Raw genomic sequence first — 57,671 nt, forward strand, 5'->3', positions numbered from 1 at the left:
GGAGCGGCCCTTGATGTTGCGCTGGCGGGCCTCGTTGTAGAGCTGGTCCCGGGTCGGCCCGCCGGCACCGGAGTGCGAACGCTTGCCACCACGGTGCTGCGGCGACACGTCGTGAGTGGACGACCGGCTCGCGGTGCGGGATTCGCCTTCCTGGGCCCGGTTCTTGTTCACGGTGCGGGCCGCGATCTCCTCGGCCCGCTTCGTGCTGCTGCCGCGCTCCTTCTGCGAGTCCTTGATGTGCTGGTACTGCCGCTCGCGTTTGTTGCTCCACGCCTGTGGCATGACGCACCTCCTTGGGCCTCGGATACCCACGGCGGCCGGTCGCTATGCTGAGCGGCAACGACGGGGGGAGGTTCATGGATTCCGTCGACCCCGACGTCGATGTCCATGTCCCGGCGCAACGACGTGAACTGGCCCGCACGCACGGCGGTGTGCTGGCGGTGATCGCGCTCGGCGGCGGTCTCGGGGCGGTGGCCCGGTATGGCATCTCGCTGTGGCTGCCCACCACGCCCGGGCACTTCCCGTGGGGCACCTTTCTCATCAACGTGACGGGGTGCTTCCTCATCGGCGTGCTGATGGTCCGATGGGGACAGCGGCCGCTGCTGCGACCGTTCCTCGGCGTCGGTGTTCTGGGCGGTTTCACCACATTTTCCACCTATGCCGTGGAAACGCGGGCTCTGCTCACGCCGGGGGACGCCCCGCTGGCGCTGGCCTATCTGTTCGGCACGTTGGCGGCGGCTGTGCTGGCCGTGCTAGTCGGCGTGGCACTGACCCGGGCACTGTCGGGGGACAACCGGTGACGTTGCTTCTGGTGTTCGCGGGCGCGATGGTCGGCGCCCCGCTGCGGTATCTGACCGACCGGTCCGTGCAGATCCGGCACGACTCGGTCTTCCCATGGGGCACCATGACGGTGAACGTCGTCGGCTGCCTCGTGCTGGGCTTCCTGGCCGGGCTGGGGACTTCGCTGCCCAGCGCGGTGGCCGCCCTGGTGGGCACGGGTTTCTGCGGCGCGCTGACCACGTACAGCACCTTCAGCTACGAGACGCTGCGGCTGATCGAGCAGAAGGCCTACGTGTACGCGGCGATGAACGTGCTCATAAGCCTGATCGCCGGGCTGGGCGCGGTGTTCCTCGGCTACGCCCTGGCTGCATGAGCGACACTCGGCTATTGGCGTCGTCCGGGTTCCGGCTGTTCTGGGCGTCCGACACGGTTTCCATGACCGGCTCGTACGTGACGATGGTGGCGTTGCAGCCGCTGGTCGTGAACGTGCTGCACGCGACGACCACGGAGGGCGGCCTGCTGCAGGCCGCCCGCTGGCTGCCGTACCTGCTGTTCGGGCTGGTCGCCGGCGTGCTGGCGGACCGCTACCGGCGCAAGCCGGTGCTGGTCGGCGCCGACCTCATCCGGTTCGGGCTGGTGGGCCTGATCCCGCTGCTGGCGGCGTTCGACCGGCTGAGCATGCCGGTGCTGATCGGGCTGATCGCGGTGATCGGCACGGTGTCGCTGGCCTACGACGCCGCGCACCAGTCGATCCTGCCGCGCCTGGTGCCGAAGAGCCGTCTGACCGAGGCCAACGCCCGGCTGGGGCAGACCGACGCGGCGGCGCAGATGGTCGGCCCGGCACTGGCCGGAGGCTTGGTGCAGGTGGTCGGCCCGGCGACGGCGATCCTGCTCGATGCGGTGTCCTATCTCGCGTCCGGCCTGCTGCTGACGCGGGTGAAGGTCGCCGAGCACATCGAACGGCCGGAGTCGCGGCACCTCGGGCGGGAGCTGCGGGAGGGCCTGGCATGGGTGTACCGGCATCGCGTGCTGGCCCCGATGGCCTACACCGCCCACGTCTGGTTCGTGTTCAACTCCATGGTGAACGCCGTCCTGTCGTTCTATGTCCTGCGGACGCTGGGCTTCGATGCGGTGGCGCTGGGCGTGATCACCACCGTCGGCGGCGTCGGGGGAGTGCTCGGCGCCCTGCTGTCGACCCGGGCCAGTCGGGTGCTGGGCGCCGGGCCGACGATCGTCGTCGGCCACTGGCTCACGCCGATCGGGTACGTGCTGATCCCGTTGTCGGGCCACGGAACCGTCGGTCTGGTGCTGCTGTGCGCCGCCCAGTTCGCGTTCGGTTTCGGCCTCGGCCTCGACGGCCCGCCGGAGATGGCCTACCGCCAGTCGGTGACCCCGGATCGACTGCTGGGCCGGACCAACGCCACCATGCGGTCCCTCAACCGCGGCGCCATCGTGCTCGGGGCCCCGATCGGCGGCCTCCTGGCCGACTGGCTGGGCATCCCCGCCGCCTTGTGGATCGGCATCGCCGGCCTGACCGTCCAGGCCGTGGCCATCACCCTGTCCCCGATCCGCACTATTTCTTGACTGCTCGTTCCAGTATCGCTACTGTCGTGCCATGGCCAGAACCAAGGAGTTCGATCCCGACGTCGCCCTGCGGGCGGCGCTGGACCTGTTCTGGCGGCAGGGCTACGAGGCCACGTCCATGCAGGACCTGGTCGACCACCTGGGTGTCAATCGGGCCAGCATCTACGCCACCTTCGGCAGCAAACCCGAGCTCTACCTGCGCGCCCTGCAGCGGTACGCCCAGGAACTCGGCGGCTGGTACGTGGAACTGCTGTCCGGTCCCGGGCCGCTGAACGCCGTCCGGGAGGTGTTCGAGACCATCGCCCGGCAGGCCGTCTCCGACCCCGACCACAAAGGCTGCCTCGTGGTCAACACCGCCGTCGAGGATCCCGCCGTGGACGGCGCGGCGGCGTTGGTGGACCGGGGTTTCAACAACCTGCAGGCGCTGCTGGCCGGCGCCTTGGTGCGGGCCCAGGACGACGGTGACCTGGCCGCGGACAAGGATCCGCAGGCGTTGGCCCGCTTCCTGGTGACCTTCATGCAGGGGATTCGGGTGATGGCCCGCCATCCCGATGAGCGTCGCATCACCGACGCCGTCGCCCAGGCCCTCTCCCTACTCGACTGACCCCCGGCTTTTTGGCTCTACGTGAGTGGCTCATTTCGCCTATAGCCGCACCTGAGCCACTCACGTGCCCGACCGGAACTCACATGAGTGGCTCAGGTGGCCTCTGAGCGTAAATGAGCCACTCACGTGGGGGCGGCGGGGGCTGATATTGGAACGATCGATCTGGAAAGGTGTGCTGATGAGTGACCAGGAACGCGCGGCGGAGTTGGGGCTGCGTAGTGAGCATGCGGCGGTGAACGGCACGGAGCTGCACTACGTGACCGGCGGGCAGGGCGAGCCGGTGGTGCTGCTGCCGGGATGGCCGGAGACGTGGTGGGCGTACCACAAGGTGCTGCCGCGGCTGGCCGAGCGGCACCAGGTGATCGCCGTCGACCTGCGCGGCATGGGCGCCTCGGCCAAGCCCGACAGCGGCTACGACAAGAAGACCATGGCCCGGGACATCCACGAGCTGATCCGGCACCTCGGGCACGAACGGGCGGACGTGGTGGGGCACGACATCGGGGCCATGGTGGCGTTCAGCCTCGCCGCCAACCACCCGGACACCGTCGGCCGGGTGTCGATGCTGGACGTCGCCCACGTCAACGAGACGTTCCGCCGGCTGCCGCTGCTGGGCCCGAAGGCCCTTTGGTGGTGGGCCTTCAACCAGCTCGACGCGCTGCCCGAGCAGCTGCTCGAAGGCCGGGCCCGCCACCTGGTCGACCACATCATCGACCGCCTCGCCGTCCAGCGCGACGCCATCACCGACCGGGATCGGGCCGTCTACGCCGAGGCGTACGACACCGTCGCGGCGATTCGGGCCAGCAACGGCTGGTTCCGCGCCCTCGAACAGGACATCGAGGACATCGGCACCTACGAGAAGGTCACCGCCCCCATCCTCGGCCTGGTCGCCCCCTGGGTGCGCGCCCGGACGGAACCCGGCATCACCAACTACGCCACCGACGCGCGGATCGTCGAGGTCGCGGACACCGGCCACTTCATCGCCGAGGAGGCCCCCGACCTGGTCGTCGACGAGCTGACTAGGTTCTTCGGCTAGCCGGTCGCGGGAACGGCCCGGCATACTGCGGCCATGAGTCGACCGACGCGGGGATTCGTCGGCAAGCGCCGGGCCCCGAGGGACCGGCGGTTGCCGCCCGGACAGTACGACATCGGCCGGGACTTCCCGGTGCTGACGGCGGAGGTCACGCCGTCGGTGCGGACCGAGCGCTGGACGATGGCGATCGACGGCCTGGTGCGGCAGCCCGGCAAGTGGACGTGGGACGAGCTGCACCGGCTGCCGCAGGAGGAGTACCGGGGCGACATCCACTGCGTGACGACGTGGTCGAAGTTCGACACCCGGTTCGGCGGCGTCAGCGTGGACCTGCTGCTGGACCAGGTGGAGCCGCTGCCGGAGGCGACGCACGTGCTGGCCACGTCGACCACGGGCTACACCACCAACCTGCCGCTGGAGCACCTGCGCAACGGCAAGGCGTGGCTGGTGTGGACGCACGAGGGCAAGCCGCTGCACCGCGAGCACGGCGGCCCGGTCCGGCTGCTGGTGCCGCACCTGTACTTCTGGAAGAGCGCGAAGTGGATCACCAAGCTGACCCTGCTCGACCACGACGAGCAGGGCTTCTGGGAGCGCAACGGCTACCACGACCTGGGCGACCCCTGGACGGAACAGCGGTACCAGGGTGACTGACCCGCGCGGTTGGCGGTACGCCAAGGTCGCCGAGGTCCGGCACGACACCCCGCACAGCGTCACGCTGTGCCTGGACGTGCCGGGCCGCGTGCGCCACCTGGCGGGCCAGCACTACGTGGTCCGGCTGACCGCCGAGGACGGCTACCGGGCGCAGCGCTCGTACTCGGTGGCCTCGGCCCCGGACGCCCCGCTGCTGGAGCTGTTCGTGGAACGCCTGGAGGACGGCGAGGTCTCGACCTATCTGGCCGATGTCGTCGAGCCGGGCGACGAGCTGGAGATCCGGGGGCCGATCGGCGGCTGGTTCGCGTGGAACGGGGCGACGCCGGCGCTGGGTGTCGGCGGTGGCTCGGGCGTGGTGCCGCTGATTTCCATGCTGCGGCACAATTCCGACAACTTTCGCGTCGCGGCGTCCGTGCGCACGGCCGAAGATCTGCCCTACGCCAACGAGCTCACGGCCGCCGGCGCCCTGATCGCCGTGACCCGAGAGGACTTCGGCGGCCGGGCCAAGGGTCGGCTGACCGCGCAGGAACTGCTGCCCCTCTACACGCCCGGCGCTGTCTGCTACGTCTGCGGATCGGCCGCTTTCGCCGAGGCGGCAAGCATGCTGCTGCTCGACATCGGCGTGCCGACCGAGGACATCAGGGTGGAAAGGTTCGGCCCCTCAGGGTGATTCACCGCGCGGACAGATGGCGTTCATGGCGTGGACGCTCCATCAGCCTAGGTTCTGCGCGACCCGAGCTGAGGAGAAAACCGCATGTCCGACGCCAGTAAGCGCACCGTCAGCCGAAGAGGAGCGCTGGGCCTGTTCGGCGCGACCGCCGTCGCGGCCCCGCTGCTCGGCACCACCACCGCCGAGGCCGCCACCCCGGCGTTCGTGCCCAGCGTCGGCAACGGCGCCACCCCCGTGCAGGGCCTGCACCTGACGTTCGGCCGGGACCCCTCGCGCCAGATGGTCGTCTCCTGGATCACCGAGGGCTCGGTGCGCAAGCCGCGCGTCGTCTACGGCACGCTGGAGGGCGGGTTCGGCGGCTGCGCCGACGCCGACACCAAGACCTATGTGGACGGCACTTCCGGTCGCACCGTCCACATCCACCACGCGGAGCTCAACCACCTGCGCCCCAACACGCAGTACATGTACGCGGCGCAGCACGACGGGGCGACGCCGGACGCCGGCACCTTCCGCACCGCGCCGTCGGGCCGGATGCCCTTCACCTTCACCAGCTTCGGCGACCAGTCCGCGCCGCAGGTCACCTGGGCGGCCAACGGCACGGTCGGCCTCGACGCCAACTCCACGCCGGCCACCAAGGACATCGTCACCGGCATCGAGACCGTGGCCCCGCTGTTCCACCTGCTCAACGGCGACCTGTGCTACGCCAACCTGGACGTGGACCGGGTCCGCACCTGGAACAACTTCTTCACCAACAACACCCGCTCGGCCCGGTTCCGGCCGTGGATGCCGGCCGCCGGCAACCACGAGATCGAGAAGCAGAACGGCCCCATCGGCCTCGCCGCCTACCAGGCCTACTTCGAGCTGCCGTCGACCGAGACCGACGCCGAGCTCCAGGGCCTGTGGTACGGCTTCACGGCCGGCTCGGTGCGGGTGATCGTGCTGCAGAACGACGACAACTGCCTGCAGGACGGCGGCGACGTCTACGTCAACGGCTACTCCGGCGGCCGCCAGCTGAAGTGGCTGGAGAAGGAGCTCGCGGCGGCGCGCAAGTCCCGTGACATCGACTGGATCGTCGTGGCCATGCACCAGGTGATGATCAGCACCTCCGACGCCAACGGCGCCGACCTCGGGCTGCGGCAGCTCTACGGGCCGCTGTTCGACAAGTACGGCGTGGACCTGGTGCTGTGCGGGCACGAGCACGACTACGAGCGGTCCCTTGCCGTGCATGGCGTGGTGTCCGGCAGTGAGACCCTCACGCCGAACCCGGTGTCCTCGGCCACCGACAACATCGACGCCACGCACGGCACCGTGCACATGATCCTCGGCGGTGGCGGCGTCTCCGGCAACACCAACGGCGCCTTCTTCAAGGACGGCACCGGCAAGGTCATCACCGCCGTGTCGGCCACGCCCGGCTCCAACGGCAAGCGGACCTCGACCTATGTCAAGGAAGAGGCGGTGTGGAGCGCGGTCCGCGACTTCGACCACCCCTACGGCTTCGCCGCGTTCACCGTCGACCCGGGCCGCCGCCCTGGTGACACCACGACCATGCACGTCACGTACTACAACGTGAACAAGCCCAACGGCGACCTGTCGGTGTTCGAGAAGTTCAGCCTGCACCGCAAGCGTTCCGACGGCTGACGGGGTGCGGAGCCGGCGGCGGGGTCAGACCGAGTGCTGGGTCTCGCCGTCGGTGAAGGCCAGCAGCATCTCGTCGGCGAACACGTCGTAGCGCCCGCGACCGTTGCGCTTGGCCCGGTACATGGCGATGTCGGCGCGACGCACCAGCGCCGCCGGGTCGGTCATGCCGTGGGTGCTCAGCGCGATGCCGATGGAGGCGTTGACCTGCAACTGCCGGCCGGCGATGCGCATCGGCTCGTGCAGGCCGCGCAGGATGCGGTCGGCCACCTTGGCCGCGTCGACCGGCGTGGACACGTTCTGCAGCATCACGGCGAACTCGTCGCCGCCGAACCGGGCGGCGACGTCGCTGTCCCGCAGCTGGGCCACGATCCGGTCGGCGGTGATGGTCAGCAGCGTGTCGCCGGCGGCGTGGCCGAGGGTGTCGTTGATGGCCTTGAACCGGTCCAGGTCGATGAACAGCAGGGCCACCCGGGTGCCGCCGTGCCCGGTGAGCTCCAGCTGGTGCGAGAGTCGGTCCAGGAACAGGCTGCGGCTGGCCAGCCCGGTCACGGAGTCGTGGAAGGCCTGGTGCATCCGGTCCACGGTGTTGGCGTCGGTCAGCGCCAGGCTGACGTGCTCGGCGAAGGACTGGAGCATCTGCACCTCGGGCGGCGCGTAGACCCGGCCCTCCCGCTCGGCCATCACCACCAGGCCGCCGGTGATCGTGCCGGAGTCGTGCACGGGGGCGGCCATGGAGGCGATGCCGTCGGTGGAGTCGTCCTCGCACACCACGACGCCGCCGGACATGATCGCGGCGCCGACGGTGCCGGCCTCGGCCAGCGGCATGGTCGGCGTCTCCAGGTCGGTGTCGATCGCCAGCCCGGCCCCGGCCACCAGGGAGATCTGCTGCGGATCGGAGTCGTCCCGCAGCCACAGCCCCACGGCCCCGTCGCCCAGCAGCTGCCGCGCCGCCGCGGCAATCATGTCCAGCACCTGGGGCAGCGGCCGCCGCCGCGAGATCGCCCGCTGCACGTCGAACAGGTGCTCCAGCAGCCGCTGCCGCTGTTGCAGGGACGCCAGCAGCTCGGCGTTCTCGGCCGCCTGCCGGTCGCTGCGTTCCCGCATCTCGTGCTCGGCCTGCAACGTGCGGAGCATGGTCAACGCCAGCTCCAGCAGCCGGGCCATGCCCCGCACGATGTTGCGCTCCTCCACGGAGAAGCCGTGGTCGCTCCACCGGGCCAGCACCAGGTGCCCGGGCCGCCCGCCGCCCCAGTCGGCGGAGATGGCGGCGCAACGGCCCACCCCGGGCACGTCAACGTTGTCGAGCTCGCGGTTGGCCACCGACACCAGGTCGTCCTCGGGCACCCGGCCCGCCGGGAAGCCGACGACGGCGACCACCTCGTCGTCGATGACCACGGCTGCGACCTCGGCGTCCAACGCCCGCGCGGCCCGCTCGACGGCCGCGTAGGCCGCCGACTCCTCGTCCGAGCACTCCGACACCACGGCCAGCAGCTCCAACAGCTGCTGACCGTCGTGGTAAGCGCCCCCGATGCTCGTCATCGCTAGCCGAGGGCCAGCACGGTGAGGGTCTGGTTGTGGAAGCCGTGGATGCCCCGGGCCCGGGCGATCTCGCCGTACGCGTAGAAGCCGGCGAACGGGGCCTGCTCGGCCCACTTGGCCAGCCGGGCGTTGTCCCGCCGCAGCGCGTCGTCGTCCAGGATGGCCCGGATCGCCGCGCAGCTGATGGTCAACAGCCCCACCGGCTCCCGGCCGCCCAGGCCGGCCAGCGCCTCCTGGCAGGCCGCGTCGGTGGCGGCCAGGATGGACTGCTCGTCGCCGGTCATGGCCCACACCAGGCCGCCGTGGTCGAAGTTGCCGCCGCCGCCCAGCGAGCGGCCCTCCAGGTCGATCTGCGTGCTGACGTTGCGGGCGTCGACGCCGTTGCGGCGCTGCAGGCCCAGCGGCCGCGGCAGCGCGAACCGCATCAGCGCCTCCTTGTCGAGGTAGGCCTCCGGCGGCGCGCCCAGCCGCTCCAGGTACACGTCCAGGGCCGGCCGGTCGTCCACGGTCTGGATCCGCCCGTCCTGGCTGCCGGTGACGATCATCGGCTCGCCGACCGTGCGGAAGCCGTGCCGCACGCCGACCGACAGCGGCGCCTCCGAGTGGATCGTGGCCGCCACCACCGCGTTGGTCAGCACCCGGTCCCCGCACAGCAGGTACGCCTGCTTCATGCGCCAGCCGTCGGCGCCGGACCCGCCGAACAGCGGCACACTGGCCCCGAGCACGCTGTAGCAGCCACGCACGATCTGCTCCTGCTCGCGGACCAGCCCGTCGGTCAGCAGCACCAGCACTCGGTGCGGCAGGCCCGGAATCTCGGTCACGCTCTGACCCAGTTCCACCCCGGCCTCACGCTGCCGGCCGCGCACGTCCTCGGCCGCGGCCGTGGTGACGGCGAAGCCGGGGCCGCCGATCGCGGCCACCACGACGGTGCCGTCGTTGGCGCCGCCGTTGCAGATCTCCCCGCGGGTGGTGCAGCCGATCACCGGCACGTCCCGGCCGACCACGTCCCGCACGCCGGCGCGCACCAGCGCCGGGTCGTACGTGATCGCCGAGAAGACGATGAGCAGCTTGGGATCCGCCCCGGTCACGGCTGATCGTGCGGCCTGAGCCGCTGCGGTCCTCGGTTCGGTGGTGCTGGACTGGCCGACACCCATCCAACGCCTGCCGTCGGGACGTGCGTCCATGTTCATGACGCCTCCACTCGACGGCGGTCGGTCAGACAACTTAGTCGCATCCGCGGCCCGGTGAGCAGACGGCCATGTAGATCTTCACTCAAACGGCGCATCTGGTGGACAACGGCAGGACCACTTGATTGACACCGCCGGCACGCATTGGTCTAGTGCATGACGTAACCAGATGGCTACCGTGGGGGGTGGGCCGGCATGAGGTTCCGTTCGGCACTGATGGTTTCGACGCTGGTGGCGGGCTTGGCCACGGTCACCGTGGGTCCGGTCGCGGCCGCCGCGCCAGCCGATCCGACGACGCTGGTGAACCCGTTCGTGGGCACCGAGAACTCCGGCAACACCTTTCCCGGCGCCAGTGCGCCGTTCGGCATGGTGCAGGTGAGTCCGGACACCGGCGGCCAGGGTGGCTACGACTACGACCAGAAGGCGATCTACGGGTTCAGCCAAACCCATTTGTCGGGGGTGGGCTGCGGTGTGATGGGCGAGCTGCCCGTGATGCCGACCACCGGTGTCGTGAATTCCGTCGAACCGTCCGGGTATGCCTCCGCCTACTCGCACAGCGACGAACAGGCCACACCCGGTTACTACCGCGTCGGTTTGTCCACCTATGGTGTGAATGCCGAGTTGACCGCCACGCCGCGGACCGGCTGGCAGCGCTACACCTTCCCGGCCACCGCGGCGGCCAACGTCCTGTTCAACACCGGCCAGGCCAATCAGTCGGTGCTCGACTCAGAGGTCCACGTCGTGGACAACCACACGGTCGAGGGACGCGTGCACGACGGCGGCTTCTGCGCCGGGCACGACCAGCACACGGTCTACTTCACCGCCAGCTTCGACCGTCCCTTCGCCTCCTACGGCGCCTGGCGTGGCACGACGCCCACGCCCGGGGCCAAGGACGCTGTCGGCGCCGGCGGCAACGGCGCCTGGGTCACTTTCGACGCCACGGCCCAGCACAGCGTCGCGCTGAAGGTCGGCATCTCCTACACCGGCATGGCGGGCGCGCGGGCCAATCTCCAGCAGGAGACCGGCGGTTCGTACGACTTCGACGCCACTCGGCAGAAGCTGCACGACGCCTGGGTCGCGGAGCTGAACACCGTCGCCGTCGGCGGCGGCACCCAGGACCGGCAGACGGCGTTCTACACCTCGCTCTACCACTCCCAGCTGCACCCGAACCTGGCCGGCGACGTGGACGGCAGCTACGCCGGCTTCGACGCCAAGGTGCACAAGGCGGCGGACTACACGCCGTACCAGAACTTCTCGCTGTGGGACACCTATCGCCCGCAGAACCAGCTGCTGGAGCTGCTCCACCCCGACGTCGCCCGGGACGTCGCCCTGTCGCTGGTCGCCGCCGGCCGTGACGGCGGCTGGCTGCCGCGGTGGGCCCTGGCCAACAGCGAAACCAACATCATGACCGGCGACCCGGTGACGCCGTTCCTGGTCGAGGCGTGGACCAAGGGGCTGCTCAAGGGGCACGAGCAGGAGGCGTACGGGCTGTTGAAGGCCAACGCCACCAGCCTGCCGCCGGCCTCGTCGCAGTACAACGGCCGCACCGGCCAGCCGTTCTACGCCGACCGCGGCTACATCCCGTCCGGGCTCAAACGAGGTTCCGACTGCGCGGACAAGGGCGGCGACAACGACTGCGACCACCCGGCCTCGGCCACCCAGGAGTACGCCCTGGCCGATGCCGCGCTGGCGTTGATGGCCGATGGCTTGGGGCACAGGGCCGACGCCCGCATGTTCGCCGACCGCGGCCAGTGGTACCGGAACCTGTGGGACAGCTCCACCGGCCAGTTCCGGCCCCGCACCACCGACGGCACCTGGCTCACGCCGTACGACCCGGTCGCCGCCGATCACCAGTTCCACGAGGGCGGCGCCTACCAGTACCAGTGGCTCGCGCCGCAGGACCCGTCCGGGCTGGTGCAGCTGATGGGCGGGCGCAAGACGGCCGAGCAGCGGCTGGACGCCTTCTTCGCCTACCCGCACCTGCTGGCCGATCCCGGCAGAGCGGTGCACGATGACTGGATCTCCAGCCCGTACGACTACTACAGCAAGCCGACCTACAACCCGAACAACGAGCCCGACCTGCTGGCCCCGTACATGTACCTGTGGGCCGGCGCGCCGTCCAAGACGGCCACGGTCGTGCGGGCGGCGATGACCCTGTTCACCACCGGCCCCAACGGCATGACCGGCAACGACGACCTCGGCACCATGTCGGCCTGGTACGTGTTCTCCTCGCTGGGCCTGTACCCGACGGTGTCCGGCGGCGACTTCCTGGCCCTGTCCAGCCCGCAGTTCCCGACCATGACCGTCCACATGGGACAGCGCAGCCTCACCGTCACCGCGCCCGGGGTCACGGATGTGAACCGCTACGTGCAGAACGTGTCTCTCAACGGGCGTTCCGTCGGCAGGAGCTGGCTCGGCTGGGACGACCTCACCCGCGGCGGCACGCTTCGCGTGAACGTCGGCTCGACCCCGTCGACGTGGGCGACCCGGCCCCAGGACGAGCCGCCGTCGATCAACCACGCCGCCCCCGACTCCCGTCGGCACGTGGACGCCTCGATCCGGGGCCTGAACGTCGACGTCCTCGGCCAGGCCCCCGGCACGCTGCCGGTGGCGATCAGCGCCTCCGGCGGCTGGACCACCCGGCCCGGCGGCCTGCTGCTCAAGTCCGATCACCTGCCCGTGCAGCAGGCCGTCGCCCTGACCCCGCCGCCCGGCACGAAACCCGGCAGCTACCAGGTCACGGTGACCATTGCCGCCGCCGGCGCCAACACCGTGACCCGCACCACCACCATCCAACTCCCGCGGCTTTGACGTTCGGAAGGGACCATTCCTCCACTCCGAGTGTAGGAATGGTCCCTTCACGCCTTCGGTCCGGCCGCGGACCGGTATTCTGCGTAGCCCGGTGGCCCGCGGTGCTCGACGCCGGGGCCGCCGGAGCGAACAGCGAAAGGATTCCGGTGAACACGCCAGTCGAGACGCTCGAGTTCCAGGCCGAGGCGCGCCAACTGCTCCAGCTCATGGTGCACTCGATCTACTCGAACAAGGACACCTTCCTGCGTGAGCTGATCTCCAACGCCTCCGACGCGTTGGACAAGCTGCGCCTGGAGACCTACCGCGACAAGGATCTCGTCGCCGACACCTCCGACCTGCGCATCGAGCTGGTCACCGACCGGGTCGAGCGCACGCTCACCATCCGCGACAACGGCATCGGCATGTCCCGCGACGAGGTCGTCGGGCTGATCGGCACGATCGCCAAGTCCGGCACGGCCGAGTTCCTGCGCAAGCTGAAGGAGTCCAAGGACAACGCCGCCAGCCAGGACCTGATCGGCCAGTTCGGCGTCGGCTTCTACTCCTCGTTCATGGTGGCCGACCACGTCACCCTCGTGACCCGCAAGGCCGGCGAGGACACCGGCACGCGCTGGGAGTCGGCCGGCGAGGGCACGTACACCATCGAGACGGTGGACGACGCCCCGCAGGGCACGTCGGTGACCCTCAAGCTCAAGCCCGAGGACACCGAGGACCACCTCTACGACTACACCGCCGAGTGGAAGCTGCGGGAGATCATCACCCGCTACTCCGACTTCATCACCTGGCCGGTGCGGCTGGAGGTGGAGCGCACCGTCGAGGACAAGACCACGACCGAGTTCGAGACCGTGAACTCGGGCAAGGCGCTGTGGGCGCGGTCCAAGGACGAGGTGCCGGCCGAGGAGTACACCGAGTTCTACAAGCACGTCAGCCGGGACTGGAACGACCCGCTGGAGACCATCCATGTCCGGGCCGAGGGCACCTTCGAGTACCAGGCGCTGCTGTTCCTGCCGGCCAAGGCGCCGTACGACCTGTTCATGCGTGAGCGCAAGCGCGGCGTGCAGCTGTACGTCAAGCGCGTGTTCATCATGGACGACTGCGAGGCGCTCATGCCCGAGTACCTGCGCTTCGTCAAGGGTGTGGTGGACGCGCAGGACCTGTCGCTCAACGTGTCCCGCGAGATCCTCCAGCAGGACCGGCAGATCCAGCTCATGCGCCGCCGTCTGGTCAAGCGTGTGCTGTCCACCGTGAAGACGATGATGACCGACGCCCCCGCGAAGTACTCGACCTTCTGGACCGAGTTCGGGCCCGCGGTCAAGGAGGGGCTGCTCTCCGACACCGAGAACCGGGAGACCATTCTCGACATCGCCTCCTTCCCCTCCACCCATGACGCGTCGACTCCGACCACGCTGGCCGACTACGTCGAGCGGATGCCGGACGACCAGGAGCACATCTACTACATGACCGGCGCCTCTCGGTCCATTGTGGAGAGTTCCCCGCACCTGGAGGCGTTCCGGGCCAAGGGACTCGAGGTGCTCATCCTCACCGACGGCATCGACGAGATGTGGGTCGACGCCGGTGAGGAGTACCGGGGCAAGAAGTTCCAGTCCGTGGCCAAGGGCGAGGTCGACCTCGACAAGGACAAGCCCGAGGACTCCGGCGAGTTCGAGCCCCTGCTGACCTGGCTGACGGAGAACCTGACCGACAGCGTCAAGCAGGTCCGCCTGTCCTCCCGGCTCACCACCTCGCCCGCCTGCCTGGTCGGCGAGGCCGGCGACCTGACGCCGACGCTGGAGAAGATGTACCGGGCCATGGGGCAGCCCGTGCCGTCGGTCAAGCGCGTGCTGGAGCTCAACCCCGAGCACGCCCTGGTCACCGGCATGCGGACGGCCTTCACCGCCGGCGGGCACGACACCGAGCTGGGGGAGACCGCCGAGCTGCTGTACGGCATGGCCCTGCTGGCCGAGGGCGGGGAACTCCCCGACCCGGCCCAGTTCACCAAGGTCCTGGCCGACCGCCTGGCCCGCAGCCTCTGAGTCGCGGCGTGCCGTCGGTCCCGGCGCCCGGCCGGGACCGACGGCTGCCGAGCCGACGATCAGTCGTCGTCGCCGTGGTGGCTGTCGCCGTAGTAGTGCGACACGTTCACGTGCGCGCCGGCGTTCCAGTAGTGGCCGTGGGCGTTGTGGTCAGGGCTCCATTCCGCGTAGGCCCCGGCGTTCCAGTAGTTCCCGGCCTCCACGTTGTTGCCGAGGACGTGGTACTCGCCGTGCCAGTGGTACGTCGCGTGCCAGTGGACGCAGGCGTAGGCGTCGGGCCCACACGGGCTCCCACCACGAGGGGTCTCCCGGGCCGGGGGTGTCGCGGGCGCGGCCGTGGCGGCCTTCGGTGCGGCCGCCGCCGCGGCCTCGACCTGGTGTCGGGCCGGGGCCGTGGTGGCGTGCGAGGTGCTGGCAGCGGTGCTCGTGCTCGTCGTGCGACGGGTCGGCAGTGCGACCGTGTGCGCGGTGCTGCTGATCGCGGTCGGTGTCTGGTGGGCCACCGGTTTGACGGTGACCTGGTGGCTCACGACCTGGTGGATCGGCGTGGCGTGGGTGGCGTCGCTGCCGGCCGCCATGGCGATGGCCGGGGCGACGATCAGCAGGGCAGGGACTGCGATGGCCGCCGTCACCGCGCGGCACACGGATGATGTCGTCATTGTCGCTCTCTCTCGGATACTTCCGGCGCGTGTCGCCGGACCCAGAAAGGCGTGTACCTCGTATGCTGGCGGGAAAACGGGTTCAGGGCCGGACAGCCGTGGTCTACCGGTGTGGGTGACCGGCCGACTGCGCAGCGATAGTTGAGCGTTCGTCAGATGCCAGGAAATCGTGGCCGCCGGCGCCCCGCAAGGAGTGGCCGGCACCCGCGTGGCGGGTGATTTCGGCTACCCACCGCCAGATCTCGGCCTCGTCCGGGTGACGGATGCCCGGGCGAGTGCCGGTCAGCCCAGCAATTCCCGCGTCGCGGTCATGTCCAGGCGACCACCGACCTGGTCGCTGATGGCGTTCACCACCGCGTATCGCACGCCGCGAACCTCGATCGCCCGGACCATGATCCGGTACAGGTCGGTCTCCAGCAGGTGCAGGAAGTCGTTGTACGGCTCGGGTTCCGGCGTCGTCCCCTCGGTGTGGAAGGCCCCGATGCGCAGGGCGATCACCGACATCCCGCGCTGCTCGGCGTAGTAGCGGCCAAGGGCCTCACCGAAAACCTTGGTGACGCCGTAGAGATTGCCGGGATTGACCGGATCGTCGGCGGAGATCTGTTTGCCCGCGGGATATCCGGACACGGCGTGCACGGAGGACGCGAACACGACCCGGCGCACACCGGCCTCCGAGGCCGCCGCGAACAGGTTGTGGGTGCCGACGATGTTGGCCGGTAGCAACGAATCCCAGTCGGCGAGGAGGCTGGGATCGGCGCCGAGGTGGACGACGGTGTCCACATCCTCGCAAGCCCGGGCCAGAGCGGCAGGATCACCCAGGTCCGCCAGGACGAAGTCCTCGATGTCCACCGGCCGGACATCGGTGGCCCGCAGCACATAGCGGGAGGCCACGTGCCGCAGGAATCCGGACCCGATCCGCCCGGCCGCCCCGGTGACCAGCACCCGCCCGACGGCGGCGTCCCCGGGCAGCGGCGCGCTCAGCGTGAAGACCATGCGGTCAGGCTAACCGCACCGGCAGTTCCCTCATGCCACGCAGGATGATGTTGTCGTTGTACGTCGGCTCGCCGGCCGGCTCCAGCTCGTCCAGCCGGGCCAGTGCCTCGAAGATCAGGCGGCCCTCCAACCGGGCCAACGGCGCGCCGAGGCAGAAGTGCGGCCCGTGCCCGAACGCCAGGTGCCGCGACGGCTCGCGCGAGATGTCCAGGCGGTCGGGGTCCTCGCACACCTCGGGATCCCGGTTGGCCGACCCGAACAGCAGGATCGCGGCGCTGCCCCTCGGCGCGTCGAACGAGCCGACCTTGGTGTCCTGCAAGGCGATCCGCGCGGTGAACTGCACCGGCGGGTCGTAGCGCAGGAACTCCTCGACGGCCCGATCGGCCAGCGCCGGCTCGGCCCGCAGCCGGGCCAGCTCGGCCGGATTGCGCAGCAGCGCCAGGGTGCCGTTGCCGATCAGGTTGACGGTGGTCTCGTGCCCGGCGATCAACAGCAGGATGCAGGTGGTGAGCAGCTCGGCCTCGGACAGCACGTCGCCGGCGTCCCGCACCTGCACCAGCCCGGACAGCAGGTCCTCGCCCGGGTTGTCGCGGCGCTTGTCGGCCAGCTGGAGCATGTACTGCCGGAACTCCTCGCGCGCCTTGAACTGCCGCTCCCGCACGCCCTCCGGGATGAGGAAGTCGGGGTCGAGGCCGCGGGCCATGTCGTGCGACCAGGCGACGATCAGGTCCCGCTCCTCGACCGGCACGTCGAACAGCTCGCTGATCACGGCGACCGGCAGCGGGCGGGCGATGGCGTCCATGAAGTTGACGGTCCCGCCGCGCGCCGCGGAGATCAGCTCGGAGGTGGTCTGCTCGATCATCGGGGTCAGACGCTCCACCACCTTGCGGGTGAAGGCCTTCGACACCAGGCCGCGCAGCCGCGTGTGGTCCGGCGGGTTCATGCCGAGGAAGCTGCGCTGCGGCGGGGGAGTGCTGTTGAGCGGCCCGACCTGGTCGGCCTCGGCGTGTCCGAACTTGTTGTCCCGCAACACGTTCGAGCAGTCCTGTTGCCGGGTCACCATCAGCGGCTGCCCGTCGCCGCCGGAGATCGGGGCGGTCTCCCGCCACTGCCGGTAGGTCGGGTACGGGTCCTGTCTCAGCACCGGGTCGATCAGCGCGAGCATGGACGGTGCGGTCATAACGGCGGCTCCTCATCTGCTTCCGCGCCGGTGAAAAGCCAGCGCAGGGCCCGGCCGAACAGCTCGTCGGGCACGCTGCCGGGGTCTAGCCGGCGCATCCGCACCAGCCCCTGGAACAGCGCGATGACGATGGTCGAGAGCTCGCCGGCCCGGCCGGGGTCCGGCGTCGACCGGGCGATCAGCTCGGTGAGCAGGTCGCGCGGCTCCCGCATCCGTTCGGCATAGGCCTCCATGAGCTCGGGATTGCGCACGGCGTACAGCCAGAACTCGGCCTGCAACGGCGCGAAGTCGGCGTCCTTGTCGGCCACCTCGATGACCAGCTGGCTGAACGCGCGCTGGGCCTGCGCCGGCGCGGCGTCGGCCACGATCTCGGCGGCCCTGGTCACCCGGTCGTTGGCCCTCTCCTGGAGCAGCTCGACGAACAGCTGCTCCTTGCCGCCGAAGTTGGAGTACACCGCCCCGATCGAGTAGCCGGCCGCCTCGGCGATCTCGTCCACCGACGCGCCGGCCAGGCCCTTCTGCGCGAACACCCGGGCGGCCGCGTCCAGCAGCCGTTCCCGGGTCAGCGCCTTGGCCTCGGCCCTGCTCAGCCTGGTCACATAGCCGACGCTACTCGGATAGTGAACGCTATGTCAATAAATCCTCAGCCGGCCAGGGCCTTCCTGCACACCGCGCCGACCTGCTTGGCGAAGGCGTCCGGGTCGGCAGGCTTCTTGACGCTCATGATCAGCATGCAGGCCCGCTTGTCGTTCTGAGAGGCGAACACCGCGCCGTCCGCGGTGCGCATCGCCTGGATGCCGAGGCCGTCGACCGGGACCATGTCCTTGTAGCCCTTCTTCAAGTCGTCCAGCGTCTGCCCCACGAAGTCGCCCGTGTAGACGGTGAGGGCCAGGCGCGTGCCCAGGACCGTGGCGGGATCGGGGACGTAGTCGCATGTGCTGTCGGTGTCCAGGACGTGCTTCAGCTTGCCGGGCCCCGTCGGCACGCCCAGCATCGCCTCGGCGTCGGGCCGGGTCAGGTACTGGCACACGTCGATCGGGCCGCCGCTCGCGAGGGAGGCGTCGGCGGGCAGCGGCATGGCCGAGCCGGAGCTGCTGCCGCAGCCGGTGGCGGCGACGGCGATCAGGAGCAGGGGAAGCAGGTGTGCTGTGCGCATGGCGCAGATGCTGCGCCATGCCCCAAGGGGCGACGGCCCCGGATCTGCGCGGCTGCCCTTAGGTGCCCTTGACCAGGCCGAGCAGCCCGACGGCACCGAACATCAGGCACAGCACGATGTTCTTCCACCGGTTCTCCACCAGCACGGCCACGAACTCACGCAGGAAGGCGTTGGGCCAGAAGTAGCGGGCGGTGGGCGCGCCGAGAACCTGGCCGTTGACCTTGGCCCGCCGCGCGTACAACGCCGCCCGCAGCACGTGATAGTTGCTCGTGACGATGACGCAGCGGTAGTCCGGCCTGTCCTCCAGCATGATCCGCCGGCTGAAGGTGAGGTTCTCCAGCGTGGTGGTGGACTTGTCCTCCAGCAGCACGGCCTCGGCCGGCACGCCGGTGGTGATCAGGTAGTCGGCCATGGCCCGTGCCTCCGACACGGGTTCGTCCGCGCCCTGCCCGCCGGAGGTGATCATCAGCGGCGAGCCGCCGCGGCCGCGCACCCGCTCCCACACCTGCCGGCCGCGGTCCAGCCGCCCGGCCAGCAGCTTGGACACCTCGCCGCGGACCAACCCGGCCCCCAGCACCACCACGAAGTCCACGTCCCGGCGCTGCCGCACCCGGCCGTAGAACACCGAGTAGGCCAGGAAACAGCAGAACACGAAGGAGACGTAGAACAGCATGCCGGCGACGCTGATGGTCAGCGAGATCAGCACCATGTTGCGGCTGCCCAGCGCGAGCAGCGACAACGCGCCGAAGCCGACGATCACCAGGCCGGCCAGCGTGGTCAGCACCGAAGAAGCCCGCAGGCCCTCGCGCCGGATCATGGTGAAGCCGTTGACGAACAGGAACACGGTCAGCGCCACCACGGTCAGCGGCACCCCGACGGCCAGGATCAGCAACGGGATGACGGCCAGCGAGCCGAGCGAGCCCAGCGCGGCGAAACCGAGGAAGAACAGCGCGAACACCAGGTACACGCCGTTGCGCAGCCGCCTGCGGTCGATGAGGAAGCTGACCAGGAACACCGCGGCCCAACCGAGGCCGAACGCCAGCCACACCAGCGTGTTCATGGGGCCAGACTGTAGCCGGTCGACCACGTCCGACCGTCAGCGCGTCCCCTTGTCGGCGGCCGTTCGGCCCAGCAGCGACACCTCGACGGCGGCGTCGTGCTGGCTGACCAGGACCTGGAACCGGCGGCCGTCCTCGTGCACGAGCACGTCGGCGAACACCAGTGGATCGTCCACAGTGGCCTCGCGCCGCACACCGGCGGCCGCGGCCAGCGCCTGGTACAGCCGGTAGGTGGCCTCGGGATTGACGTCGGGCTGGGTGGAGGCCATGTACTCCACCGGATACGTGCACAGCACCGCCCAGCCGTCGCCGACCCGGTTGCGCAGCAGGCACGGCCGGCCGTAGTCGTCGACGGCCAGCACCTCGGCGGTGGTCGGCGTGACGGGCAGGAACGCGCGGGCGTGCTCGTTGCCGCCGGTGTGGAAGCGCAGGACCTGATCCGCCCGCAGGTAGCCCAGATCCTCCACGAACCGCATCGACACGATGTCCTCGAGGATGGGCGCCACCAGCCCGTACCGGAGTTCCTGCCGCACGCCGAAGAACTCGTCCAGCCCCGGGAACCACGGCCCGCGGTTGCCGCCGTGCGTGCCCGAGCAGTACGACAGGTACACGGTCGCCCCGCCGCGCGCGAGGTCCCCGAGCCGTCGGAACGTCGGCGCCATCAGCTGACGGGTCGAGGGCAGCAGGTACAGCAGCGCGTCGTCGGCGATGCCGTCCTCCTCCCGCGTGAATCCGGGCGACAGATCGGCCTCGCGGGCGGCGATATAGGCCTGCCGCAAGGATTCGAACACCAGCCGCCGGTCGTCCTCGACCGTCGTGACGGGATAGCCACGCTCCAAATAGGACGACACCACCAGCGCCACTTCGGTGTCGGCCCGGCTCACATGCTCGAAGTCCACTTCGGACAGTGTGCGGGCGAAGCTCTCCATCTCCTTCAGGGCCGCCTTGGGCCGGCCCTCGGCGTCGGTCAGGCCGAAGTGCATCTCGAACGGGTGGTGCCGGTACGGGTCCTGGTCGGCCAGGCCGTCGAAGTCGGTGTTGTTCCAGGCCAGCCAACCGGTCGCGCCGGCCATCATGGTGGTGTGCAGGACCTGTCGGTAGTACTGGGCGGTGTTCTCCTCGGACGCCCAGTCCCCGGACAACCCGAACTCCTCCAGCACGACGGGTCGGCCCGCGACCGCGGCCAGCTCGCACAGGAAGGCGGCGTTCAGGTTCTGCCGCACGGAATCGGAGTCGGTGGGATAGACGTGCGGGCCGGTGAAGTCCGTGAAGGCGGCCAGTTCCCGCACCGAGAAGCCGTTCTCCACGCCGGTGACCTCGATGCCCCAGGCGCCGTCGCCGATCGACACCGGCTGGGTCGCGCCGCCGGCCCGCACCGCGTGCACCATCAGGCGGGCCCACGCCGTCACCTGCTCGCGAGGCGCGGCAGGCTCGCCTCGGCGGCGGCCGTAGATCGGCATCTCGTTGCTGACCAGCCACGCCGCGACGGCCGGATGGTCGTGGAAGCGGCGGGTGATCCGCTCGATGAACCAGGCCTGCCGGCTGACCATCTCCACGTCCGCGTACAGGTCGCGACCGTTGCGCCAGGCCGGATCCCAGTTCTCGCCGGACATGTGGCCGACCAGGAAGGTGGGAATGGAGGTCATGCCGAGTTCTGCGTGCGCATCGAGGAAGTCGGCGAATTTGTCGACCATGTCCTCGTCGAGCCGGTCCGGTTCCGGATGGAAGTCCGGCCAGTAGCAGAACGAGCGGGTCACCGTCACCCGGTGGCGGGCCAGCGTGGCCAGCTCGTCGCGGACCAACGTCGGGTCGTAGGTGCGCCACATCAGCGGACCGCCGGTGCGCGACCAGAAGTTGACGCCGAGCCAGCTGACGCCGAGTCGCGGTGACGGCCGCTTCACGACGGGCTTCTCCTTTCAGCGGGACTCCGTGCGGCGCACGGGATCCGGCCGGTTGACGGGCAGGTGGTCGACGCCGGCGGCGTGCGTGCGCCACAGTCGGTGTCACGGTGGTCGCCGCGCTCGGAAGTGGTCCGTTTGTCGCCCTTATGGGGAGCATGCAACGCGGCCGTGACTCCGGTCAACAATTTGCGATTTATGTATCCAGGTTCGTTTCGATGCACAGTCGGTACAGCGTGCTCGGCCGGCCCTTGCGGTGTGTCTGAGCGCTGCCCTCGGGCTCGACGAGCCCGCCCGCGAGCAGCTTGCGCAGCAGCCGCCGTCCACTCGGGTCGGTGATGCCCAGTGCGTTGGCCAGTTCGCTCGGCGACAGCGTCCGGCCCTGCTGGCGGCGTTCCACCGATACCAGGCGCGACAGCGTCGCCGCGCTCAACCCGACCGTGCGGGCGAGTTCCTCCAGCCGCGGCCCGTGATCCCGCACGGTGAACTCGGACGGGCGGCCGTCCCGGCTCATCGGCCCGACCACGATCCCGGAATGCTCGATCAGGTAGCCGGACGGCCGTCCCTCAGCCTCGGCCCGCGCCGCCGCCCGCTCGGCCAGGGTGACGCACGTGCGGGCCGATCCGCCGATGCCGAAGCCGGCCGCCACCCTGATGCCCAGTTCCTCGTCGGCCCGGTCCAGCACCGGCACGGTGGCCCAGTCGTGCGTCACCTCGTCGAACAGCGCCTTGTGCGCCAGCACGAGCAGCCCCCGCCGGCCGCGGTTCTCGATCAGCGCGTCGGCGAACTCCGGCGTGTTGACCAGCAGGTTCATCAGGCCGACGCGGGCCCGGTCCACGTCCTGGTCACGACTCTGCTCGGCGACCAGAAACACGCCGGCGGCGAAGCGGAACTCGTCCGCACGGCGGGCCCGGATGCGTTGCCGCAGGTCGTACAGCTCCGCACGAACGGCCGACGGGATCGTCTGGGTCTGCACCACCGGCAGCTTGCCCCGCAGCCGGTTGGCCACCTCGACCCGTGCGCTGATCACGTAACCGGAGCGCTTGACCGTGCGCAGGTGGTGGTCCACGACCTCGCTGGCCGGCTGCCCCGGCTGGTAGGGCAGCGCGGTCACGTGGGCCGACTTCAGGTTGAGCGCGGCCGTGACCTCGGCGATCGCGTCGTGGTCGAAACTGTCGATGGACACCGGCGGCCGCAGGTGCTTGGCCTGCGCGGTGGAGAAGGCCAGGGCCAGCGACAGCGGCGCCGGTCGCAGGATGGTCACCGGGAGCTCGTCGGGCAGCAGGTGCCGGTAGCTGTCGAAGGTCGGGCGGCCCATCAGCAGGCCGTCCAGCGGCTCCCGCAGCAGCTCGGCCACCGCCTCCGGCACGTCCGCGTCGTGGGTGTACTCCGCCCAGCGCAGCGCCAGATCGGCGATGCCATCCGCCGCCTCGGCGATGACGTTGCGATGTCTCGAATGCAGCACGACTCCGACCGTGACGGTCACTGCGGCACCTCGCTGGCGCTCGGTGTCCGCGTGCGCGGACGCGCTGTGTTGAATGATTCGCTCGCAAGCTCGCTCATGACCGGCCCCCTCCCCGCAGTGGACTGCCCGGCCAGCATGCGTCAGCGCGACGTGGAGAGTCTCTCGGGCACCACGCAGAAGTACCTTTGGGCACCGACATTTCTGCCCGTTCGGGCCCCGGCGCGGAAATGGTCCCTATCGTCGCATTCAGGCGCGGGCCGACCGTCGGCGTTCACGCTGCGCGGCCGGATCGGGCACAGGCGAGGCCAGCAGGAGGGCCTGGGTGTAGGGATGCTCAGGGTGGTGCAGAACTGTGGCGCAAGGGCCTTGCTCCACCAGTTGGCCGCCCCGCAGCACCGCCACCCGGTCGCAGACGCGGTCCACCACGGCGAGGTCGTGGCTGATGAACAGGCAGCCGAAGCCGAACTCGACATGGAGCCGCTCCAGCACGTCCAGCACCGCCGCCTGCACCGACACGTCCAGGGCGCTGGTCGGCTCGTCGGCGATCAACAGATCCGGCCCCAGCACCACGGCCCGGGCCAGGCTGACCCGCTGCCGCTGGCCGCCGGACAGCTCGTGGCCGCGCCGGTTCAGCAGGCTCTGCGGCAGCTCGACGGCGTCCATCAGCTCCCGGACCTTGTGTTGCCGCTCGGCCCGGCCCGTGCGGGTGTGGATCACCAGCGGCTCGGCGATGGTCTGCGCGACGGTCTTCGTCGGGTCCAAAGAGGACGCCGGATCCTGGAACACGACGCCGAGTCGGCGGCGGGCCCTGCGGTCCAGCCTGCCGCCGAACACGTCGACGGCGCCGGACTTCGGCGTGACGAGACCGAGGGCGCACTGGGCGAGGGTGGTCTTGCCGGAGCCGGATTCACCGACCAAACCGACGATCTCGCCCTTGTCCACGGTCAGCGAGACGTCGTCCACGACCCGTCGGCCGTGGTACTCCACCACGATGTCGCGAAGCTGGAGCACGGCGTTCTCAGCCGCGGGCTGGTCCTCGTGCTGCGTGTCGCCGAGTTTCGGCACGGCGGCGAGGAGTTGCCTCGTGTAGTCGGCCTTGGGGCTGGCGAACAACGTCTCGGTGTCGGCCTCCTCGACGACCTTTCCGTTGCGCAGCACGATGACCCGGTCGGCGATGTCCGCGACCACGCCGAGGTTGTGGGTGATCAGCAGCGTGCCGGTGCCCTCGGTGTCGCGGATGTCCCGGATCAGGTCCAGGATCTGTTGCTGCACGGTGACATCGAGGGCCGTCGTCGGCTCGTCGGCCAGGATGAGGCCGGGTCCGGCGGCGATGGCGATGGCGATCAGCACCCGCTGCCGGAGGCCGCCGGAGAGCTGATGGGGGTACTGCTTGAGCCGCTTGGCCGCGTCCGGCACGCCGACCCGTTCCAGCAACTCGACGCAGCGGTCGTGGTAGTGCTTGTCGTTCCTGGACTTGTGCCTGCGGGGCTGGGGATCGTGGTTGCGGATGGACTCGGCCACCTGGAAACCGATGGTGAGCACCGGGTTCAGCGCGGTCATCGGCTCCTGGAACACCATGCCGGCGCCGCGCCCGCGCAGCTGCCGGAGCTCCTCCGGCGTTGCGCTGCCAACGTCCTTGCCGGCCAGAGTGATCGTGCCCTCGACGCGGGCGGACCGGGGGAGCAGGCCGAGCGCCGCCAGCGCGACCGTGCTCTTGCCGGAGCCCGACTCGCCGACGAGGGCGACGATCTCGCCCCTGGACACGGTGACCGACAGACCGTCCACGGCGACGGTGGAACCGTAGCCGACCCGCAGGTCGGCGATCTCCAGCACCCTTGCCGCGGCGTTCGCGCCGGACGACTCGCTGGGGCACGGCGTCCGCTCTCGCGGACGCTCTGGGCTGGATGATTCGCTCGCAAGCTCGCTCATGACCGCCCCCTCGCCGCGAACGCGTCGCGCAGCCCGTCGCCGACGAAGTTGATCGCGCACACGATGAGCACGATCGCGACGCCGGGCGGCAGGATCAGCCACCACGCGCCGTCGTAGGTGTACGTGATGCCCTTGCTCAGCATCGCGCCCCAGTCGGTGGCCGGTGGCGGCACGCCGAGCCCGAGGAAGCTCACGTACGCCACCAGCAGGATCGCCTCGGCGATCTGGAACGTGCCGGCCACCACCAGCGTGCCGACCGCGTTGGGCAGCAGGTGGGTGAACACCACCCGGAACCGGCCGGCGCCCATCACCGTGATCGCCTTGATGAAGTCCCGCTCCCGCAGCGTCGCCGCCTCGGCGCGCATCAGCCGGGCCGGCACCAGCCAGGACACGCAGCCGATCACCAGTGACAGCACGCCGATCGACGGCGTGATCAGCGTGGCCGCCACCAGCAGTAGGAACAGCGCGGGAATCGCCACGCCGGTGTCGACGATGCGCATCAGCACCGCGTCCAGCCAGCCGCCCGCGTAGCCGGCGAGGGCGCCCCAGATCGCGCCGATCGCCGTGGCCAGCAGGCCGGCGAGCACGCCGATGGCCAGCGAGGTCCGGCCGGCGATCATGAGGCGGCCCAGCACGTCGTAGCCGAGATCGTCGGTGCCGAGCGGATGCCCCTGCTGGCCCGGGGAAAGCCGGGCCGCGCCGAGGTCGGTGTGCACCTGGTCGGTGTGGTAGAGCAGCGGCCCCAGCAGGCAGAAAGCCAGCACGAGGACTAGGATCGTCGTGCCGACGACGGCGAGGCCGTTGCCGCGCAGGCGGAATCGGGTCGGCACGGCGATGGTGGTCATGACTTCGCTCCCGGCACCCGGACCCGTGGGTCGATCAGCAGTTGCAGCACGTCGGCCAGCAGCGACCCCAGCACGGTGGTCACGGCGATCACCAGCACCACGCCGAGCAGCACGGGGAAGTCGGCGTTGCGGGCGGCGGTCCAGAACAGCAGGCCGACGCCGGGATAGTTGAACATCGACTCCACCACCAGCGAGCCGCCGAACACCACCGGGATCGAGTAGCCGATCAGCGAGACCACCGAGGTCAGCGAGTTGGGCCACACGTGCCGCCACAGGATGGTGCGCTCCGGCGTGCCCTTGGCCCGCGCCGTGCGGACGTAGTCCTCGGCCAGGTTGTCCACTGTGGATGACCGCATGTACCGGCTGTAGGCCACGGCCGTGGCCGCCCCGCCGGCGATCACCGGCAGCACCAGCGATCCCGGCTGGGACAGCAGGTCGGCCAGGGTGTCGCCCTGCGCGGCCTGGGCCGGAAAGATCGGCCAGACCTGGGCGAACAGGATGATCAGCAGCAGCGACAGGAAGAACACCGGCGTCGCGTACAGCACGAAGGCCAGTCCGGTGCTGACCACGTCGAGCGCCCGGCCGCGTCGCGTCGCCTGCCAGACTCCCAGCGGCAGCGCCACGATGATGCCCAGGATGGTCGAGGTCGCCGTCAGCACAAGGGTTTTCGGCAGACGCTCGGCCAGCAGCGTGCTGACGTCGGTGTTGAGGGTGTACGAGGATCCTAGGTCCCCGTGCAGCAGGCGGACCAGATAGTCCCAGTACTGCACGGGAAGCGACTGGTCGAAGCCCTGCGACCTGGTGAACGCGTCGATCTGCTCCGTGGTCGCCTTCACACCCAGGACGCCGCGGGCGGGGCCGCCGGGCAGCAGGTGCAGGATTACGAACGTCACCACCGTGACCAGGAAGACGACGAGCAGGGCCAGCAGCAGCCGGCGGGCCAGGAATCGGGTCATGGCGTCACCTCCGGAACCAGCGCTGGGGTTGCAGGCCCGCCAACGGGTCCTGCGTGATGCCGCCGATCGAGGTGTCGATGGCCGACACCTGGTAGGGCGGGTTGGGCATCCAGATCACCGGCAGCTGCTCGGCCAGCCGGGCGCTGTAGTCCACCATGGACTGCGGCGAGGTGGACAGCGTGGACGCCCCGATCAGGTCGTCGGTCGGCTTGTCCCGGTAGTTGCCGAAGTTCACGCTCGCGTCGGTCGCGAACAGCTGCTCGCCGCTGGGATAGGCCGGGAAGTACCAGCTGCCCTGCGTGCCGAAGTACGACAGCTGCCAGGAGCAGGCCGGGCTGCTCGGCTCGCACGTGGTTCCGTTGGCCAGCACGGTGTTCAGCGGCTGGGCGTTGATCCGCAGCTCGATGCCGACCCTGGACAGCTCCGACTTCAGCTCCTGCATGGTGCCGTCCGTCTCGTCGGAGCCCGACTCGGTCAGCAGCGTCATGGACAGCCGGGCGCCCTTGTCGACGCCCTGGCCGCACTTCTCCGGCTCCTGGCAGGCCTGGATGCCGTCGGCGCCGATCTGCCAGCCGTGATCGGCCAGCAGCTTTCGGGCCGCGTCGAGGTCGAACGGGTACGGGGTGTTCTTCTGCGTGTCGGACAGGAAGGTCGGGTCGTTGTCCTGGGGCACCGGGCCGTAGCCGGGAGTGGCCGTGCCGCGCCAGATCACCTGCGAGATGGCCTTCTGGTCGACCGCGTGCTGGATCGCCTGTCGGACGTAGAGCTGCTTGAAGACGGCGCCCAGGGCCGGATTGTTGAAGTTGTACGGGATGTAGGTGATGGACCAGCCGTTCCACGGCTCGATCCGGTAGCCCAGCGACTCCAGCTTGGACTTCTGGCCCAGGTTCGTGGTCGGCACGTAGCCGTAGTCCACGCCGCCGGCCAGCAGCACGTTGTACTCGGCGGCCGAGCTGGTGAACGTCAGGAACGTGATCTTGTCCAGGCGCGCGGCGTCTTCCCCGGTGTAGCGCGGGTTCCTGACCAGCGTGACCTGGCCGGTGGGGGAGAACGACTCCAGCGCGAACGGGCCGTCCACGACCTTCCACAGTGGATTGCTGTTGTAGCCGCCGAGGTTCTTGGCCTGCGCCACCAGGTAGTCGAAGGTCTTGCGCGGATCCGGGTCGTGGGCCCAGGCGTGCCGGGGCAGCGGCGTGATCAGCGCCAGCTGGTTGGCCGTGAACCAACCCGGGTTGTACGTCTTGTCCAGCGTCAGCGTGAAGGTGTGGTCGTCGACGATGCGGAAGTCGGTGACGTCGTCGGGAATCAGGCCCTTGGAGTAGGCGCCCCAGTCGTCCTTGGCCGCGCGCACCAGGTCGAACCAGAACTGGACGTCCTGGCTGGTCAGCGGCGTGCCGTCGGACCAGGCCAGCGGCTTGAGCGTGATGGTGACCGACTTGCCGTCCGGGGCGTACACGGGCGGGTCGGCGGCACTGGCCTTGTCGTCGCGGGCGACCGCGCCCGACGAGCCGTCGTAGGCGTACAGCGGCAGGAACAGCGCCGACTGGATGACGCCGTTGTAGCTGGCCGTGTAGCCGGGGATGGTCAGCGGCAGGATCCAGTTCGGGGTGGCCGAGGGCGGCAGCGCGAAGCTCACGGAGTTCGGGCCGCCCACGCCGTGCCGCACCTGGCCGCCGGCGCAGGCCGTGAGCACCAGACAGCAGATGATGGCGGCCACCCGGCCGAGCCTTCGTCGCATCCCGCCTCACTTCCAACAAAGCTGTTGTAAGTCCTCTTGCTGGGATTTTTTGGCTGACTATACTCACGGTGGCGGCCGGGTGAACTACTGGCGAGGCGGTGTTCTCGACACTTGAACCAGAAATGTGTCAACGATGCACGGGCTTGAGGCCGGCGCTGCCCGCGTGGTGGAGCTGGTCGCCGCCGGCCGCGCCACCTCCCGCAACGAGCTCGCCGTCGCACTCTCGCTGCCACCGTCCACAGTGAACCTTCGGGTGCACGCCCTGCTGAGTGCCGGGGTTCTGGTGGAGCAGGGCGAAGGGCGCTCGCAGGGCGGGCGTCGGCCGCGGCTGCTGAGCGTGAACGCGGACTTTGGACACGTCTGGACGATCGACATCGGATCCCGGCACGTGCGGCTGGGGCCGATGGACATGACCGGCTCGTTGATCAGCACCCACGAGCTGTCGATCAGCATCGACACCGATCCTTCCTTGCTGCTGGATGAAATCTTCGCCGCGGTGAACTCACTGGAGGCGACCGAGCGGCCGGCGGGGCGGTGGCTCGGGGTCGGCGTGGGGCTGCCCGGGCCGGTGGATGTCGTGGCCGGCACGGTCACGCTGCCGTCGCGAATGCCCGGCTGGCGCGGGTTTCCGGCCCGTGAGGCGTTGCAGCGGTTGTTCCCGGTGCCGGTGGTGATCGACAACGACGCCAACCTCCTGGCCCTGGGGCAGGCTCGGCGTGGGGCGCCGGGGGAGACGTTGGTGGTGGTCAAGGCCGGCACCGGCATCGGCTCGGGGCTGGTCGTCGACGGGCGGCTGCACCGCGGCCGGGACGGGGCCGCCGGGGACATCAGCCACGTGCGCATTCCAGCCGGCGGCGATCGGCCGTGCACGTGCGGGAATCACGGCTGCCTGGAGACCGTGGCCAGCGGCGCGGCGTTGGTGGCGCAGCTCGGCGTGGCCAGCACCGCCGATGTCCTTGCCGCGTCTGAGGATGCCAACGCCACCGTGATCACCGCGATCCGTCGGGCCGGCGGGCTGTTGGGGGAGGTGCTGGCCACCGTGGTCAACTTCGCCAACCCCGATGCCGTGCTTCTGGGCGGGGCCTTGGCCGGTGCCGAGGCCTTCGTAGCCGCCGCGCGTGGGGCCCTGTACGAGCGCTGCCTCCCGTTGGCCACGCGTCGGCTGCGGATCGACACCGTGCTCGGCGGCGTCGACGCCGGTCTGCTCGGGGCCGGCTCGCTGGCCCTGGAATCCGTTCTGGACGAGGCACTACGAGGGGAGTCGCGCTGATGACGCGCATCGGGATCGCCGGGATTGCCATCGAGTCCAGCACTTTCTCGCCCCATCGGACCACTGTGGACGATTTCCGCGTCACCCGCGGCTCCGATCTGTTGGCGCGGTACTCATTCCTGGATCCTTCAGTTGAGTGGGTGCCGCTGCTGCACGCCGTGTCTCTACCCGGGGGCGCGGTCACCGAGCAGACCTACGCCGCCCTGTCGGAGGAGATCTACGCCCGGCTGCGCTCGTGCGGACCCCTGGACGGCCTGTTCTTCGACATCCACGGGGCCATGAGCGTGGTCGGCCGGGTCGACGTGGAGGCCGACCTCATCGAGGGCATCCGCGCCGTCATCGGGCCCGATGTGCTCGTGTCGGCGTCAATGGACTTGCACGGCAACGTTTCTCACCGCCTGGCCCGTGCGCTGGACCTGATCACGTGCTACCGCAAGGCCCCGCACACCGACGCCTGGGACACCCGTGAGCGGGCCGTGCGCAACCTCGTCGATCGGCTGCGGGACGGCGGAAAGCCGTTGAAGGCGTGGGTGCAGGTGCCCGTGCTGCTGCCCGGTGAGAAGACCAGCACCCGCATCGAGCCCGCCCGCGGCGTTTACGCGTTGGTGGACGAAGTCGAGGCCTTGCCCGGGGTTCTCGACGCCGCCATCTGGGTCGGCTACGCCTGGGCCGACGAACCCCGGTGCCAGGCCGCCATTGTCGTCACCGGCGACGACCTCTCGGTGATCACCGCTCAGGCCTCCCGTCTCGCCCAGGCCTATTGGGACGCCCGGCGCGACTTCGCTTTCGTTGCCCCCACGGGAAGTCTGGCCGAGTGCGTCACGCAAGCGCTTGCCAGCTCCGCACGGCCGTTCTTCATCAGCGACTCCGGCGACAATCCCACCGCCGGCGGCGCCGGCGACACCTCGTGGAGCCTGCGGGAACTCCTCGGCATGCCCTCGGTCCTCGCCCAGTACACGATCTACGCCCAGATCGTCGATCCGGCCGCCACGGCCGCCGCCGTCCGGGCCGGCATCGGCCAGCAGGTGACCGTCTCCGTCGGCGGGCACATCGACTCCGGTCCGTGCGGTCCGGTGCCGGTGACCGCCGTCGTCGAGGCCATCGACGCCAACGACCCCGTCGCCGGGGTCGCCGTGGTGCTGGGGGTGCGGGGCCTGAAGGTGATCGTCACCGAGCGCCGCAAGCCGTACCACCTCGAATCCGACTTCCTGGACCTCGGGCTGTCGCCGCGCACCGCCGACCTGGTCATCGTCAAGATCGGCTACCTGGAGCCCGAGCTCTACGACATGGCCGCCGACTGGCTGTTGGCCCTCACCCCCGGCGGCGTCGACCAGGACCTCCTCCGGCTCGGGCACGTGGGCATCCAGCGACCCATGTTCCCCTTCGACGCCGACATGCCGCCGCCGTCCTTCACGCCCGTGTCCACTTGGTGAGACGGGAAATGCCTCCGGCCTCGTCGGCGTTGTTGCGTACATGACTTTCGCGGGCGAGTGGCAGGCGTGGCACACCGAACGTGAGCAGGGATTGGCCGACCCGTACGGCTGGCTGGCCTTGGTCTCCCTGGACTGGCTGGAGGACGGCCCCCGGTCCTATCCCGGTTTGCCCGGGTTGTGGTGGCAGGACTCCGAGGCCGCCTACTTCGACCCCCAGGGCGCTTCCGCGACCTACGAAGGTGGTGCCGTCACGGAGGTTCTGAGGTTGGAGCTGGTCAACAGCGGCTCCGGCGTCCGGATCATCGCCGGCGACCTGGAGATCGAGGTCGCCCGTCGCTCCGGCTACCTCATCCGGGTCCACGACCCCAAGGCGCCAGTGTTGCGCGAGTTCCGTGGCGTTCCGGCCTACGAGCCGTCCGAGTCCTTCGTCTTCTCCGGCGTCTTCGAGCCCTTCGACGCGCCTCGCCCCACCACCGTCGGCGCCGTGGTCGAGGGCCTCAGCCACGTCTACACCGCCCCCGGCCTCGTCCGCTTCTCCCGTGACGGCGTCGAGCACACCCTCACCGCCTTCAACGGCAAGTCCGGCGGCCTCAGCATCTTGTTCACCGATGCCACCAGCGGCGTCACCACCTACGCCGCCAACCGCTCCCTGGCCGTCGCCGCCCCCGCTTCCGGCGGCGCCGTCACCCTCGACTTCAACCGCGCCGTCAACCTCCCGTGCGCCTTCACCGACTTCGCCACCTGCCCCCTGCCGCCCGAGGGCAACCGCTTGCCCTTCCCCGTCGAGGCCGGCGAGAAGACCCCTTACGAGCGCTCCTGACCCTTGTCGGGCCACAGGCTCGGCAGGTTGACCACGATGCCCTCCTGGCTGCTCCGGGCGATGATCACCACCGCCGGCTCATCGCCCGGATTCTCCTCCCGGTGCGGCACATACGGCGGCACGAACACGTAGTCACCCGGCCCCGTCTCCAGCCGGATCTCCTCGTCCCCGTCCGCGAAGACGAACACCGGGCGCCCTTCCTTCACGTAGATGGCCGTCTCCGCCTCGCCGTGATGGTGATCGCCCGAGTTCGTCGCCGGGGCCACGTGCGTCTCGCCCATCCACACCTTGCTGGAGCCCACCGTCTTCCCGGAGATCGCCTCCAGCCGCGTCATGCCGTTCGTCTGGCCGGTGTCCCCGGTCAGGCTCACGCCCTTGATGTGCCGCAGCGGCTGATGCCAGTGATCCGTCACGCCTCCAGTATCACCGCACCGGCCGATTGGATGCCGCCGCACACGACGGCCGACAGGAACCAGCATGCCCAGCGCCCCTGCCACCACCGCCATCCCCCCGCGAGTCCCGCTCAGCGTCACACCGAAATGTGTGAAACTTGCTCATACATTTCGGTATGACGCTAGGCGGGACTCGCGGGGGTTGTAGGCCAGCGCTGGGCGGCGAGGACGGCCAAGTGCAGGGCCACCAAGGTGTTCTCCAGGTCGGGAAGCTCGGTGGCGCGGTTGTGACGGACGCGGACGCTGACGAGCTCGGTGGTGGCGCCGGCGAGGGCGAGGTAGGCGTCGTAGGGCACGGTTGGCCACTCGGGGTGGTGGCCGAGAGCGTGCCGGTGCCAGGTGCGGTTCAGCTCGGCGAAGCGGTGCTGGGCGGCGTCCATGCGGTTCACGGCCCCGGCGCCGGCGGCGGGCATGTCGATGTAGAAGACGCGGGCGAAGGCGGGCTCGTCGGCCAGGAAGCGGAGGAACGCCCGGCACGAGGCGCGCAGGATGGCCTCAGGGGCGGAATCCGGGGGCAGGGCGCGGGTGGCGCCGACGACGGCGTCCACGAGCAGGTTGCCGCCGTAGGCGGTGGCGGCGAGGAAGCAGTCCTCCTTGTCACGGAAGTGGGCGTAGAAGGCGGCACGGGAGACGCGGGCGCCGCGGACGATGTCGGCGACGGTGATGCTGTGGAAGCCGGCGGCGGCCACGGCGGCGACGGTGGCGGTCAGCAGGCGCTGGCGCTGAGCGGCCCGGACCTCGTCGGCGGGCAGGCTGGAGCGGCCCCGGGGCAGACCCGGGGCGTCGTCGTGCCGTCTGGCCAGGGAGCCCTCTTGTCCCACCGTCCGCCAACCCCTAAAGTACGGCCGCGTACCTGTGACCTGTGACATAGGTTATCGCTGCGGACAACGTAGTCCGAAGGAGGCGTTGATGAGCGTCCTGTGGCAGCGTCGGCTGGATCACTACCCCGAAACCGGGCGGCGCCTCTGGTACCTGGGAATCGTGGTCGTGGCGACGGTCGTGCTCTACTACGAGCTGTACGTGCCGGGCGCGGTCGCGACGGAGATCATCGCCCACTACCACATGACTTTCCCTTACTACGTCTACATCTCCGTGGTGGGCAACGCGATCGGCGCCTTCTCCTCGCTGCTGGCCGGCCTGGCCGACCGGTGGGGACGGGCCAACCTCGTCGCGTACGGCCTGGGCGTCACCGGCCTGCTGACGCTGTTCGGCATACCGAACGCCCCCGACCAGTTGACCTTCGGCGTGCTGTTCGCCCTGGTCAGCTTCGTCGAAGGGATCATCCTCGTCGCCACGCCGGCCCTGGTGCGCGACTTCTCGCCGCAGCTGGGCCGCGCCTCGGCGATGGGCTTCTGGACGCTCGGACCGGTGGTCGGCAGCCTCGTGCTGTCCGAGGTCTCCAGCAACACGATCGGCGTGCTGCCCGACTGGCGCTCCCAGTTCGTCATCTGCGGCATCGTCGGGCTGGTCGTCTTCGTGATCGCCCTGTTCGGGCTGCGGGAGCTGTCGCCCAACCTGCGCGACCAGCTCATGGTCAGCATGCGCGACCGCGCGCTGATCGAGGCGCGGGCGGCGGGCATCGACGTGGCCAAGGCGATCGAACGCCCGTGGCGGCAGATGATGACCTTGCGGGTGGTCGGCTCGGCCTTCGCCATCGCGGTGTTCCTGATCATCTACTACACCGCGGTCGGCTTCTTCACCATCTACTTCACCACCATCTACGGCTTCAGCCTGGCCCAGGCCAACGGCATCGGGAACTGGTTCTGGGGCATCGACGCGCTGTCGCTGATCGTGGTGGGCGTGATCTCCGACCGGCTGGGCGTGCGCAAGCCGTTCATGCTCGTCGGCGGCCTCGGCGCCATCGCGATGACGATCGTGTTCCTGACCCGCGCCACCGCGCCGGACACCGGCTACTACACCTTCGTCTGGATCATCAGCGTGCTGGCGGTGTTCATGGCCATCGCCTACGCGCCGTGGATGGCGAGCTTCACCGAGACCGTCGAACGCATCAACCCGGCGCTGACCGCGACCGGCCTGGCCGTGTGGGGCTGGATCATCCGGGCCGTGGTGGCGCTGTCGATCTTCGCCCTGCCGTTCGTCGTCACGTCCATGACGCCGCTCGTGCAGTACGGCACCGAAGTGTCGACGCTGGCCGCGAAGTACGACACGCAGCTCAAGACCATCGCCGTCGTCGACCCGGCCACGCTGGGCGCATTGGGCCGCAACCCGGCCGATCCCGAGGCGGGGACCAAGGCCGTCGCCGAGATCATGCAGGGCCAGAACGTCGACCAGGCCACCGCGGTGGAACGGCTCAAGGCGGCCGCGGCCGTGCCGAAGGCGGACATGGCCTTCCTCCAGGAGCACGCCGCCGAGGTGCAGGCGGCGGCCGCGGCCACGCCCGGCCAGTGGCAGAACTGGTGGTGGGTGTGCGTCGGCGGCGAGGCGGTGTTCCTGCCGTTGATCTTCGTCATGGTCGGCCGCTGGCGGCCCAGGCAGGCCCGCGCCGACCTCGCCGAGCATCAGGCCCGTGTCGACGAGGAGCTGGAGCAGCTAAGTTCATCTACCGGAGGGACTACCACGAGCTGAGAAGAGGCACGCGTGACCGGGTTCTTCACGTCCGTCGACGAGGTGGCCGGGCGGCTGGCCGAGGCCGGCTACCTGGCGTCCGACGCGGTCGCGACGACCGTGTACCTCGCCGACCGGCTCGGCAAGCCGCTGCTGGTGGAGGGCCCGGCCGGCGTCGGCAAGACCGAGCTGGCCAAGGCGGTCGCCCAGGTCACCGGGTCGCGGCTGGTGCGGCTGCAGTGCTACGAGGGCGTCGACGAGTCGCGGGCGCTGTACGAGTGGAACCACGCCAAGCAGCTGCTGCGGATCACCGCCGGGCGCGACGAGACGTGGGACCAGACCCGCAACGACATCTTCAGCGAGGAATTCCTGCTCGCGCGGCCGCTGCTCACCGCCATCCGCGGCGACGAGCCGACCGTGCTGCTGATCGACGAGACCGACAAGGCCGACGTCGAAGTGGAGGGGCTGCTGCTGGAGGTGCTCGGAGACTTCCAGGTCACCGTGCCCGAACTCGGCACCATCACCGCCACGCAGCGGCCGTTCGCCGTGCTGACGTCCAACGCCACCCGTGAGCTGTCCGAGGCCCTGCGGCGGCGATGCCTGTTCCTGCACATCGATTTCCCCGACGAGGACCTGGAAAAGCGCATCGTGCTGGCCCGCGTGCCCGGCATCGACGACACCCTCGCCACGTCGCTCGTACGCGTGATCAACGCCTTGCGGGCCATGGAACTGCGCAAGTCGCCGTCGGTCGCCGAGACCATCGACTGGGCCCGGACGCTGCTCGAACTCGGCGCCGAGACCCTCGACGAGCAGGTCGTGCGGGACAGCCTCGGCGTGATCCTCAAGCACCAGGAGGACATCGTCAAAGCGGGGCAGCGGCTCGAACTGGACAAGCTGTGACGGTCTCGGACCGTCTCACCGAATTCGTGCAGGCCCTGCGGGCCAAGGGAATTCAGGCCGGGCCGGGGGAGACCGTCGACGCCGCCGCCGCGCTGGAGGTGCTGGGCTTCGACGACCGCGAGCGCACCCGTGAGGGCCTCGCGGCCTGCCTGATCCGCCGGGACGGCCAGCGTGCCGTCTTCGACTCCACCTTCGACCTGTTCTTCCCTTTGGGCGTGGGCATTCCCGAGCAGGCCCGGCACGAGCACCTCACCCTCGACGAGCTCAACGACCGGCTCGTCGCCGCCTTCGCCTCCGACGACGAGTCCGAGCTGTCGCAGCTGGCCGGGCTGGCCGTCGACGCCTTCGGCGAGTACGGGCAGGGCGGCTCCGGCTCCAGCGGCTGGTCCGCGCACCAGACCTTGGACCGGGTGCAGCCCCAGACCTTGCTCGTCCGAGTGCTGGCCGCCATGCAGGCTCAGGCCGGCTTCACCGAGCGCCTCGACCGTGACGAGATCCGCCGTCGCATCGAGCGTTTCCGTGAGCTCGTGCGGGGCGAGGCCCTTCGCCGCGTCGCCGAGCTTCGCGGCCGTGAACGCCTTTCCCGCAGCGCCGTTCCGCCCACACCCGACCAGGTCGACTTCCTCCAGGCCGGCCGCGCCCAGGTCGCCGAGATGCGCCGCATGGTTCAGCCCTTGGCCCGCAAGCTGGCCACCCGCCTCGCGGCCCGTCGCCGCCGCGCCGCTCGTGGTCAGATCGATCTCCGCCGCACTCTTCGGCGCTCCCTGTCCACCGGCGGCGTGCCCATGACCCCGGTGTTCCGCAAGCACCGCCCCGGCCGTCCCGAGATCGTGCTGCTGTGCGACATGTCCGGCTCCGTCGCCTCTTTCGCCAACTTCACCATGCTCTTGGTGCAGGCCCTGCGCGACCAGTTCTCCAAGGTCCGCGTCTTCGCCTTCGTCGACGGCATCGACGAGGTCACCCACCTCGTCACCGCCGGCGTCGCCGACCCCGCCGCCCTGGGCTCCCGCATCCTCACCGAGGCCTCCGTCATCCGTTGGGACGGCCACTCCGACTACGGCCGCTCCCTCGACGAGTTCGCCGACCGCTACCCCGACGTCATCGGCCCGCGGACCTCCGTCCTCATCCTCGGCGACGCTCGCAACAACCACGGCGACCCCCGCCTCGCGGTCCTCGCCCACATCCTCCGCCCCGCCCGCCGCTCCTTCTGGCTCAACCCCGAACGCCGCGCCCTCTGGTCCACCGGCGACTCCGCCGCCCACGACTACGCCACGGTCGTCGAGATGCACGAATGCCGCAACGCCCGCCAGCTGGGCGTTTTGGTGTCCCGGCTCATCCCCGTCTGAACCACGCCGGCGGCTCACGAAGAGCCCCCCGTCATGCAGGGAAGGACGCCTTACCCGCGTTCAACGAGGGTAAGGCGTCCTTCCCTGCATCGGGGGATCCTGTTCAGCGGCGACCGGCCCAGTCCAGCAGCTCATCCGCGGACCAGGTGTTGATGACCCGGCCGGCTTCGACGCCGCATTCCTCGGCGCGGGCGCAGCCGAGGGCCTGCCAGGTGAGCTGGCCGGGGGCGTGGGCGTCGGTGTCGATGGCGAAGTGACAGCCGGCGTCGACGGCCAACCTGAGCAACCGCTTGGGGGGATCGAGGCGCTCGGGGCGGGAGTTGACCTCGACGGCGACGGAATGCGCCTGGCAGGCGGCGAAGACGGCGGGGGCGTCGAACTCGGACTCGGGGCGGCCGCGGCCGGTGACGAGGCGGCCGGTGCAGTGGCCGAGGACGGTGACGTGGGGGTTGGCGACGGCGGTGAGCAGGCGAGGGGTCATCTCGTCGGCGGGCATGCGGAGCTTGGAGTGGACGCTGGCGACGACGACGTCGAGGCGGGACAGGAGCTCCTCGGACTGGTCGAGGGAGCCGTCCAGGTTGATGTCGACCTCGATGCCGGTGAGGATCCGAAACGGGGCCATCGCGGCGTTCAGGGCGTCGATGAGGTCGAGCTGCTGGCGCAGCCGATCAGCCGACAGGCCGTTGGCCACGGTGAGGCGCGGGGAGTGGTCGGTGAGGGCGATCCAGTTGTGCCCGAGGTCCCGGGCGGCCTGAGCCATGACGGAAGGGGGACTGCCGCCGTCGGACCAGTCGGAATGGGTGTGGCAGTCGCCGCGGAGCAGGGCCCGCAGCCCGGCGCCGGCGGTGAGGTCGGGGCCGGGGGTGGCCTGAGCCTTCTCCAGGTACGAGATGGTCTCGCCGCGCACGGCGTTCTCGACCACGCCGGCGGTGGCCTTGCCGATGCCGGGCAGCCGGGTCAGAGAGCCCATTCGCACCATCTGGGCCAACTGCTCCGCCGGCACCTCGGCGATGACGGCGGCGGCCTTGCGGAAGGCACGGACCCGGTAGCTGGGCTCGCCGGCGCGTTCGAGCTCGAACGCGACCTGCTCCAACGCCCGCACGGGATCCACGACGTCCTGCCTACCAGACCTCAGCCCATGCCGCTGACGTCCTCGGCGGCGATGGTGACGATGAGCCGCACCTGGTCCCGCCCGCCGTACCAGGCGTAGGGCTGCCCGGTGTAGCGCTTGGCCAGCAGGTCGATGTGGTCGGCGCCGCCGTCGGGGGTGATGCCGAGGACGCGGCCCCGCACCCGGAAGTAGCGGAAGGGGTTGTCCGGATCGGCGATGTTGAGGGCGATCCGGGGGTCCCGCCTCATGTTGCGCACCTTCTGGAAGCCCTCGACGGTGTTGACGAGCACGTGCTCGCCGTCGGTGTCCACCCAGGTCTGGGTGAGCTGGGGCGATCCGTCCGGGTTGGACGTGGCCACGAAGCAGGGGCTGGGCTTGCGCAGCAGGTCGAGCAGCGCGTCGGGGAGTGCCATGCGGTGATCCTAGCCACCCCGGTATGGTCAACATTAGTGATAGTCACTAACGTTGACTACAGGAACACGAGGAGGGACCCCGATGTCGGTCATCGAACTGACCACCTTCACCGTCAAACCGGACAACACGGCCGCGATGCTGGCGGCCCGCCCGGGCATGGTCGACGCGTTCCGGCGCGACCGGCGGGGCTTCGTCGCGGCCAAGCTGATCCGCGTCGCCGAGGACACCTGGCTGGACCTGGTGGAGTGGACGGACGACACGGCCTGGGACGAGTCCAGGGCCAAGGGCGGCGACCGGCCGGAGATCGCGGCCTTCTTCGCCACCATCGACACGCTGGTGAGCTCGAACCGCGGCGTCCGCTACGACGACGCCGAGGACGGTCGCCGCGCGGTCCGAACCGTCGCCTACGGCCCGCACCCCTCCCAGGTCGGGGAGCTGTATCTGCCGGCAGGGGACGGGCCGTTCCCGGTCGTCGTCCTGGTCCACGGTGGCTACTGGACGGCCATGTTCGATCGCCGGCAGGTCACGCCACTGGCCGACGACCTGGTCGGCGCCGGTTTCGCGGTGTGGAACATCGAGTACCGCCGCCTCGGTGAGGAAGGCGGCGGCTGGCCCGGCACCTTCGACGACGTGGCCGCGGCGATCGACCATCTTGACGGCCTGGACGAGCGCCTCGACCTGACGAAGGTGCAGGTCGTCGGCCACTCCGCCGGCGGCCAGCTGGCCAAGTACCTGGCCAGCCGCACCGACGGCAAGGTCCAGCTCCAGGGTGCCGTGTCGCTGGCGGGCGTGCTCGACCTCGTCGAAGCCGACAAGGACCGGCTGGGCTCCGTGTTCACCGACCCCGACGCCGAGGAGCCGGCCGGCGCGCCGCCGGCCCAGGCCCCGGAGTTCGCGCCGGTGGTGGTGGCCAACGCCGGTCAGGGCATTCCGTTCTGGCTGCTCGGCGGCCACCACGACGAGGTGCCCGACCGCTACGCCGAGGTCACGCGCCCGGCGACGGTGCCGCTGTTGACCATCCACGGCGAGGCCGACGACGTGGTGGCGTCGAAGTACGCCGGCGACCCCGTCGAGTTCGACGGCGCCAACCACTTCGACGTCATCAACCCCGCCCACCGGAGCTGGCGCGTGGTGCGCGACTGGCTCACCGACCGATTGGCCTGACATGGACCACGAGAAGGTGCTGGACGAGGCCTGGCGCACGCCGGGCGTGACCGCGATCGACCTGCCGCCGGTGGACGTCAACCAGGTGCTGGCCGAGCGCTACGAGCTGGACCGGGACGTGACGTTCACCCGGGAGACGCTGTGGGACATGGAGGCGCGCAAGGCGGCCGCCCCCGACGTCTACATCCCGACCGTGGTCAAGGCCGGCAGCGCCATCAAGTGGCCCAGCGTCCGCCATGACGGCCTGGAGGACTTCACCCGGGTGTCGGACCAGCGGCTGTGGGCCGACCCGGACCGCTTCGGCACGATCATCGAGCACGTCCGCCTCGACCACGGCAACCAGCGGGCGTTCTTCGTCGCCGGCACGGAGTTCGAGGGGCATCGGGCCACCACCGAGCAGCCGCTCTTCCACGTGGAGCACTCGGTGGCCGGCGCGCGGGACCGGCCGCTGAACCTGTGGCGGATCATCCTGCTGACCGAGCAGGTCGACCAGCGCCTGCTGGACGTGTTCACCGCGATGGGTGAGGACCCGTACCTGCGGGTGTTCATCGAGGTGTATCTGGAAAAGGTCTTGGGCGTGTCGTTTCGCCGCAAGTAACTTGACCGGGTGGACACCTTGGCCCGCGCGCTGACAGGACGGCTGGTCACGCCGTCGGACGCCGAGTACGCGCGGGCCAAGCTCGCCTTCCTCACCCTGTACGACGACCGCCGGCCGGCGGCGATCGCGTGGTGCGAGACCGAGGCCGACGTCCAGCGGTGCGTGGAATTCGCCGCCACGCAAGGGATTCCGGTCGCGGCCCGCAGCGGCGGCCACAGCTACGCCGGCTATTCCACGCCGGACGGCGGCCTGATCATCGACGTGTCGCACCTGGACACCGTCGAGGTGCGGGCCGACGGCGTGGCGATCGTCGGCGCCGGCGCGCGAATGGCCGGCGTCTACGCGGGAATCGGCCGGGCCGGCCGGATGCTGTCGGCCGGCACCTGCCCGACGGTCGGCATCGCGGGCCTCACGCTCGGCGGCGGCATCGGTGTCCTCGGCCGCAAATGTGGCCTGACCAGCGATCAGCTGATCGAGGCCAGGATCGTCACCGCCGACGGCGCCGCGAGAACCGTGTCGGAAACGCGGGAGCCGGACCTGTTCTGGGCGCTGCGAGGCGGGGGCGGCGGCAACTTCGGTGTCGTCACCTCGTTCACCTTCCGCACCACGCCGGCCGAGCCGTTGACGGTGTGGTCCCTGGACTATCCCCTTGATCGCCGGCCGCGGATTCTCGCCTCCTGGCAGGAATGGCAGGCCGGGCAGCCCGACGAGATGTGGTCGCAGTGCCGCGTCGGACGGGGTTTCGCCCAGACCTCGGGCTGCCTGGTCGGCCCGGACACCGGCCTGATCGACGACCTTGCCCGTCGCATCGGCGGCAATCCCGTGCGCTACCAACGGGAACTCGACTTCCCGGCGACGATGGACCACTACGCAGACCCGGTCGGGGAGCGGGAGTCGTTCGTGTCGACGTCCCGCATGCTCACCGGCCCGATGGACGCGCAGGCCATGGTCGATCTCGTCACGACGGGCCCGGAGTTGTTCTGCCTCATCGACAGCTTCGGCGGCGCGATCGCCCGTGGCGACGGGGCTTTCCCGCACCGCGACGCCATCGGCAGCATCCAGGTGACCAACAAGGTCCGCACCACCGCCGCCGACGCCCGCGGCGAGCTCGCGCCCGTGCGGCGGCAACTCGGCGAGTGGTTCGGCGCGCACGGGTTCGTCAACTACATCGACCCGGACATGCCGGACTGGCGTCAGGCCTACTACGGCGCCAACGCCCCGCGCCTCGCGGAGATCGCGCGGACCTATGATCCGAATCGGGTCTTCGCCTTCCCCCAAGGCATCTAGCATCCAGGGCGTGGAACTGAACGAGGCCGTGCTCGCGCTGGCCAGAGCCATTCACGCCGGCGGACCGGACGGCTGGCGCACGGCCACCATCGCGATGCGCTGCACCGCGTCCGGCTATTCCGGCCGGTCCGGATACGACGACAGTGGCGTCCTCGGCAGCGGCCCCGCGCTGCGGGTCCGGCAAAGGGACCTGGCCACGGCGGTGCTGGCCGGCCGACCCGACGCGGTCTGCGAGTTCGTGGTGCGCTCGACCGGCGAGATCCGCCTGGCCTACACCTACGACCTCGGCGACGAGGGCGCGACCGTGGTGCGGGGCAAGAAGTTCCGCCTGCCCGGCCATCCGCTCAAGGGCAGCATCCCGCTGCCCGAACACGCCCGGATCACCGACGCCCCAACGGATCCGGCGGCGCTGGCCCGCGCACCGGCCGGCGGCGAAGGCCGTAGCGAGGACGACATCATCACCACGGAACGGGAACTCGGCTTCCGCCTGCCCGAGGATCTCCGCGCCCTGCACCGTAACGGCCTGACCATCCTTGGCGAGTTCCGCCTGGCCACGCTGGAGGAGCTGGTCAAGTGGCGCACCAGCAAGAAGCTCCGGTTCGGCGGCTGGGACGACGACAAGCCGCTGGAACTGGGCCCGGTGCTGGACGTCTGGCCGCATGGTCACGTGAAACGCCTGTGCCGCAACGACTGGTGGCTCCCGTTCGCGGTGGACGACGACTGGCGCCACCTCGCCGTCGACCTCGATCCGGCCGAGCGTGGCCGCCCCGGCCAGGTCCTCTGGTTCGACGAGCACGGCGAGATGGCCGGCCTGGTCGCCGACTCGGTCGCGAGCCTGTTGCCCCCGTGGGCGTGGCCTGACGAGGCATCGCGGCCCGCGGAGCTCGTCCTCCACGGCGAGCCGACGCCGGATCTGCACATCCAGCGGGTGAACGTGAACCACCGGGACGAGTTCGACCTGGGGTCCCTCGCCGTGCTGCCGAACCTGCGGGACCTGCGCGTCAACGGGGCGGGCGTGGTCCGTGCCGTGAACCTGCCGGGCCTGGAGGCGCTCAAGATCGACGCCCGCGAGCTCGACCTGGCGCCGCTGGCCGGTGCGACCCTGTGGAGCCTCCGGCTGTCCGGCCTGCGGCACCCGGTCGACGCCCGGGTCGTCGCCACCATGACGTCACTGGTCCGGCTGGACCTGTCCGGCGTCGAGGTGACGAACGTCGAGGCGCTCGACGGGCTGAAGAACCTCAAGGTCGTCACGCTCAACGGCGACCAGTGGAGCCGCGTCGACCTGCCGAAACTCGCCGTCGCCGCGCTGGGCCACGGCGACCTGGCCCAGCGGGTGGCCTGGCTGAACCAGCGCCTGCCGCGTCCCCGAAACCGAGAGGTCCACCAGGTCGAGGCCCTAATCTGAGCGGGTGAGCACCGAGCTGACCCTGCTGTCGCGGGTGGGCTGCCGGGGGCGGGAGGTCACCGGGCCACGGCTGCGTGGCCTGCTGGCGCTGCTGGCCGGCAGCCTCCGGGCCGGGTGCAGCGTGCCGGCGCTGGTCGACGGCCTGTGGCCGGACGCACGGCCGGAGAACCCGACCAAGGCGGTGCAGGTCCTGGTCTCGCGGATCCGCTCGCAGTTCGGGGCCGATCTGATCGCCAACACCGCCACCGGCTACCGCCTCACCCTGGCCGCCGACGAGGTCGACGCCACCGCGGTGCTCCTGCACGCCCGTGACACCCGAAATGCCGACGCCCACAAGGCACTGGAGGCGGCCGAGAAGGGCCTGGCCTGCTGGGACGGCGAGCCGGACGCCACGGCCAACGGCGATCCGCTGTCCCAGCTCCGGGCGGCAAGGGCGTCGACTTACCTTGAGCTGCAACGAATGCGGGGCCTCGCGCTGTCGCGGCTGTGCCGCCACCAGGAAGCCGTCGAGGCCCTCGACCCGAACGGCGACGAAGAGACCCTCACCGCGCTGCTGAGGTCCGAGGCGGCCACCGCCGGTCCGGCGCGGGCGCTGGCCCGCTACGACGCCTACCGCCGCAAGATCCGCGACGAGCTGGGCGTCGATCCCGGCCCGGAACTCCAGGCCCTGCACCAAGAGCTGCTGCACGACGGGACTCCGCCGCAGCGACACGGTGTCGCCAACGAGCCGAACCAGCTGCTCGGCCGGGACGACGACATCGTCAAGCTGAGGGAGCTGCTCCGGTCCGCCCGGGTCGTCTCCGTCGTCGGCCCGGGCGGCCTCGGCAAGACCCGGCTGGCCACCGTGGTCAGCCGCGAGGCCGAGCAGCGCCTGGTCCACTTCGTCACGCTGGCCGGTGTGGCCTCGGACGACGACGTGGCCGGCGAGGTCGCCGCGGCGATCGGTGATGGCGCCCGGCCGGCCCGGATCGGCAACGAGATCACCGGCATCGTTGCCGCCCTCGGTGCTGGTCTGCTCGTCCTGGACAACTGCGAGCATGTCGTGGAGGGCGTCGCCGAACTCGTGCGCGCGCTGGTGGCCATGGGCCGTGAGCTGCGAATTCTCACCACGAGTCGTGCTCCGCTGGGTCTGTCCTCGGAGTCGGTCTACCTGCTGCCGGAGCTGACCCTGTCGACCAGCGCCGAGCTGTTCCGGCAGCGGGCCCGCGCCGCGCGACCGGACGTGGAGCTGCCGGACGACGTCGTCACGACCATCTGCCGGCACCTGGACGGCCTGCCGCTGGCGGTCGAGCTGGCGGCGGCGAAGGTCCGGGTGATGTCCGTGCGGGAGATCGCGGATCGCCTGGACAACCGGTTTTCCTTGCTGCGCGGTGGTTCCCGGGACTCGCCGGCCCGGCACCGCACGCTGGCGGCGGTGGTCGACTGGGGCTGGAACCTGCTCGACGAGGAGGGCCAGCAGGCGCTGGCGGCCCTGTCAGTGTTCCCGGGCGGCTTCACCGCCGACGCCGCCCGTCACCTCGTCGACGGCGATCTCGCTGACCTGGTTGGGCAATCGCTGCTCAAGGTCGTGGACACGCGCTGGGGCAGCCGGTTTCTGATGCTGGACACGGTGCGTGAGTTCGCCGCCGCCCGCCGCGCCGACCCAGACCGTGCGATCGAGGGTTTTCTGTCGTGGGCCACGGAATTCGGCCTGACCCACCACGACAAGGTGTACGCGGAGCATCCCACGGCGACCGTGGAGCTGATCCGCAGCGAGCTGGACAACCTGGCCCAGGCGCTGCGCTACGCGCTGGACCGCGGCGACGCGCGCAGCATGGTGGCGATCGCCGTCGTGCAGGCCAACCTGTGGGTGGTCGAGAACCGCTACCCGCGGCTGGTGTGGCTCCAGGAGGCCACGGGCTGGCTGCTCTCGCACTACGAGCCGGACGACGAGACGCTGGAGGCGACGCGGACGCTGGCCACGCTCGGCATCGCGACCACGTACGCCGTGCAGGGGCCGAGGGCCGTGCGCGCGCTCGCGGTGCTGCGACGGCTGCCGCCGGCGCCGCCGACCACGCTGCTGCGGGCGGTGGCGATCTGCGCTGTCACACCGGGCGAGCAGTACCCGGCGCTGTGCGAGAGCGACGAGCCGCTGCTGGCCGCCGTGGCCAATCTCTTCATGACGTACCTGTACGAGGTCGAGTGCGACATCGAGAACGCGCTGGCGGCGGCGCACCGGGCGCTGGTGTTGTTCGACCAGGGGCCGCCGAGCTGGATACGGATCTCGGTGCACGCCCGCTACGCCGAGTTGTGCCTGCAAGCCGGCCGACCCGAGGACGCGTTGGCGCAGGTACACGTGGTGCTGGCGCTGCTCGGCGACCAGCCCGGCTGGCCGACCGAGGCCGGCGTCCGCTGGGGCGCGGTGGTCGCGTGCCTGCAACTCGGCGACACCGACCAGGCCGAGCGCTGGTTCGCCGAGGTCGCGCCGTCCTACGGCGACGCGGACGTGCTGTCGCCGGGACTCGGCCTGCGCGCGATGATCCAGCTCAGCCGAGGCGACGTCGACGGTGGGCTCGCACTGTGGCGGGAGTCCGTCGCCCGCCTGCACGACGAGGAGCTGATACGGCAGAACCTGCCCGGCTTCGAGGTGTGGACGCTGGAGAACGAGGCCGCCGCGGTCATCGCGCACGCCCTGCACGGGCGGCTGGCCGAGGTCGAGTCCGTCACGCGGGGCCAGACCGAGCGGCTGGCCGCGATGCTGGTGACCCCGCCGGTGCCGACGCAGCTGTCGATCGGCGGCTATCCCGTGCTCGGGGCGCTGCTGCTCGCGGTGGCCGCCACCGATGCCGAGCGGACCCCGGCCCGGGCCGCCCGCCTGGTGGCCATCGCCGAGAAGTGGCGCTACAGCAAGACGTTCGTGGGCGTCGACCGGATACGACAGTTCGCCATGGACGCCGACCGGGCCGCGTACGAGCGGGCCGTGGCCGACTACGCCGGGCTCGACCGGGTCGAGCTGCGCCGGATCGCCCTGGAGCTGCTTTCCGGTTAGATGGGGCGCATGACCGAGTACGGCTACTGGCAGGACGTGCCGACCAGGTGGAAGGACAACGACCACTACGGGCACGTGAACAACGCGGTGCACTACTCGGTGATGGACACCGTGATCAACACCTGGCTCATCGAACGCGCCGGCCTCGACCTGGACGGCGACGGCCCGATCGGCCTGTGCGTCGAGTCGCACTGCGTCTACAAGGCCTCGGTGTCGTTTCCCGAGGTCATCGCGGTCGGGCTGCGCGTCGGGCACCTCGGCACGAGCAGCGTCCGCTACGAGACGGGCCTGTTCCGCGGCGACCGGCGCACGCTGATCGCCGAGGGGACCTTCACCCACGTGTTCGTGGACCGGGAGACCCGCCGTCCGGTGCCGATCGCCGGGCCGATGCGGGACGAGCTGGAGAAGCTGGTGAGCGCATGAAGGTGAACGCGGCGGTGCTGGTGGCCTCCGGCGTCGAGCGGCCGTACGCGGACTCGCGGCCGTTGCAGGTGACGGAGCTGGAGCTGGATCCGCCGGGGCGCGGGGAGATCCTGGTGCGGATCGGGGCGGCCGGGCTGTGCCACTCCGACCTGTCGGTGATCAACGGCTCCCGGCCGCGGCCGCTGCCGATGGTGCTGGGGCACGAGGCGGCGGGCGAGGTCGTCGAGGTGGGGCCGGACGCGGAGTTTGCGGTGGGAGACCACGTGGTGCTGGCCTTCGTGCCGGCCTGCGGCTCGTGTCGGATGTGCCTGGCCGGACGGCCCGCGCTGTGTGAGCCGGGGGCGGTGGCGAACCGCGCCGGCACGCTGCTGTCGGGGGAGAAGCGTTGGCGCGGCGGGGAGAACCACCACCTCGGGGTGTCGGCGTTCGCGGAGTACGCCGTGGTGTCGAGCAAGTCCGCAGTCAAGGTGGATCCGTCGCTGCCGTTCGAGCTGGCGGCGCTGTTCGGCTGCGCCGTGCTGACCGGCGCCGGGGCGGCGTTCCACAGCGCGGAGGTCAAGCCGGGGGAGACGGTCGCGGTGTTCGGCCTCGGCGGCGTCGGCATGGCGGCGTTGCTGGCCGCTCGGGCGGCCGGGGCGGCCCGGATCGTGGCGGTCGACATCGTTGCAACGAAACGCGACTTGGCGGCGCGGTTGGGAGCAAATCACGTTCTCGTAGGAGGCCCGGACGTCGTCGAGGAGCTCCGGGAGCTCACCGGCGGCGGCGCGGACAAGGTCATCGACACCACCGGCAGCGAGCATGTGCTGGCGCAGGCCTATCACGCGACCAGGATCGGCGGCACGACCGTGACCGTCGGCCTGCCGCACCCGGACCGCCAGCTGGTGCTGCCGGCGCTGAGCCTGGTGGCCGAGGAGCGGACGCTGCGCGGCAGCTACCTGGGCTCCAGCGTGCCCCGCCGGGACATCCCGCGGTTCGTGCGGCTGTACCAGGCCGGCCTGCTGCCGGTGCCCGAGCTGGTGTCCGGACGGCTGCGCCTCGACCAGGTCAACGAGGGCTTCGACCAGCTGGCCGGCGGCGAGGCCGTGCGGCAGGTCATCGTTCCGACAGCGTCCTGACCGCCTCGACCGTCGCCTCGATCAGCTTGTCCTGCGGGAAGTCGGCGCCCAGCACCATGCGGCGCAGCTGCGGCATGGCCCTGCCCCAGTTGACCAGGCCCAACGTGAAGAAGTAGATCATCGCGGCATTCGGCACGTGATCGTCGATCGAGGCCACTCGCTTCTGGTACTCGGCGGTGCGGATGTCCTCGGCCGGCACCTCGCGGCCGCCCATCTCCAGCGCCTCCCACATCAGCAGGCGCAGCGCCTCGGGGTTGGCCGCGTGGTAGTCGAACAGCTTGCGGGCGTAGGCGGCGAGGTCGGGCTCCACCGGCACGGCGTCGGCGCAGCGGGACAGCATGCGCTCCAGCACGGCCGCGAACAGCGCCTTCTTGTCGCCGAAGTAGTCGTAGATGGCCCGCTTGTTGGCCTCCGCGGCCTCGGCGATGCGGTCGACCCGGGCGCCGGCGACGCCGTGCGCGGCGAACTCCGTGGTCGCGGCGGCCAGAATCCGCTCCTTGGTCGCCTTCGAGTCGTACCCCACGTGTCCAGGGTAACGAACCGGTTCGTTCCACCGCCGCCGTCGGTTACGATCGAACCAGTTGGTTCGATTTATGGAGGGGGCGTCGTGCCGAGTCGCCGGGTGATTCCGCTGCTCACGCTGGCCTGCGCGGTCTGCGTGGCCACGATCTACTTCCCGCAGGCCATCAGCCCGCTGATCGCCGCCGACCTGCACGTGGCGCCCAGCGCCGCCGCCCAGACCGCCACCGGCGCCCAGCTCGGCTACGCCCTCGGCGTGTTCCTGCTGGTCCCGCTGGGGGACCGGCTGCGGGCGCGGCCGCTGATCGTGGTGCTGATGGTGCTCACCGCCGCCGCCATGCTGGCCGCCGGCCTCGCCACCTCGCTGCCGGTGCTGTTGATCGCCGGCACGCTGGCCGGGGTGTTCACGGTCGTGCCGCAGGTGATCATCCCCATGGTCGCCGGCCTGGTGCCGGACAACCGCCGCGGCGCCGTCGTCGGCACACTGCTCGGCGGCGTCCTGGCCGGCATTCTGCTGGCCCGGACCTTCGGTGGCACCCTCGGCTCGTGGCTGGGCTGGCGCGCCCCGTATCTCGTTGCCGCGGCGGTGATCCTGGTGCTGGCGGCCGTGCTGGCCGTGACCGTTCCGCGCACCGAGCCGTCCGCGCAGCACAACTACCCGTCGCTGCTGGCCGAGGCGTTGCGGTTGCTGCGCCGCGAGCCCGAGCTGCGGCGGTCCGCGCTGTACCAGGTGCTGCTGTTCGGCGGCTTCAGCGCCGCGTGGACGTGCCTGGCCCTGCTGATCAGCGGCCCCCGCTACGGGCTCGGCGCCCAGACCGTCGGCCTGATCGGCCTCGCCGGGGCGGTCAGCGTTTTCGTCACGCCCATCGCCGGCCGGTGGATCGACCGCCGTGGCCCCGAACCCGTCAGCATGATCGCCATCGTCGGCGTGGTGGCGTCGGCCGGGGTGCTGGCCTTCGGACTGCTGGGCGGCGTCGCCGGGCTCGTGCTGCTGATCGCCGGCCTGGTGCTGCTGGACACCGCCGTGCAGGCCAACCAGGTGGCCAACCAGTCGCGGATCTTCGCCCTGCTGCCCGAGGCCCGCAGCCGGCTCAACACCGCGTACATGACCTGCACGTTCCTCGGCGGCACCCTCGGCTCGTGGCTGGGCGTGCAGGCCTACGACCTGTTCGGCTGGGGCGCCGTGGCCGGTCTCATCGCGTTGGCCGCTCTGGCGGCACTGGGCCGCCACCTGGCTCACCGGTCTACTGCTGCGCCAGGTACTCCCGAGCCAGCTTCTTCGGCGCCTTCAGCAGCCACGCCTCGGTGATCACCTCGTCCAGCTCCGGCACGCCGATCCGGTCCAGCCGCAGCAGCACCGCCGGGTAGCCGTCGAAGTGCGGGATGGTGAAGAACACCGCCGGGTCGTCGGCGATCAGGGCCTGCTTGACGCCCTCGTCGGCCACCCGGACCCCGAGGATCGGGCCCTGCTCGTCGAGCCCGTCCGACTGGCGCAGCGGCCGGTCCCAGACGAAGCCCTTGCCCCTGACGTGCCACTGCGGCGTGCCCCAGGACAGCTTCTCACCCGTCTCCGGCAACGCCAGCGCGATCCTCCGCACATCCTCCCACGTAGCCATCCACCCTCCCCGCTTTTTCGCCACATGCGCTTCCCATGTGGCACCAGCGTGCAAGCGGGAAGCGCATGTGGCAATCAGCGATATCGCTCGTAGAGGCTGGTGGGGTGGCGGGCGTCCTCGGGGTCGGTGACGTGGAGGAAGCCGGCCTTCTCGTAGTAGCGGCGCAGCCCGGGGTTGTCCTTCGACGCCGCCAGCCGCACGTACCGCCAGCCCTTCGCGGACGCCGCCGCCTGCACCCAGTCCAGGATCCGGTAGCCCAGCCCGCGGCCCGCCGCCTCCCGGGCCACCGCCAGCCGTGAGATGTAGTACGCCGGCACGGAGTCCTCGCCCCACAGCTCGGGGTCGCTGTCCGACACCACCACCGTCGCCACCGCCGGGCTGCCCACCAGCAGCGCCTCGCCGGCCGCGATCTGCTCGCGCACCGAGTCCGCCGGGAACCGCTCCGGCCACTGCTCGATGCCCCGCTCGTGCAACCACGAGGCAGCGCCGGACAGCAGGTCGAGGACCGCGTTCTCGTCGCCCGGTAACGCCGTGCGGATCGGAGCGTGGTTGAACAGCAGGATCGCCACGTGTTGAGGCTACTTGGCCGTCCAGAACTGGCGTGGGGCGTAGCCCTCGCGGCGCAGCCAGTGCTCCGTGTAGACGATGCGTTCCGCGTCCACCACGACCAGCGGCCCCGACGGCGGCTCGTCCAGCGACCGCGACCGCTCCACGTGATCGGACTGCCACCGGACCGCCGACCAGTAGTGCTGGAACTCGGGATGCTCGTCCGGCAGCACCCGCGCCCGGCCGAACACCTGCGCGCCCCGGCTGCTCGCCTGCCCGACCAGCGGCGCGAACACGCCGATCGACACCCGCGGATCGGCGGCGATGTTGCGCATCTTCGGCGACGTCGCCGCCGCGGTGAACATCAGGGCCGTGTCGAGGTGGAAGTAGCGCACCGGCGTGGCCAGCGGGCCGTCCGGGCCGGTGGTGGCCAGCACGCACATGTTCTGCGAGGACAACAGGTTGAGGATGCGCTCCTCAAGCCGGTCCCGATCGAGCTTGCGGGTGGGGGCCGGCCCGGCCAGCCAGGGATTGGTCACCGCCATGATCAATACAACCACGGCCGGCGCGTGCGACGCGCGGGGCGCACGCACCGGCCGAGCTCTGGCCTCAGCCGACGATGCGCCGGGAGGTGTAGTAGTCGCTGCCGCCGCCGCTGATCGGCACGACCTTGACGACCTGGCCCACGTCCGGGGCGTGCACGATGTTGCCGTTGCCGATGTACATGGCCACGTGGTGCACGTTGCTGGCGGTGCCGAAGAACAGCAGGTCGCCGGGGATCATGTCGGCCTTGGCCACCGGACGCCCCTGCAGCACCTGCTCGGTGGTGACGCGGGGCAGGGTCACGCCGGCCTGCCGGTACGCGTACTGCACCAGCGAGGAGCAGTCCAGCGCCGAGCCCGGGGTGTTGCCGCCGTAGACGTAGGGCGTGCCGACCTGGCCCAACGCCGCCTTGACCGCGACACCGGCGGCGCCGGCCGGCACGTTGCTGGTGTCGAACGGGAGGCCCTTGTCGGACTTGAGCGCGGTCTTCTGCGTGCCGGTCAGCCGGTTGTACGCCTCCTGCGCGGCCTGCTGGGCCTTGCCGGCGGCGTCCTTCTGCGCCTGGAGGCCGTCGGCGACCTGCTTGGCCTTGGCGGCGGCGTCGTTGGCCTTCTGCTGGGCCTGCGTCGCCTGCTTGCTGGCGGCGCTGGCCTTGTCCAGCGACCGGCTCAGGCCGTCCATGGCGTCGCCGTTGAACTTGCTGACCTCCTGGAGCATCCAGGCGCGGTCGAGGAAGTCGCTGGGCGACTGGCCGGTGAGCAGGGCGGACATGCTGCTGAGGTCGGCGCCCTCGGTGGTGGCCGACACCCAGCGGTCCACGTCGCCGCGGTAGCGGTCCTCCTCGGTCTGCGCCTGCTTCTCGGCCTGCTGGTCGGTGGCCAGCTCCGTGGTCGCCTTCTGCACGTCGGCCTGGCGGGCCTGGTAGGCCAGCTGCGCGGCGGTGTACTGCTCGCCGAGGGATTCCTGCTTCTGGCTCGCGTCGTGCAGCTGGGCCAGGGCGTCGTTGGCGTTGGTGGGGGGATCCGCCTGTGCCGAGGCCGGAGTGAGGCTGATGACCGCCAAGGTCACGCCGAGCGCGCCGAGCACGTGCTTGTACGGGTTCTTCACTTCGCTCCTTCGCAGGGGTGTCAGGAGTCGATACGCGTCTCGGTCGGCCTATGGTTCACATGCCGCCGAAATACAGCTGTGACCTCCGTGAATGCAACCAAGGGCCGTGATCACACACCTTAGTGAGTATGAGGCTGGGGAGTCGGGGGGCGCTGCCGCTGTGGTTGTCGGTGGTGGCCGCGCTGGTATGTGTGTTCGTGCTGATCCGCGGATTGATCGGCGACGTGGCGACCGCGGCGCAGCAGGCCGCGCCGCAGGCCACGCTGGGTCTGGAGGTCTACGACCGGACCGCGGGCCAGGCGCTGGTGGCATCCGGCGCGGATCGGCCTTTCGCGGCGGAATCGGTCATCAAGCTGTTGATCGCCATTGACGCGCTGAAGCGGCACAGCGGCTCGACCGCGAAGGTCACGCAAATGCTGGCCCGCAGCGACGATTCCATCGCGAACGCGCTGTGGTCGGCCGGCGGGGGCACGAAGATCGTGACCAGCCTGGCCGCGCAGCTGCACCTTCAGCACACCACGCCGCCGCAGGATCCGGCCCGGTGGGGCGACACGCTGACCACCGCCGACGACGTGGTCCGGATCTACCAGTACCTGGAGTCGGCGAACCAGCAGACGATCATCAACGCGCTCTACCGCGCCCCGGCCATCGCCGCCGACGGCTTCGACCAGTCCTTCGGCATCCCGTCGCTCGGGGCGGGCCAGTGGTGGGTGAAGCAGGGCTGGGGATGCTGCCGACCCGACCGGGTCCTGCACACCACCGGACTCGTCGGCCCCGGCCAGCGATATGTGGTAGTCGTCCTCAGCAGCGCCCCGAGCAGCACAAATGCCGCCGACGAGGCCAAGGCGATCACCGCCGCGACGCAGGCCCTTGCTCCTCTTCTCAAGGCACGATAACTTCAGTGCCCATTGAAGCCAGTCCTCGCTAGGGTCGTTTCGAGGTCCGACCCAACGGCGAGAGGGCTAGAGATGCTGCGGGGACTGGCGCCGGTGATCCTGGCGTCGATGGTGGTGACAGCGGTGCCGGTCGCGGCCGCTCCGGTGACACCGGGCGCGCCGGGCGTGACGGCGTACTTCGACACCGGGCGCAAGGACTGCCTCGGCACGGCGCGCAACTCCAGATCCAAGGTCTGGTACACGGTCGCCGACGGCGTGCTGTCGGACGTGTACGAGCCGACGATCGACAACACCGATGTGGGCACCTTGCAGTACGTGGTGACCGACGGCCGCTCGTTCACCGACCTCCAGACCCGGGACACCACCTACACCGTGCGCGCCGACCGCACGGGCATGGTCTGCACGGTCACCTCGACCAGTGCCAAGCATCGATATCGGCTCACCACCACGTACATCACCGACCCGGCCCGTGACTCGGTGGTCATGCACACCACGGTCGACGGCCCGCCGAACCTGCGCGTGTACGCCCGCCTCGACGGGCATGTGAACGGCAACAGCGGGGACAGCGCCTCGGTCGTCGACGGCGTGCCGGTGCTCTACGACACCGACACCGTCAGCCAGGCCACCAATCGTGCCTACGCCGTGCCGACCTTCATGGCCCTGGCCGGCACCTCGACGCGATCGGCGACGGTCGGCTACGCCGGCACCGCCAGCGACGGCCTGACCCAGCTCGACGGCAATCGCACCCTCACCCGGTATGCCACGGCCTCCAACGGGCATGTCACCGCGACCGAGGACGTGACCGCTCGGGACTTCACGCTGGCCCTGGGCTTCGGTCGGAATCGCGATCAGGCCGTCGACACCGCCCGGGCGTCGGCGCGCTCGTGGTTCGACCGGATGCGCGACGACTACACCGACGGCTGGCGGGACTACGACTCCGAGCTGGCTCAGGGCACCCTGCCGCTGGACGCCAACGTGCTGAAGTCCAGCGAGGACAAGACGTTCCCGGGCGCGGTCGTCGCCTCGCTGGCCAGCCCGTGGGGCCAGGCGGTGAAGGCCGACAAGCCGGTGTACTTCGGTTCCTACCGCGAGGTGTTCGCCCGCGACGCGTACGAGGCGTTCACCGGGTTCCTGGCCGCCGGCGACAGATCCACCGCCCGCGCCATCGCCACGTTCCTGTTGACCAAGCAGCAGCTGCCGACCGGCGAGCTGCCCCGCAACTCGCTGGTCAACGGCAAGATCGCCCCCGACACCGGCGGCGACCAGCTCGACGAGACCGCGTACCCGATCCTGATGGCCCAGCTCACCGGCCTCGACGACAACTCCCTGTGGACACAGCACATCAAGCCCGCCGCCGACTACCTGCTGGCCCACGGGCCGTCGTTCGGCGTCGAGCGCTGGGAGGAGCAGTCCGGGTACTCGCCGTCCACCATCGCCGCCGAGATCGCCGGCCTCGCCGCCGCCGGAGCGCTGGCCGATCGGCATGGCGACCACGCCGACGCGCGGATCTACCGGGCCGCCGCCGACGACTTCCAGCGCAACGTGAAGTCGTGGACCGTCACCACCACGGGGCCGTACGGTCCCTCGTACTTCGTGCGGCTGACCAAGAACGGCGACCCGAACTCGGCTGTCAGCTACAGCCTCGGCAACGGCGGCCCGACCGCCGACCAGCGGGCGATCGTCGACGGCGGCTTCCAGGAACTCGTCCGCCTCGGCGAGCTCTCCCCGCAGGACAAGGACTTCACCGCCTCGCTGGCCGTGCTGGACAAGCAGATTTCGGTGCGCACCGCCACCGGTGTCGGCTACTACCGTTACGGCACTTCGGCTTCCGCCGGCAGCGCCGACGGCTACGGCGACTGTTACCAGCCCAGCCAGAGCACCTGCACCGGCCAGGGGCAGCCGTGGCCGACCACCGACACCGGCACCGGGCACCTGTGGCCCGTGCTGTCCGGCGAACGGGCCGAGTCCGCCCTGTCCCTGGGCGATGGCCATGCGGCGAAGTCGTTGCTGGACAGCATGTTCGGCTCCGCCTCCGGCGTCGGGCTGGTGCCCGAGCAGGCGTGGGAGAGCCCCGACCTGCCCCCTTCGCCCTACGGCACCGATCCCACCGTCGCCTCCATCGGCTTCGCCAACGGCCACGCCGCAGGCTCGGCTTCGCCCCTCACGTGGGCCCAGGCGCAGCGCCTTCGCCTGGCCGCCGATCTCCGCGCCGGCCACGTCCTCGACCGTCCGTCCGTCACCACCGACCGCTACGTCGCCCATGCCGCCCCCGGCAAGGCCGACGTGACCGTCTCGGCCACCGCCAGCGGTGCCACCGCCGCGGTCACCGGCAAGACCTTGCCCCGCGCCGACGTGAGCGTGCAGGCCCTGGCCACCGACACCGCCGGCAAGGCCGCCACCGTCACCACCACGGCCGGGGCCGACGGCACCTACTCCGTCACCGTGCCGCTGGGCTTCGGCTCCAACTCCATCACCGTCGGCGTGTCCGCCCCGGGCAACCGGACCGGCGACGCCCACACCACCGTCACCGGCGATCTCGTCGGCGGCGCCACCGTTCTCGACACCGCCGATCCCGCCGGCGACGACAACGGTCCCGGCACGTTCCAGTACCCCACCGCCCCCGACTTCGCCGCCGGTTCCTTCGACATCACCCGGTTCCAGGCGATCACCTTGGGCGACACCGTCTATCTGCGCACCACCCTGCGGAACCTGGTCCCCACCTTCGGCAACACCATGGGCGCCCAGCTGCTCGACATCTTCGTCGGCGCCCCCGGCAGGCCCACCTCCACCGCGGCGCCGTTCCCGTCCCGCAACTACCAGGTTTCCCCGTGGTCCCAACGCATCGAGCTCCAGGGCTTCGCTTCCCCCGCCTGGCTCGACGCCGCCGGGCACCAGGTCGGCACCCCCACGGCCGCCGTGGCGTCCACCGACACCAGAACCATCACCGTCGCCTTACCCAAGGCGGCGTTCGGCGAGCCCGGTCCCGGTTGGACCTTCTCCGTGGTCCTCACCGGACAGGACGGCTTCAACGCCGACCAGGCCCGCTCCTTCGCCGCCACACCCCAGGGCTACCAGTTCGGCCTGTGCGCCCCCGGCGGCGCGGATCCGATCTGCGCCATCGACCCCGCGACGGCGCCCAAGGCCATCGACACCGTGCCCGCGTCGCAGTTGGACCCCACGAAGGGACAGGTGATCGTCAACGCCGTGACCGTGCCGTAGCGCCGGCCCGAAAATGTGTGGCGGGCCGACGTCCGGGTCGCGATGCTGCGCCGGTGACCGTGCCTCCGCTGCTTCGTCCCCGCGCCCTGGTCCCCGGAGATCTTGTCGTCATCGCCTCGCTGTCCGGGCCGCTCGATGCCGTCTACGAGCCCGACCTGGAGCAGGCCGTGGTGGTGTTGGAGCGAATGGGATTCCGCGTGCGTCGGGCCCCGCTGCTCGAAGCCGGGCGGAGCCGGTGGTGGAGCGCCGCTCGGCCGTCGGAGATCGCCGAGGAGCTCAACGCTCTGCTGCGTGATCCCGAGGTGCGGGCGATCATCGCGCACGACGGCGGCCAGACGGCCCTCGGTTACCTCGATCTGATCGACGTCGAGGCGATCCGGGCCGACCCCAAGCCGATCCTCGGCTACAGCGACATCTCGTTGCTGCACCTGGTGCTCTACGGGCGCACGGGCCTGGTCGGCTTCCATGCCGACCTGGCCACGCCCGGCCTCGGCGGTCACTGGCAGCGGGTTCCCGCCGCACGCCGGTCCGAGCTGGCGCAGCTCTACTCCAGGCTCCTGACCAGCACGGAGCCTCTGGGAGCCCTGCCGGCGAGCCCGTCGTGGGAGTGCTGGCGCCCCGGCCGGGCCGAGGGCCGCCTGATCGGCGCGGTGATCAACCGCATCGTGTTCGCCCAGGCGACCCCGTACGCGCTGCCGCTGGAGCAGTTCGACGGCGCCGTGCTGTTCTGGGAGGAGATGGGAGGTCTGGCCGCGTACGTGTGGAGCTACCTGCACGTGCTCCGGCACAGCGGCGTCCTCGACCGCGTCGCCGGCATGGTCGTCGGCGTCCCGCACGCCATCGACGGGCTCGATTCGCGCGACGGATCACCGTCTCTGGCCGAGATCGTCCTGGACGTCCTGGGCGACCGGGACATCCCGGTCCTGGGCAACGTCGACATCGGCCACGCCGGCCCGAACCTGCCGATGCCGGTCGGTGTCCGCGTCGCCCTCGACGCGGGGGAGCGGACGCTGTCGCTGCTCGAACCGGCGGTGCGATAAGCCTTGCGCTTCAAGGAGTCCGGGATGGCCGGCGCGCCGACGTGGGCCTGAACTTGCCGATGCCCGCGGTGCGATGAGCCTTGTGCGGCAACGCGTTTACTGGTGCACCAGTGGGGGAGTGGCCATGTGCGGGATCGGTGGAGGCTCGCGGCGGACGGCGGTCCAGTCGATGACGGCGGCGCTGGCGTTGTCGCGGCCGCCGAGGGCGGCGGAGGCCTCGATGAGGGCCTGAGCGGGGCGGGCGGCGCTGGTGAGCTCGCGGTGCATGGCGTTGGCCGGCACGACCTTGTGCACGCCGTCGGTGACCAGCAGCAGGCCGGAGCCGCTGGTGCGGACCTGGGTCCAGCCGATCTGGTCGGTGGTGGTGGTGCGCACGGTGTTGGTGACGATGTGCTCCATGCGGGGCGTGGTGGGGCGCAGCTGGGAGCGCAGGTAGGCGGCGACGGTCTGGTCGGA

Annotated in this window: 52 protein-coding genes (2 of these 52 only partly in view); 27 read left to right on the plus strand and 25 right to left on the minus strand. The window is 70.5% G+C overall.

All coding sequences use genetic code 11. From position 1 onward, the window contains the following. Positions 1-282 carry the 5' portion of a plasmid stabilization protein gene (locus tag AB0M73_RS13730; RefSeq protein ID WP_363890811.1) on the minus strand. It extends 42 nt beyond the left edge of the window, so only the first 282 of its 324 coding nucleotides appear in the window; the start codon lies at positions 280-282; its stop codon lies off the left edge, out of view. A 74-nt stretch (positions 283-356) separates the two neighbouring features. On the opposite strand from AB0M73_RS13730, the gene crcB (AB0M73_RS13735) reads away from it, so the two are divergent. The 8 genes from crcB (AB0M73_RS13735) (at position 357) to AB0M73_RS13770 (ending at position 6,954) form a co-directional block, all read left to right on the plus strand. Continuing rightward, the gene (gene crcB / locus AB0M73_RS13735) at positions 357-800 is read left to right on the plus strand and encodes a fluoride efflux transporter CrcB (protein WP_363890812.1); all 444 of its coding nucleotides are present in this window, start codon (positions 357-359) and stop codon (positions 798-800) included. Continuing rightward, on the plus strand, positions 797-1,153 hold the full coding sequence (gene crcB / locus AB0M73_RS13740; protein WP_363890814.1) for a fluoride efflux transporter CrcB: 357 nt from the start codon (positions 797-799) through the stop codon (positions 1,151-1,153). The genes crcB (AB0M73_RS13735) and crcB (AB0M73_RS13740) overlap by 4 nt, the downstream gene beginning before the upstream one ends. Next, on the plus strand, positions 1,150-2,364 hold the full coding sequence (locus AB0M73_RS13745; protein ID WP_363890815.1) for an MFS transporter: 1,215 nt from the start codon (positions 1,150-1,152) through the stop codon (positions 2,362-2,364). Before crcB (AB0M73_RS13740) ends, AB0M73_RS13745 begins: the two co-directional genes overlap by 4 nt. Before the next feature lie 31 nt (positions 2,365-2,395). Continuing rightward, positions 2,396-2,968: a TetR/AcrR family transcriptional regulator gene (locus tag AB0M73_RS13750; RefSeq protein WP_363890816.1), complete on the plus strand. Its 573-nt coding sequence runs from the start codon at positions 2,396-2,398 to the stop codon at positions 2,966-2,968. Between the two features lie 178 nt (positions 2,969-3,146). After that, positions 3,147-4,001: an alpha/beta hydrolase gene (locus tag AB0M73_RS13755; protein ID WP_363890818.1), complete on the plus strand. Its 855-nt coding sequence runs from the start codon at positions 3,147-3,149 to the stop codon at positions 3,999-4,001. Between the two features lie 33 nt (positions 4,002-4,034). After that, a complete protein-coding gene (locus AB0M73_RS13760) occupies positions 4,035-4,646 on the plus strand; it encodes a sulfite oxidase-like oxidoreductase (RefSeq protein WP_043716190.1) in 612 nt (203 codons plus the stop codon). Further along, positions 4,639-5,316 carry an FAD-binding oxidoreductase gene (locus tag AB0M73_RS13765; protein ID WP_363890819.1) on the plus strand — a complete coding sequence of 226 codons (678 nt, stop codon included), beginning with the start codon at positions 4,639-4,641 and terminating at the stop codon, positions 5,314-5,316. Before AB0M73_RS13760 ends, AB0M73_RS13765 begins: the two co-directional genes overlap by 8 nt. Positions 5,317-5,400: 84 nt before the next feature. After that, positions 5,401-6,954 carry a metallophosphoesterase family protein gene (locus tag AB0M73_RS13770; RefSeq protein ID WP_363890820.1) on the plus strand — a complete coding sequence of 518 codons (1,554 nt, stop codon included), beginning with the start codon at positions 5,401-5,403 and terminating at the stop codon, positions 6,952-6,954. A 24-nt stretch (positions 6,955-6,978) separates the two neighbouring features. Here AB0M73_RS13770 and AB0M73_RS13775 read toward each other — a convergent pair whose 3' ends face one another. Both AB0M73_RS13775 and AB0M73_RS13780 read right to left on the minus strand, forming a co-directional pair. Next, positions 6,979-8,493 carry a sensor domain-containing diguanylate cyclase gene (locus tag AB0M73_RS13775; RefSeq protein WP_363890822.1) on the minus strand — a complete coding sequence of 505 codons (1,515 nt, stop codon included), beginning with the start codon at positions 8,491-8,493 and terminating at the stop codon, positions 6,979-6,981. A 2-nt stretch (positions 8,494-8,495) separates the two neighbouring features. After that, complete coding sequence (locus AB0M73_RS13780) at positions 8,496-9,683, minus strand: FIST N-terminal domain-containing protein (RefSeq protein ID WP_363890823.1); 1,188 nt, start codon at positions 9,681-9,683, stop codon at positions 8,496-8,498. A 192-nt stretch (positions 9,684-9,875) separates the two neighbouring features. Between AB0M73_RS13780 and AB0M73_RS13785 the strand changes: the two genes are divergently transcribed. After that, positions 9,876-12,491, plus strand: coding sequence for a GH92 family glycosyl hydrolase (locus AB0M73_RS13785; RefSeq protein WP_363890824.1), 2,616 nt, complete (start codon positions 9,876-9,878; stop codon positions 12,489-12,491). A gap of 146 nt (positions 12,492-12,637) precedes the next feature. Continuing rightward, positions 12,638-14,521, plus strand: a complete 1,884-nt coding sequence (gene htpG / locus AB0M73_RS13790) for a molecular chaperone HtpG (RefSeq protein ID WP_363890825.1) — start codon at positions 12,638-12,640, stop codon at positions 14,519-14,521. Positions 14,522-14,580: 59 nt separating this feature from the next. Here the strand turns inward: htpG and AB0M73_RS13795 are convergent, their stop codons facing one another. The 12 genes from AB0M73_RS13795 to AB0M73_RS13850 all read right to left on the minus strand — a co-directional run bounded on the left by AB0M73_RS13795 (position 14,581) and on the right by AB0M73_RS13850 (position 28,398). After that, the gene (locus AB0M73_RS13795; RefSeq protein ID WP_363890827.1) at positions 14,581-15,180 is read right to left on the minus strand and encodes a hypothetical protein; all 600 of its coding nucleotides are present in this window, start codon (positions 15,178-15,180) and stop codon (positions 14,581-14,583) included. A gap of 282 nt (positions 15,181-15,462) precedes the next feature. Then, positions 15,463-16,173 carry an NAD(P)-dependent oxidoreductase gene (locus AB0M73_RS13800; protein ID WP_363890829.1) on the minus strand — a complete coding sequence of 237 codons (711 nt, stop codon included), beginning with the start codon at positions 16,171-16,173 and terminating at the stop codon, positions 15,463-15,465. Positions 16,174-16,177: 4 nt separating this feature from the next. Next, positions 16,178-17,353: a cytochrome P450 gene (locus AB0M73_RS13805; RefSeq protein WP_363890831.1), complete on the minus strand. Its 1,176-nt coding sequence runs from the start codon at positions 17,351-17,353 to the stop codon at positions 16,178-16,180. Then, positions 17,350-17,952, minus strand: a complete 603-nt coding sequence (locus tag AB0M73_RS13810; RefSeq protein ID WP_363890832.1) for a TetR/AcrR family transcriptional regulator — start codon at positions 17,950-17,952, stop codon at positions 17,350-17,352. The genes AB0M73_RS13805 and AB0M73_RS13810 overlap by 4 nt, the downstream gene beginning before the upstream one ends. Positions 17,953-17,996: 44 nt before the next feature. After that, positions 17,997-18,509 carry a hypothetical protein gene (locus AB0M73_RS13815; RefSeq protein WP_363890833.1) on the minus strand — a complete coding sequence of 171 codons (513 nt, stop codon included), beginning with the start codon at positions 18,507-18,509 and terminating at the stop codon, positions 17,997-17,999. A gap of 58 nt (positions 18,510-18,567) precedes the next feature. Beyond that, positions 18,568-19,569: an ElyC/SanA/YdcF family protein gene (locus tag AB0M73_RS13820; protein WP_363890835.1), complete on the minus strand. Its 1,002-nt coding sequence runs from the start codon at positions 19,567-19,569 to the stop codon at positions 18,568-18,570. Positions 19,570-19,605: 36 nt separating this feature from the next. After that, on the minus strand, positions 19,606-21,468 hold the full coding sequence (locus AB0M73_RS13825) for a cellulase family glycosylhydrolase (RefSeq protein WP_363890837.1): 1,863 nt from the start codon (positions 21,466-21,468) through the stop codon (positions 19,606-19,608). 193 nt (positions 21,469-21,661) lie between these two features. Next, the gene (locus AB0M73_RS13830; protein ID WP_363890839.1) at positions 21,662-22,951 is read right to left on the minus strand and encodes a helix-turn-helix domain-containing protein; all 1,290 of its coding nucleotides are present in this window, start codon (positions 22,949-22,951) and stop codon (positions 21,662-21,664) included. A 225-nt stretch (positions 22,952-23,176) separates the two neighbouring features. Then, positions 23,177-24,859, minus strand: coding sequence for an ABC transporter ATP-binding protein (locus AB0M73_RS13835; protein WP_363890841.1), 1,683 nt, complete (start codon positions 24,857-24,859; stop codon positions 23,177-23,179). Next, a complete protein-coding gene (locus tag AB0M73_RS13840; RefSeq protein WP_363890843.1) occupies positions 24,856-25,704 on the minus strand; it encodes an ABC transporter permease in 849 nt (282 codons plus the stop codon). Before AB0M73_RS13840 ends, AB0M73_RS13835 begins: the two co-directional genes overlap by 4 nt. Further along, a complete protein-coding gene (locus tag AB0M73_RS13845) occupies positions 25,701-26,660 on the minus strand; it encodes an ABC transporter permease (protein WP_363890845.1) in 960 nt (319 codons plus the stop codon). Before AB0M73_RS13845 ends, AB0M73_RS13840 begins: the two co-directional genes overlap by 4 nt. 4 nt (positions 26,661-26,664) lie before the next feature. Further along, on the minus strand, positions 26,665-28,398 hold the full coding sequence (locus AB0M73_RS13850) for a peptide ABC transporter substrate-binding protein (protein ID WP_363890847.1): 1,734 nt from the start codon (positions 28,396-28,398) through the stop codon (positions 26,665-26,667). A gap of 133 nt (positions 28,399-28,531) precedes the next feature. Here AB0M73_RS13850 and AB0M73_RS13855 point away from each other — a divergent pair, with 133 nt between their 5' ends. From AB0M73_RS13855 to AB0M73_RS13865, 3 genes are read left to right on the plus strand one after another with little or no spacing between them, the layout of a single operon-like run. Beyond that, positions 28,532-29,668: an ROK family transcriptional regulator gene (locus tag AB0M73_RS13855; protein WP_363890849.1), complete on the plus strand. Its 1,137-nt coding sequence runs from the start codon at positions 28,532-28,534 to the stop codon at positions 29,666-29,668. Next, positions 29,668-31,101: a M81 family metallopeptidase gene (locus tag AB0M73_RS13860; protein WP_363890850.1), complete on the plus strand. Its 1,434-nt coding sequence runs from the start codon at positions 29,668-29,670 to the stop codon at positions 31,099-31,101. Before AB0M73_RS13855 ends, AB0M73_RS13860 begins: the two co-directional genes overlap by 1 nt. 40 nt (positions 31,102-31,141) lie before the next feature. Then, entirely contained in the window at positions 31,142-31,921 is a 780-nt protein-coding gene (locus AB0M73_RS13865) for a DUF1684 domain-containing protein (protein ID WP_363890852.1), read from the plus strand. On the opposite strand, the gene AB0M73_RS13870 is transcribed toward AB0M73_RS13865, so the two are convergent. Both AB0M73_RS13870 and AB0M73_RS13875 read right to left on the minus strand, forming a co-directional pair. Continuing rightward, complete coding sequence (locus AB0M73_RS13870; protein ID WP_363890854.1) at positions 31,906-32,334, minus strand: cupin domain-containing protein; 429 nt, start codon at positions 32,332-32,334, stop codon at positions 31,906-31,908. The genes AB0M73_RS13865 and AB0M73_RS13870 overlap by 16 nt on opposite strands. A 161-nt stretch (positions 32,335-32,495) precedes the next feature. After that, entirely contained in the window at positions 32,496-33,194 is a 699-nt protein-coding gene (locus tag AB0M73_RS13875; RefSeq protein WP_363890856.1) for a helix-turn-helix domain-containing protein, read from the minus strand. Between the two features lie 88 nt (positions 33,195-33,282). Here AB0M73_RS13875 and AB0M73_RS13880 point away from each other — a divergent pair, with 88 nt between their 5' ends. From AB0M73_RS13880 to AB0M73_RS13890, 3 genes are read left to right on the plus strand one after another with little or no spacing between them, the layout of a single operon-like run. Beyond that, positions 33,283-34,959 carry an MFS transporter gene (locus AB0M73_RS13880; protein WP_363890857.1) on the plus strand — a complete coding sequence of 559 codons (1,677 nt, stop codon included), beginning with the start codon at positions 33,283-33,285 and terminating at the stop codon, positions 34,957-34,959. 12 nt (positions 34,960-34,971) lie between these two features. Further along, positions 34,972-35,838 carry a MoxR family ATPase gene (locus tag AB0M73_RS13885; protein ID WP_363890859.1) on the plus strand — a complete coding sequence of 289 codons (867 nt, stop codon included), beginning with the start codon at positions 34,972-34,974 and terminating at the stop codon, positions 35,836-35,838. Beyond that, positions 35,835-37,184 carry a VWA domain-containing protein gene (locus AB0M73_RS13890; RefSeq protein ID WP_363890861.1) on the plus strand — a complete coding sequence of 450 codons (1,350 nt, stop codon included), beginning with the start codon at positions 35,835-35,837 and terminating at the stop codon, positions 37,182-37,184. Before AB0M73_RS13885 ends, AB0M73_RS13890 begins: the two co-directional genes overlap by 4 nt. Positions 37,185-37,287: 103 nt before the next feature. Here the strand turns inward: AB0M73_RS13890 and AB0M73_RS13895 are convergent, their stop codons facing one another. Both AB0M73_RS13895 and AB0M73_RS13900 read right to left on the minus strand, forming a co-directional pair. Then, complete coding sequence (locus tag AB0M73_RS13895) at positions 37,288-38,295, minus strand: PHP domain-containing protein (RefSeq protein WP_363890863.1); 1,008 nt, start codon at positions 38,293-38,295, stop codon at positions 37,288-37,290. A gap of 20 nt (positions 38,296-38,315) precedes the next feature. Further along, positions 38,316-38,708, minus strand: coding sequence for a PPOX class F420-dependent oxidoreductase (locus AB0M73_RS13900; RefSeq protein WP_363890864.1), 393 nt, complete (start codon positions 38,706-38,708; stop codon positions 38,316-38,318). Positions 38,709-38,790: 82 nt separating this feature from the next. Here AB0M73_RS13900 and AB0M73_RS13905 point away from each other — a divergent pair, with 82 nt between their 5' ends. From AB0M73_RS13905 to AB0M73_RS13935, 7 genes are read left to right on the plus strand one after another with little or no spacing between them, the layout of a single operon-like run. Continuing rightward, positions 38,791-39,873 (plus strand): alpha/beta hydrolase, encoded by a 1,083-nt coding sequence (locus tag AB0M73_RS13905; RefSeq protein WP_363890866.1) that lies wholly within the window; start codon positions 38,791-38,793, stop codon positions 39,871-39,873. 1 nt (position 39,874) lies between these two features. Next, positions 39,875-40,471, plus strand: a complete 597-nt coding sequence (locus tag AB0M73_RS13910; protein ID WP_363890867.1) for a hypothetical protein — start codon at positions 39,875-39,877, stop codon at positions 40,469-40,471. Positions 40,472-40,480: 9 nt separating this feature from the next. Next, positions 40,481-41,758 carry an FAD-binding oxidoreductase gene (locus AB0M73_RS13915; protein ID WP_363890869.1) on the plus strand — a complete coding sequence of 426 codons (1,278 nt, stop codon included), beginning with the start codon at positions 40,481-40,483 and terminating at the stop codon, positions 41,756-41,758. Between the two features lie 10 nt (positions 41,759-41,768). Then, positions 41,769-43,163: an SMI1/KNR4 family protein gene (locus AB0M73_RS13920; protein WP_363890871.1), complete on the plus strand. Its 1,395-nt coding sequence runs from the start codon at positions 41,769-41,771 to the stop codon at positions 43,161-43,163. Between the two features lie 4 nt (positions 43,164-43,167). Further along, on the plus strand, positions 43,168-46,191 hold the full coding sequence (locus AB0M73_RS13925; protein WP_363890872.1) for a BTAD domain-containing putative transcriptional regulator: 3,024 nt from the start codon (positions 43,168-43,170) through the stop codon (positions 46,189-46,191). Between the two features lie 9 nt (positions 46,192-46,200). Then, on the plus strand, positions 46,201-46,614 hold the full coding sequence (locus AB0M73_RS13930) for a thioesterase family protein (RefSeq protein ID WP_084579046.1): 414 nt from the start codon (positions 46,201-46,203) through the stop codon (positions 46,612-46,614). Then, on the plus strand, positions 46,611-47,729 hold the full coding sequence (locus AB0M73_RS13935) for a zinc-binding dehydrogenase (protein ID WP_043716130.1): 1,119 nt from the start codon (positions 46,611-46,613) through the stop codon (positions 47,727-47,729). Before AB0M73_RS13930 ends, AB0M73_RS13935 begins: the two co-directional genes overlap by 4 nt. On the opposite strand, the gene AB0M73_RS13940 is transcribed toward AB0M73_RS13935, so the two are convergent. Then, the gene (locus tag AB0M73_RS13940) at positions 47,707-48,252 is read right to left on the minus strand and encodes a TetR family transcriptional regulator (RefSeq protein ID WP_363890873.1); all 546 of its coding nucleotides are present in this window, start codon (positions 48,250-48,252) and stop codon (positions 47,707-47,709) included. The two genes, AB0M73_RS13935 and AB0M73_RS13940, sit on opposite strands and share 23 nt — an antisense overlap. Before the next feature lie 84 nt (positions 48,253-48,336). Between AB0M73_RS13940 and AB0M73_RS13945 the strand changes: the two genes are divergently transcribed. After that, on the plus strand, positions 48,337-49,557 hold the full coding sequence (locus AB0M73_RS13945; RefSeq protein ID WP_363890874.1) for an MFS transporter: 1,221 nt from the start codon (positions 48,337-48,339) through the stop codon (positions 49,555-49,557). Here AB0M73_RS13945 and AB0M73_RS13950 read toward each other — a convergent pair. The 4 genes from AB0M73_RS13950 to AB0M73_RS13965 all read right to left on the minus strand — a co-directional run bounded on the left by AB0M73_RS13950 (position 49,493) and on the right by AB0M73_RS13965 (position 52,060). Next, positions 49,493-49,864 carry an MmcQ/YjbR family DNA-binding protein gene (locus tag AB0M73_RS13950; protein ID WP_363890875.1) on the minus strand — a complete coding sequence of 124 codons (372 nt, stop codon included), beginning with the start codon at positions 49,862-49,864 and terminating at the stop codon, positions 49,493-49,495. The genes AB0M73_RS13945 and AB0M73_RS13950 overlap by 65 nt on opposite strands. Before the next feature lie 74 nt (positions 49,865-49,938). Beyond that, entirely contained in the window at positions 49,939-50,433 is a 495-nt protein-coding gene (locus AB0M73_RS13955) for a GNAT family N-acetyltransferase (RefSeq protein WP_363890876.1), read from the minus strand. Between the two features lie 9 nt (positions 50,434-50,442). Next, positions 50,443-50,955, minus strand: coding sequence for a pyridoxamine 5'-phosphate oxidase family protein (locus tag AB0M73_RS13960; RefSeq protein WP_363890878.1), 513 nt, complete (start codon positions 50,953-50,955; stop codon positions 50,443-50,445). Between the two features lie 64 nt (positions 50,956-51,019). Beyond that, positions 51,020-52,060, minus strand: a complete 1,041-nt coding sequence (locus tag AB0M73_RS13965) for a C40 family peptidase (protein WP_052394210.1) — start codon at positions 52,058-52,060, stop codon at positions 51,020-51,022. A 128-nt stretch (positions 52,061-52,188) separates the two neighbouring features. Between AB0M73_RS13965 and AB0M73_RS13970 the strand changes: the two genes are divergently transcribed. The 3 genes from AB0M73_RS13970 (at position 52,189) to AB0M73_RS13980 (ending at position 57,215) form a co-directional block, all read left to right on the plus strand. Further along, entirely contained in the window at positions 52,189-52,956 is a 768-nt protein-coding gene (locus AB0M73_RS13970) for a hypothetical protein (RefSeq protein WP_363890879.1), read from the plus strand. A 72-nt stretch (positions 52,957-53,028) separates the two neighbouring features. Next, entirely contained in the window at positions 53,029-56,175 is a 3,147-nt protein-coding gene (locus AB0M73_RS13975) for a glucodextranase DOMON-like domain-containing protein (protein ID WP_363890881.1), read from the plus strand. Between the two features lie 53 nt (positions 56,176-56,228). Then, on the plus strand, positions 56,229-57,215 hold the full coding sequence (locus tag AB0M73_RS13980; RefSeq protein ID WP_363890882.1) for a S66 peptidase family protein: 987 nt from the start codon (positions 56,229-56,231) through the stop codon (positions 57,213-57,215). 96 nt (positions 57,216-57,311) lie between these two features. Here AB0M73_RS13980 and AB0M73_RS13985 read toward each other — a convergent pair whose 3' ends face one another. Then, positions 57,312-57,671: the final stretch of a serine/threonine protein phosphatase gene (locus AB0M73_RS13985; RefSeq protein ID WP_363890883.1), read on the minus strand. The gene runs 378 nt beyond the window's last position; the window shows 360 of its 738 coding nt (coding positions 379-738); the start codon falls outside the window, past its right edge; it ends in the stop codon at positions 57,312-57,314.

It is taken from the genome of Kutzneria sp. NPDC051319 (assembly GCF_040682195.1).
In the GTDB taxonomy this organism is placed as follows: domain Bacteria; phylum Actinomycetota; class Actinomycetes; order Mycobacteriales; family Pseudonocardiaceae; genus Kutzneria.

Coding starts and splice junctions, on each gene's coding strand:
- crcB (WP_363890812.1), top strand. CDS start 357: ATGGATTCCGTCGACCCCGACGTCGATGTCCATGTCCCGGCGCAACGA.
- AB0M73_RS13745 (WP_363890815.1), top strand. CDS start 1,150: ATGAGCGACACTCGGCTATTGGCGTCGTCCGGGTTCCGGCTGTTCTGG.
- AB0M73_RS13750 (WP_363890816.1), top strand. CDS start 2,396: ATGGCCAGAACCAAGGAGTTCGATCCCGACGTCGCCCTGCGGGCGGCG.
- AB0M73_RS13755 (WP_363890818.1), top strand. CDS start 3,147: ATGAGTGACCAGGAACGCGCGGCGGAGTTGGGGCTGCGTAGTGAGCAT.
- AB0M73_RS13760 (WP_043716190.1), top strand. CDS start 4,035: ATGAGTCGACCGACGCGGGGATTCGTCGGCAAGCGCCGGGCCCCGAGG.
- AB0M73_RS13770 (WP_363890820.1), top strand. CDS start 5,401: ATGTCCGACGCCAGTAAGCGCACCGTCAGCCGAAGAGGAGCGCTGGGC.
- AB0M73_RS13775 (WP_363890822.1), bottom strand. CDS start 8,493: ATGACGAGCATCGGGGGCGCTTACCACGACGGTCAGCAGCTGTTGGAG.
- AB0M73_RS13780 (WP_363890823.1), bottom strand. CDS start 9,683: ATGAACATGGACGCACGTCCCGACGGCAGGCGTTGGATGGGTGTCGGC.
- AB0M73_RS13785 (WP_363890824.1), top strand. CDS start 9,876: ATGAGGTTCCGTTCGGCACTGATGGTTTCGACGCTGGTGGCGGGCTTG.
- AB0M73_RS13795 (WP_363890827.1), bottom strand. CDS start 15,180: ATGACGACATCATCCGTGTGCCGCGCGGTGACGGCGGCCATCGCAGTC.
- AB0M73_RS13800 (WP_363890829.1), bottom strand. CDS start 16,173: ATGGTCTTCACGCTGAGCGCGCCGCTGCCCGGGGACGCCGCCGTCGGG.
- AB0M73_RS13805 (WP_363890831.1), bottom strand. CDS start 17,353: ATGACCGCACCGTCCATGCTCGCGCTGATCGACCCGGTGCTGAGACAG.
- AB0M73_RS13815 (WP_363890833.1), bottom strand. CDS start 18,509: ATGCGCACAGCACACCTGCTTCCCCTGCTCCTGATCGCCGTCGCCGCC.
- AB0M73_RS13820 (WP_363890835.1), bottom strand. CDS start 19,569: ATGAACACGCTGGTGTGGCTGGCGTTCGGCCTCGGTTGGGCCGCGGTG.
- AB0M73_RS13835 (WP_363890841.1), bottom strand. CDS start 24,859: ATGAGCGAGCTTGCGAGCGAATCATCCAGCCCAGAGCGTCCGCGAGAG.
- AB0M73_RS13840 (WP_363890843.1), bottom strand. CDS start 25,704: ATGACCACCATCGCCGTGCCGACCCGATTCCGCCTGCGCGGCAACGGC.
- AB0M73_RS13845 (WP_363890845.1), bottom strand. CDS start 26,660: ATGACCCGATTCCTGGCCCGCCGGCTGCTGCTGGCCCTGCTCGTCGTC.
- AB0M73_RS13850 (WP_363890847.1), bottom strand. CDS start 28,398: ATGCGACGAAGGCTCGGCCGGGTGGCCGCCATCATCTGCTGTCTGGTG.
- AB0M73_RS13855 (WP_363890849.1), top strand. CDS start 28,532: ATGCACGGGCTTGAGGCCGGCGCTGCCCGCGTGGTGGAGCTGGTCGCC.
- AB0M73_RS13860 (WP_363890850.1), top strand. CDS start 29,668: ATGACGCGCATCGGGATCGCCGGGATTGCCATCGAGTCCAGCACTTTC.
- AB0M73_RS13865 (WP_363890852.1), top strand. CDS start 31,142: ATGACTTTCGCGGGCGAGTGGCAGGCGTGGCACACCGAACGTGAGCAG.
- AB0M73_RS13880 (WP_363890857.1), top strand. CDS start 33,283: ATGAGCGTCCTGTGGCAGCGTCGGCTGGATCACTACCCCGAAACCGGG.
- AB0M73_RS13900 (WP_363890864.1), bottom strand. CDS start 38,708: ATGGCACTCCCCGACGCGCTGCTCGACCTGCTGCGCAAGCCCAGCCCC.
- AB0M73_RS13905 (WP_363890866.1), top strand. CDS start 38,791: ATGTCGGTCATCGAACTGACCACCTTCACCGTCAAACCGGACAACACG.
- AB0M73_RS13910 (WP_363890867.1), top strand. CDS start 39,875: ATGGACCACGAGAAGGTGCTGGACGAGGCCTGGCGCACGCCGGGCGTG.
- AB0M73_RS13930 (WP_084579046.1), top strand. CDS start 46,201: ATGACCGAGTACGGCTACTGGCAGGACGTGCCGACCAGGTGGAAGGAC.
- AB0M73_RS13935 (WP_043716130.1), top strand. CDS start 46,611: ATGAAGGTGAACGCGGCGGTGCTGGTGGCCTCCGGCGTCGAGCGGCCG.
- AB0M73_RS13950 (WP_363890875.1), bottom strand. CDS start 49,864: ATGGCTACGTGGGAGGATGTGCGGAGGATCGCGCTGGCGTTGCCGGAG.
- AB0M73_RS13960 (WP_363890878.1), bottom strand. CDS start 50,955: ATGGCGGTGACCAATCCCTGGCTGGCCGGGCCGGCCCCCACCCGCAAG.
- AB0M73_RS13970 (WP_363890879.1), top strand. CDS start 52,189: ATGAGGCTGGGGAGTCGGGGGGCGCTGCCGCTGTGGTTGTCGGTGGTG.
- AB0M73_RS13975 (WP_363890881.1), top strand. CDS start 53,029: ATGCTGCGGGGACTGGCGCCGGTGATCCTGGCGTCGATGGTGGTGACA.